This is a genomic window from Cryobacterium sp. M25 (assembly GCF_002929635.1).
Lineage (GTDB): Bacteria > Actinomycetota > Actinomycetes > Actinomycetales > Microbacteriaceae > Cryobacterium > Cryobacterium sandaracinum.
On sequence record NZ_PJJU01000057.1, the window covers coordinates 169,588 to 224,896 of the forward strand.

At 68.5% G+C, this 55,309-nt stretch carries 55 protein-coding genes, 2 tRNA genes and 1 riboswitch (2 of these 58 running past the window's edge); of the genes, 33 read left to right on the top strand and 24 right to left on the bottom strand.

The window, feature by feature from the left end; all coding sequences use genetic code 11:
- Positions 1 to 1,129 carry the 5' portion of a glycogen debranching protein GlgX gene (glgX, locus tag CXY81_RS13860; protein ID WP_104169883.1) on the bottom strand. 914 nt of this gene lie to the left of the window's left edge, so the window shows 1,129 of its 2,043 coding nt (coding positions 1-1,129); it begins with the start codon at positions 1,127 to 1,129; the stop codon falls past the left edge of the window.
- 95 nt (positions 1,130 to 1,224) lie between these two features.
- Here glgX and CXY81_RS13865 point away from each other — a divergent pair, with 95 nt between their 5' ends.
- The 5 genes from CXY81_RS13865 (at position 1,225) to ligA (ending at position 6,786) form a co-directional block, all read left to right on the top strand.
- Positions 1,225 to 2,409: a cysteine desulfurase family protein gene (locus tag CXY81_RS13865; RefSeq protein ID WP_104195183.1), complete on the top strand. Its 1,185-nt coding sequence runs from the start codon at positions 1,225 to 1,227 to the stop codon at positions 2,407 to 2,409.
- Between the two features lie 174 nt (positions 2,410 to 2,583).
- Positions 2,584 to 2,916, top strand: coding sequence for a winged helix-turn-helix domain-containing protein (locus tag CXY81_RS13870; protein ID WP_233191536.1), 333 nt, complete (start codon positions 2,584 to 2,586; stop codon positions 2,914 to 2,916).
- A complete protein-coding gene (locus CXY81_RS13875) occupies positions 2,916 to 3,155 on the top strand; it encodes a hypothetical protein (protein WP_104169885.1) in 240 nt (79 codons plus the stop codon). Before CXY81_RS13870 ends, CXY81_RS13875 begins: the two co-directional genes overlap by 1 nt.
- Before the next feature lie 159 nt (positions 3,156 to 3,314).
- Entirely contained in the window at positions 3,315 to 4,484 is a 1,170-nt protein-coding gene (gene mnmA / locus CXY81_RS13880; protein WP_134543465.1) for a tRNA 2-thiouridine(34) synthase MnmA, read from the top strand.
- Positions 4,477 to 6,786 (top strand): NAD-dependent DNA ligase LigA, encoded by a 2,310-nt coding sequence (gene ligA / locus CXY81_RS13885; RefSeq protein ID WP_104195257.1) that lies wholly within the window; start codon positions 4,477 to 4,479, stop codon positions 6,784 to 6,786. Before mnmA ends, ligA begins: the two co-directional genes overlap by 8 nt.
- A 1-nt stretch (position 6,787) precedes the next feature.
- On the opposite strand, the gene CXY81_RS13890 is transcribed toward ligA, so the two are convergent.
- Entirely contained in the window at positions 6,788 to 7,582 is a 795-nt protein-coding gene (locus CXY81_RS13890; RefSeq protein WP_104195185.1) for an alpha/beta fold hydrolase, read from the bottom strand.
- Complete coding sequence (locus CXY81_RS13895) at positions 7,579 to 8,124, bottom strand: PadR family transcriptional regulator (protein WP_104169889.1); 546 nt, start codon at positions 8,122 to 8,124, stop codon at positions 7,579 to 7,581. The genes CXY81_RS13890 and CXY81_RS13895 overlap by 4 nt, the downstream gene beginning before the upstream one ends.
- A 298-nt stretch (positions 8,125 to 8,422) precedes the next feature.
- Between CXY81_RS13895 and CXY81_RS13900 the strand changes: the two genes are divergently transcribed.
- From CXY81_RS13900 to CXY81_RS13930, 8 genes are all read left to right on the top strand, one after another.
- Complete coding sequence (locus tag CXY81_RS13900; protein WP_134543457.1) at positions 8,423 to 9,751, top strand: alpha/beta hydrolase; 1,329 nt, start codon at positions 8,423 to 8,425, stop codon at positions 9,749 to 9,751.
- A gap of 38 nt (positions 9,752 to 9,789) precedes the next feature.
- The gene (gene gatC, locus CXY81_RS13905) at positions 9,790 to 10,086 is read left to right on the top strand and encodes an Asp-tRNA(Asn)/Glu-tRNA(Gln) amidotransferase subunit GatC (RefSeq protein ID WP_166784587.1); all 297 of its coding nucleotides are present in this window, start codon (positions 9,790 to 9,792) and stop codon (positions 10,084 to 10,086) included.
- Between the two features lie 3 nt (positions 10,087 to 10,089).
- Positions 10,090 to 11,676: an Asp-tRNA(Asn)/Glu-tRNA(Gln) amidotransferase subunit GatA gene (gatA, locus tag CXY81_RS13910; protein WP_104169891.1), complete on the top strand. Its 1,587-nt coding sequence runs from the start codon at positions 10,090 to 10,092 to the stop codon at positions 11,674 to 11,676.
- On the top strand, positions 11,676 to 13,181 hold the full coding sequence (gene gatB, locus CXY81_RS13915; protein ID WP_104169892.1) for an Asp-tRNA(Asn)/Glu-tRNA(Gln) amidotransferase subunit GatB: 1,506 nt from the start codon (positions 11,676 to 11,678) through the stop codon (positions 13,179 to 13,181). The genes gatA and gatB overlap by 1 nt, the downstream gene beginning before the upstream one ends.
- A complete protein-coding gene (locus CXY81_RS16200; protein ID WP_146067705.1) occupies positions 13,181 to 13,495 on the top strand; it encodes a hypothetical protein in 315 nt (104 codons plus the stop codon). The genes gatB and CXY81_RS16200 overlap by 1 nt, the downstream gene beginning before the upstream one ends.
- Positions 13,496 to 13,581: 86 nt before the next feature.
- Positions 13,582 to 14,598 carry a VIT1/CCC1 transporter family protein gene (locus CXY81_RS13920; protein ID WP_369828399.1) on the top strand — a complete coding sequence of 339 codons (1,017 nt, stop codon included), beginning with the start codon at positions 13,582 to 13,584 and terminating at the stop codon, positions 14,596 to 14,598.
- 548 nt (positions 14,599 to 15,146) lie between these two features.
- On the top strand, positions 15,147 to 15,311 hold the full coding sequence (locus CXY81_RS13925; protein ID WP_199183066.1) for a hypothetical protein: 165 nt from the start codon (positions 15,147 to 15,149) through the stop codon (positions 15,309 to 15,311).
- 319 nt (positions 15,312 to 15,630) lie between these two features.
- Positions 15,631 to 15,810, top strand: a complete 180-nt coding sequence (locus tag CXY81_RS13930; RefSeq protein ID WP_104195188.1) for a hypothetical protein — start codon at positions 15,631 to 15,633, stop codon at positions 15,808 to 15,810.
- 28 nt (positions 15,811 to 15,838) lie between these two features.
- On the opposite strand, the gene CXY81_RS13935 is transcribed toward CXY81_RS13930, so the two are convergent.
- A complete protein-coding gene (locus CXY81_RS13935; RefSeq protein ID WP_233194178.1) occupies positions 15,839 to 16,477 on the bottom strand; it encodes a TIGR03086 family metal-binding protein in 639 nt (212 codons plus the stop codon).
- Positions 16,478 to 16,600: 123 nt separating this feature from the next.
- Here CXY81_RS13935 and dinB point away from each other — a divergent pair, with 123 nt between their 5' ends.
- Entirely contained in the window at positions 16,601 to 17,821 is a 1,221-nt protein-coding gene (gene dinB / locus CXY81_RS13940; RefSeq protein ID WP_104195190.1) for a DNA polymerase IV, read from the top strand.
- Between the two features lie 54 nt (positions 17,822 to 17,875).
- Complete coding sequence (locus CXY81_RS13945; protein ID WP_104170250.1) at positions 17,876 to 18,208, top strand: hypothetical protein; 333 nt, start codon at positions 17,876 to 17,878, stop codon at positions 18,206 to 18,208.
- Positions 18,209 to 18,648: 440 nt separating this feature from the next.
- Here CXY81_RS13945 and nhaA read toward each other — a convergent pair whose 3' ends face one another.
- A complete protein-coding gene (gene nhaA, locus CXY81_RS13950) occupies positions 18,649 to 20,022 on the bottom strand; it encodes a Na+/H+ antiporter NhaA (RefSeq protein WP_104195191.1) in 1,374 nt (457 codons plus the stop codon).
- A gap of 360 nt (positions 20,023 to 20,382) precedes the next feature.
- Positions 20,383 to 20,492: riboswitch (TPP riboswitch) on the top strand.
- Between the two features lie 37 nt (positions 20,493 to 20,529).
- Here nhaA and CXY81_RS13955 point away from each other — a divergent pair.
- From CXY81_RS13955 to CXY81_RS13975, 5 genes are read left to right on the top strand one after another with little or no spacing between them, the layout of a single operon-like run.
- Positions 20,530 to 21,162 carry an ECF transporter S component gene (locus tag CXY81_RS13955; protein WP_104170252.1) on the top strand — a complete coding sequence of 211 codons (633 nt, stop codon included), beginning with the start codon at positions 20,530 to 20,532 and terminating at the stop codon, positions 21,160 to 21,162.
- A gap of 10 nt (positions 21,163 to 21,172) precedes the next feature.
- A complete protein-coding gene (locus CXY81_RS13960) occupies positions 21,173 to 22,696 on the top strand; it encodes an ABC transporter ATP-binding protein (RefSeq protein WP_104195192.1) in 1,524 nt (507 codons plus the stop codon).
- On the top strand, positions 22,693 to 23,475 hold the full coding sequence (locus tag CXY81_RS13965; protein WP_104195193.1) for an energy-coupling factor transporter transmembrane protein EcfT: 783 nt from the start codon (positions 22,693 to 22,695) through the stop codon (positions 23,473 to 23,475). Before CXY81_RS13960 ends, CXY81_RS13965 begins: the two co-directional genes overlap by 4 nt.
- The gene (locus CXY81_RS13970) at positions 23,462 to 24,085 is read left to right on the top strand and encodes an ATP-binding protein (protein WP_233194179.1); all 624 of its coding nucleotides are present in this window, start codon (positions 23,462 to 23,464) and stop codon (positions 24,083 to 24,085) included. Before CXY81_RS13965 ends, CXY81_RS13970 begins: the two co-directional genes overlap by 14 nt.
- A gap of 27 nt (positions 24,086 to 24,112) precedes the next feature.
- On the top strand, positions 24,113 to 24,373 hold the full coding sequence (locus tag CXY81_RS13975; RefSeq protein WP_104195195.1) for a hypothetical protein: 261 nt from the start codon (positions 24,113 to 24,115) through the stop codon (positions 24,371 to 24,373).
- A 30-nt stretch (positions 24,374 to 24,403) separates the two neighbouring features.
- On the opposite strand, the gene CXY81_RS13980 is transcribed toward CXY81_RS13975, so the two are convergent.
- From CXY81_RS13980 to orn, 5 genes are all read right to left on the bottom strand, one after another.
- Entirely contained in the window at positions 24,404 to 25,705 is a 1,302-nt protein-coding gene (locus CXY81_RS13980; RefSeq protein ID WP_104195196.1) for a D-alanyl-D-alanine carboxypeptidase family protein, read from the bottom strand.
- A gap of 23 nt (positions 25,706 to 25,728) precedes the next feature.
- Positions 25,729 to 26,079 carry a metallopeptidase family protein gene (locus CXY81_RS13985; protein WP_104170257.1) on the bottom strand — a complete coding sequence of 117 codons (351 nt, stop codon included), beginning with the start codon at positions 26,077 to 26,079 and terminating at the stop codon, positions 25,729 to 25,731.
- 42 nt (positions 26,080 to 26,121) lie between these two features.
- Complete coding sequence (locus CXY81_RS13990) at positions 26,122 to 27,006, bottom strand: ABC transporter substrate-binding protein (protein ID WP_104195197.1); 885 nt, start codon at positions 27,004 to 27,006, stop codon at positions 26,122 to 26,124.
- Between the two features lie 161 nt (positions 27,007 to 27,167).
- A tRNA-His gene (locus tag CXY81_RS13995) sits at positions 27,168 to 27,243 on the bottom strand.
- A gap of 42 nt (positions 27,244 to 27,285) precedes the next feature.
- Positions 27,286 to 27,906, bottom strand: coding sequence for an oligoribonuclease (gene orn, locus CXY81_RS14000; protein ID WP_104195198.1), 621 nt, complete (start codon positions 27,904 to 27,906; stop codon positions 27,286 to 27,288).
- 91 nt (positions 27,907 to 27,997) lie between these two features.
- On the opposite strand from orn, the gene CXY81_RS14005 reads away from it, so the two are divergent.
- The 3 genes from CXY81_RS14005 to nadE all read left to right on the top strand — a co-directional run bounded on the left by CXY81_RS14005 (position 27,998) and on the right by nadE (position 29,249).
- A complete protein-coding gene (locus CXY81_RS14005) occupies positions 27,998 to 28,258 on the top strand; it encodes a thioredoxin family protein (RefSeq protein WP_104103273.1) in 261 nt (86 codons plus the stop codon).
- A 41-nt stretch (positions 28,259 to 28,299) separates the two neighbouring features.
- Positions 28,300 to 28,372 (top strand) — tRNA-Arg (locus CXY81_RS14010).
- Positions 28,373 to 28,427: 55 nt separating this feature from the next.
- Positions 28,428 to 29,249 carry an ammonia-dependent NAD(+) synthetase gene (gene nadE, locus CXY81_RS14015; protein ID WP_104103276.1) on the top strand — a complete coding sequence of 274 codons (822 nt, stop codon included), beginning with the start codon at positions 28,428 to 28,430 and terminating at the stop codon, positions 29,247 to 29,249.
- Between the two features lie 58 nt (positions 29,250 to 29,307).
- On the opposite strand, the gene CXY81_RS14020 is transcribed toward nadE, so the two are convergent.
- The 4 genes from CXY81_RS14020 to CXY81_RS14040 form a co-directional block, all read right to left on the bottom strand.
- Positions 29,308 to 30,006, bottom strand: a complete 699-nt coding sequence (locus CXY81_RS14020) for a hypothetical protein (protein WP_104103279.1) — start codon at positions 30,004 to 30,006, stop codon at positions 29,308 to 29,310.
- Positions 30,007 to 30,079: 73 nt separating this feature from the next.
- Positions 30,080 to 30,319: a DNA mismatch repair protein gene (locus CXY81_RS14025; protein ID WP_104170261.1), complete on the bottom strand. Its 240-nt coding sequence runs from the start codon at positions 30,317 to 30,319 to the stop codon at positions 30,080 to 30,082.
- A gap of 76 nt (positions 30,320 to 30,395) precedes the next feature.
- Entirely contained in the window at positions 30,396 to 31,352 is a 957-nt protein-coding gene (locus CXY81_RS16205) for a DMT family transporter (protein WP_158252071.1), read from the bottom strand.
- A gap of 5 nt (positions 31,353 to 31,357) precedes the next feature.
- Positions 31,358 to 32,365, bottom strand: a complete 1,008-nt coding sequence (locus CXY81_RS14040; protein ID WP_104195201.1) for an aldo/keto reductase — start codon at positions 32,363 to 32,365, stop codon at positions 31,358 to 31,360.
- A 17-nt stretch (positions 32,366 to 32,382) separates the two neighbouring features.
- On the opposite strand from CXY81_RS14040, the gene msrA reads away from it, so the two are divergent.
- The 5 genes from msrA (at position 32,383) to CXY81_RS14065 (ending at position 36,701) form a co-directional block, all read left to right on the top strand.
- Positions 32,383 to 32,904, top strand: coding sequence for a peptide-methionine (S)-S-oxide reductase MsrA (msrA, locus tag CXY81_RS14045; protein ID WP_104195202.1), 522 nt, complete (start codon positions 32,383 to 32,385; stop codon positions 32,902 to 32,904).
- A 430-nt stretch (positions 32,905 to 33,334) separates the two neighbouring features.
- Positions 33,335 to 33,817: a single-stranded DNA-binding protein gene (locus CXY81_RS14050; protein ID WP_104103293.1), complete on the top strand. Its 483-nt coding sequence runs from the start codon at positions 33,335 to 33,337 to the stop codon at positions 33,815 to 33,817.
- 159 nt (positions 33,818 to 33,976) lie between these two features.
- The gene (locus CXY81_RS14055) at positions 33,977 to 34,510 is read left to right on the top strand and encodes a hypothetical protein (RefSeq protein ID WP_233194180.1); all 534 of its coding nucleotides are present in this window, start codon (positions 33,977 to 33,979) and stop codon (positions 34,508 to 34,510) included.
- Positions 34,511 to 34,515: 5 nt separating this feature from the next.
- Positions 34,516 to 36,198: an energy-dependent translational throttle protein EttA gene (ettA, locus tag CXY81_RS14060; protein WP_104103296.1), complete on the top strand. Its 1,683-nt coding sequence runs from the start codon at positions 34,516 to 34,518 to the stop codon at positions 36,196 to 36,198.
- 8 nt (positions 36,199 to 36,206) lie between these two features.
- Positions 36,207 to 36,701, top strand: coding sequence for a thioesterase family protein (locus tag CXY81_RS14065; protein ID WP_104170266.1), 495 nt, complete (start codon positions 36,207 to 36,209; stop codon positions 36,699 to 36,701).
- Between the two features lie 22 nt (positions 36,702 to 36,723).
- On the opposite strand, the gene CXY81_RS14070 is transcribed toward CXY81_RS14065, so the two are convergent.
- A complete protein-coding gene (locus CXY81_RS14070; RefSeq protein WP_104170267.1) occupies positions 36,724 to 37,137 on the bottom strand; it encodes a ubiquinol-cytochrome c reductase iron-sulfur subunit in 414 nt (137 codons plus the stop codon).
- Positions 37,138 to 37,270: 133 nt separating this feature from the next.
- On the bottom strand, positions 37,271 to 38,146 hold the full coding sequence (locus CXY81_RS14075) for an acyl-CoA thioesterase II (protein WP_233194181.1): 876 nt from the start codon (positions 38,144 to 38,146) through the stop codon (positions 37,271 to 37,273).
- A gap of 78 nt (positions 38,147 to 38,224) precedes the next feature.
- Between CXY81_RS14075 and CXY81_RS14080 the strand changes: the two genes are divergently transcribed.
- Complete coding sequence (locus CXY81_RS14080; RefSeq protein ID WP_104195203.1) at positions 38,225 to 38,902, top strand: hypothetical protein; 678 nt, start codon at positions 38,225 to 38,227, stop codon at positions 38,900 to 38,902.
- A gap of 85 nt (positions 38,903 to 38,987) precedes the next feature.
- Here CXY81_RS14080 and CXY81_RS14085 read toward each other — a convergent pair whose 3' ends face one another.
- On the bottom strand, positions 38,988 to 40,067 hold the full coding sequence (locus CXY81_RS14085; RefSeq protein WP_104195204.1) for a nitronate monooxygenase family protein: 1,080 nt from the start codon (positions 40,065 to 40,067) through the stop codon (positions 38,988 to 38,990).
- A gap of 70 nt (positions 40,068 to 40,137) precedes the next feature.
- Positions 40,138 to 41,703: a PucR family transcriptional regulator gene (locus tag CXY81_RS14090; protein ID WP_104195205.1), complete on the bottom strand. Its 1,566-nt coding sequence runs from the start codon at positions 41,701 to 41,703 to the stop codon at positions 40,138 to 40,140.
- Positions 41,704 to 41,847: 144 nt separating this feature from the next.
- Between CXY81_RS14090 and gabT the strand changes: the two genes are divergently transcribed.
- From gabT to CXY81_RS14105, 3 genes are all read left to right on the top strand, one after another.
- Complete coding sequence (gene gabT / locus CXY81_RS14095) at positions 41,848 to 43,209, top strand: 4-aminobutyrate--2-oxoglutarate transaminase (RefSeq protein ID WP_104170271.1); 1,362 nt, start codon at positions 41,848 to 41,850, stop codon at positions 43,207 to 43,209.
- Positions 43,210 to 43,373: 164 nt separating this feature from the next.
- On the top strand, positions 43,374 to 44,837 hold the full coding sequence (locus CXY81_RS14100) for an NAD-dependent succinate-semialdehyde dehydrogenase (protein ID WP_104103314.1): 1,464 nt from the start codon (positions 43,374 to 43,376) through the stop codon (positions 44,835 to 44,837).
- A 59-nt stretch (positions 44,838 to 44,896) separates the two neighbouring features.
- A complete protein-coding gene (locus CXY81_RS14105) occupies positions 44,897 to 46,255 on the top strand; it encodes an NAD(P)/FAD-dependent oxidoreductase (RefSeq protein ID WP_304481854.1) in 1,359 nt (452 codons plus the stop codon).
- Positions 46,256 to 46,382: 127 nt separating this feature from the next.
- Here CXY81_RS14105 and CXY81_RS14110 read toward each other — a convergent pair whose 3' ends face one another.
- The 4 genes from CXY81_RS14110 to CXY81_RS16745 form a co-directional block, all read right to left on the bottom strand.
- Positions 46,383 to 46,841: a globin gene (locus CXY81_RS14110; protein WP_369828393.1), complete on the bottom strand. Its 459-nt coding sequence runs from the start codon at positions 46,839 to 46,841 to the stop codon at positions 46,383 to 46,385.
- Entirely contained in the window at positions 46,831 to 48,075 is a 1,245-nt protein-coding gene (locus tag CXY81_RS14115) for a mechanosensitive ion channel family protein (RefSeq protein ID WP_104195207.1), read from the bottom strand. Before CXY81_RS14115 ends, CXY81_RS14110 begins: the two co-directional genes overlap by 11 nt.
- A gap of 284 nt (positions 48,076 to 48,359) precedes the next feature.
- On the bottom strand, positions 48,360 to 50,903 hold the full coding sequence (pepN, locus tag CXY81_RS14120; RefSeq protein WP_104195259.1) for an aminopeptidase N: 2,544 nt from the start codon (positions 50,901 to 50,903) through the stop codon (positions 48,360 to 48,362).
- A gap of 551 nt (positions 50,904 to 51,454) precedes the next feature.
- Positions 51,455 to 51,850, bottom strand: coding sequence for a hypothetical protein (locus tag CXY81_RS16745; RefSeq protein WP_199183067.1), 396 nt, complete (start codon positions 51,848 to 51,850; stop codon positions 51,455 to 51,457).
- On the opposite strand from CXY81_RS16745, the gene CXY81_RS16750 reads away from it, so the two are divergent.
- A complete protein-coding gene (locus CXY81_RS16750) occupies positions 51,807 to 52,265 on the top strand; it encodes a GNAT family N-acetyltransferase (RefSeq protein WP_199183068.1) in 459 nt (152 codons plus the stop codon). The genes CXY81_RS16745 and CXY81_RS16750 overlap by 44 nt on opposite strands.
- A 331-nt stretch (positions 52,266 to 52,596) precedes the next feature.
- On the opposite strand, the gene CXY81_RS14130 is transcribed toward CXY81_RS16750, so the two are convergent.
- Both CXY81_RS14130 and CXY81_RS14135 read right to left on the bottom strand, forming a co-directional pair.
- The gene (locus CXY81_RS14130; RefSeq protein ID WP_104195208.1) at positions 52,597 to 54,099 is read right to left on the bottom strand and encodes an SDR family NAD(P)-dependent oxidoreductase; all 1,503 of its coding nucleotides are present in this window, start codon (positions 54,097 to 54,099) and stop codon (positions 52,597 to 52,599) included.
- A gap of 121 nt (positions 54,100 to 54,220) precedes the next feature.
- Positions 54,221 to 55,309, bottom strand: the 3' portion of a protein-coding gene (locus CXY81_RS14135; RefSeq protein WP_233194182.1) for an MFS transporter. It continues 498 nt past the right edge of the window; only the last 1,089 of its 1,587 coding nucleotides appear in the window; its start codon lies beyond the right edge, outside the window — the gene reads right to left on this strand; its stop codon occupies positions 54,221 to 54,223.

Below are 55,309 nucleotides of genomic sequence, written 5' to 3' on the forward strand. Positions count from 1 at the left end.
AGCCGTCCGGGAAATTGCCGGTCTGCCAGCCGCCCATCCCGATGTCCCAGGGCTCGGCGATCAGCTTGACCGTCGAGAGTTCCGGGTCGGCCGTGATCGAGGCGAGCAGCGGGCTGTCCGCCTGGAAGTCGACGTTCTCGTCCCGGGCGAGCGTGGCCGACAGGTCGAAGCGGAAACCGTCGATCTGCACCTCGTTCGCCCAGTAGCGCAGCGAGTCGAGCACGAGTCGGCGGGGAACGTCGTGGGAGACGTTCAGGGTGTTGCCGCAACCCGTGACGTCGATGTATCCGCCGGCGCTGTTCTGCCGGTAGTAGGCGGCATTGTCGATGCCGCGGAGGCTGCTGACGGGGCCGTTCGGGCCCTCCTCGGCGGTGTGGTTGTAGACCACGTCGAGGATGACCTCGAGGCCGGCCTCGTGCAGGAGCTTGACCATGCCCTTGAATTCCCGGAGCACCGCTTCGGGACCGGCGGCCTGGGACTTCTGGGTGGCGTAGTCGGCGTGCGGTGAAAAGAAGTTGAAGGTGTTGTAACCCCAATAATTGCTCAGACCCTGCTTGATCAGGCGCTGCTCGGACACGAACGCCTGCACCGGCAGCAGTTCGACGCTGGTCACGCCGAGGTTCTTCAGGTAGCCGATGGTCGACTCGTGGGCAAGGCCCGCATAGGTGCCGCGGAGGTTCGCCGGCACCGAGGGGCTGAGGTTGGTGAGGCCGCGAACGTGGGCCTCGTAGACCACGGTGTGGTCCAGGGCGATCCTCGGTTTGACCGAACCGGCCCAGTCGAAATCGCCGTCGACTACGGAAGACTGCCACTGGTCGGGGCCGACCCGCACGAGTCCCCGGGAATAGGGTTCGATCAGTGTCTTCTCGGGGTGGAAGGAGTTGCGGGGGGCGGTGGGACCAGAGACGCGGATGCCGTAGCGGCGTCCGGGGGAGAGGGTTCGGGAGTGTCCGGACCAGACGCCGTGCTCATCCTTGACCATGGGCACGGTCTTGATGATCCAGTGGGGGTCGGTGGCGTCGAAGATGCACAGGTCGATGGCGTCGGCGGTCTCCGACCACACGCGGAGTTCGCCGCCGTGGGTCGTGACTCGCACGCCGAGGCTGCGCAGGGGATCAGGCGGGGTCATGCGTTCTAGAGTAATGAGTACAGAAGCCGTGTTTTACCACCAGGAGACCCGCCGGTGGGACCTGGCGAAACTCGAGCGAGCGCGAAAGGAGCGAGATGGCGATCTATCTGGACCATGCGGCAACCACCCCCATGCTGCCCGAAGCCATTGACGCCTACGTTCGGGCGACGGGGGTGGTGGGCAATCCCGCATCCGTTCACAGCCAGGGTCAGAACGCAAAACGGATGCTCGAGGAGGCCCGCGAGCAGGTCGCCGCCAGCCTCGGCTGCGACCCGATCGAGGTAGTCTTCACCGGCGGCGGCACCGAGGCGATCAACCTCGGCATCAAGGGGCTGTTCTGGGCCAGGCAGCCGCGCACCCGCATCCTCGTTCCCGGAGGTGAGCACCACGCCACCATGGACACGGTCGAGTGGCTCGATCGGCACGAGGGAGCCGTGGTCGAGTGGCTGCCGCTGGACGCCGTCGGCCGGATCGATCTGGCAGCGGTTGCCCAATCCATCGCCGCGAACCCCGACGACATCGCCCTGGTCACCTGTCTCAGCGCCAACAACGAGGTCGGAACCCTGCAGCCGGTCGCCGAGGTGGCCGCGCTCGCCGCGGCGCACGGCATCCCGGTGCACGTCGACGCGGTGGCGGCGTACGGCCACGTTCCGATCGATTTCCACGCCCTCAGTCAGGCCGGCGTGGCCGCGCTCAGTGTCTCGGCACACAAGATTGGCGGCCCGGTGGGGATCGGGGCGCTCGCCCTCTCGCGTCGGGCCACGGTCGAGCCGCTGCTGCACGGCGGCGGGCAGCAGCGTCAGGTACGCAGCGGCACTCAGGACGTCGCGGCGGCCGTCGCGTTCGCGGTCGCGGCAAACGCCCTGCACGACCTTCCGGCGGAGAACGCGCGGATCTCCGCGCTGCGCGAGCGCCTCGTCGTCGGCGTCTCCGCGGCCGTGCCCTCCGTCGTGGTGAACGGCGACCCGGACCCGCAAAACCATCTGCCGGGCACCGCGCATTTCAGCTTCCCGGGCTGCGAGGGTGACTCGCTCCTGTTCCTGCTCGACGTGGCGGGCATCTCGGTGTCCACGGGGTCCGCCTGCCAGGCGGGCGTGGCCGAGCCCTCCCACGTGCTGCGCGCCATGGGCCGCAGCGAAGTGGAGGCGCGCGGCGCCCTGCGGATCACCCTCGGCCGCACCAACACCGAGGCCGACGTCGACGCTCTGATCGCCGCCCTCCCGGCCGCCCACGCCCGGGCGGCCCGGGCCGGCCTGGCCGACCGGATGCCGGGCCGCTGAGCCGCGCCGCGGCATCCGTGCTCTGCTGCACGTCGTCGCTCCTCACCCGCGGCGCGGGTGCTGCGCCGCTGCGCGCCTAGCACGCCACGAGCGCAGCGGCGTAGCTGCCGCGCGGCTGACGTGGCGGTGCTGGACGGCTTGGGCCTACACGTGTAAGGTATTTATTGCAGGTGGATGGATGTCGAGGGGAGCGTGGGCACGATGACGCTCGACGAGGAGATCGCCCGGCTGTCCGCCCTCGCCAACCCGCACCGTTTCCGCATCATCGCCCTGCTGGCGGAGGAGTCCCTCCATGTGAGTGAGCTCGCCCGCCGGCTGGGGATGTCCCGGGCCCTGCTGTACATGCACCTGCAACGACTCGAATCGGCCGGTTACGTGACCGGGCACCTCGAACTCTCCGACGACGGCAAGGCCCTGAAATTTTTCGAGGTCGTTTCGTTCGAGGTCACCACCAACGTCGCACGCATCGTTGCGGCGGTCGCAGCCGACACAGAAAGCACACACTGATGGACAACATTCCCTGGTTCGCCTGGATCGCCATTGTCGGCATCATCGCCGGCGTCACATCGAGCATCGTGGCGGCCGTGCTGCGGTCGCGCGAGAAGCAGGCGGAGTTCGCCGGAGCGGCGGACCTGCGCGGCCTCGTCGAGCAGAGCACCGCGAGCAACCAGGCCGTGCTCGACCGGCTCGCCCTGCTGGAGCTTCGCCTCGCCTCGATCGAGCGAACCCTGACCGATATCCCCTGACCGATAACCCCTGACCGATATCCCCTGACACTGGCCCTGGCCCGAGGCTGGTGCCGCGGGCGTCTGTCGTCGCTCGTCCCGGCCCATCGTTTCGTTGCGCGGGAGCTGCGCCGCTGCGCGAGGGCTGCGCGGGGGCGCTCACCCGATTACACTCGTCAAGTGAAGGTTTTGGCAGCAATGAGCGGTGGGGTGGACTCCGCCGTCGCCGCAGCCCGCATGGTCGAGGCGGGACACGAGGTGGTCGGGGTGCACCTGGCCCTCAGCCGGATGCCCGGAACCCTGCGCACCGGCAGCCGCGGCTGCTGCACGGTCGAGGACTCGATGGATGCCCAGCGGGCGGCCAACATCATCGGCATCCCGTACTACGTCTGGGACTTCTCCGAGCGGTTCAAGCTCGACGTGGTCGACGACTTCATCGCCGAATACGCCGCTGGCCGCACCCCGAACCCCTGCATGCGCTGCAACGAGCGCATCAAGTTCGCCGCCCTGCTCGAAAAGGCCCTCGACTTGGGCTTCGACGCCGTCGCCACCGGTCACTACGCCACGATCGTGACGGATGCCGACGGCAACCGCGAGCTGCACCGCGCCAGCGCCTGGGCCAAGGATCAGTCCTATGTGCTCGGCGTGCTCACCCAGGACCAACTGGCGCACTCGATGTTCCCGCTCGGCGCGACGCCGTCCAAGGCCGAGGTGCGAGCGGAGGCCGCGGCGCGCGGTTTCTCGGTGGCGAACAAGCCCGACTCCTACGACATCTGCTTCATCCCCGACGGTGACACCCGAGGCTGGCTGGCCGAGCGCGTGCCGCCGGCGACCGGGGACATCCTCGACCGGGACGGCAATACCCTCGGCACGCACGACGGGGCGGCCGCGTTCACCGTCGGGCAGCGCAAGGGGCTGCAGATCGGCACCCCGGCCGCCGACGGCAAGCCCCGGTTCGTGCTCGAGGTGCGCCCGATCTCCAACACCGTCGTCGTCGGGCCGAAAGAGGCGCTCGCGATCAAGAAGATCGCCGGCACGAAGTTCACCTGGTGCGGCGTGGCCCCCGCACACCCGGAGATCGCCTTCGACTGCGACGTGCAGATCCGCGCCCACGCCGACCCGGTTCCCGCCGTGGCCCAGGTCGTTCCGTTCAAGGCCGGCTCGTCCGCCGAGACCAGCGCGAGCCGCGGGAGCGGCGCCACCACCGAGCTCGTGATCATCCCGGCCGAGCCGCTCACCGGCGTCGCGCCCGGGCAGACCGCCGTCGTCTACCTCGGCACCCGCGTGCTCGGGCAGTGCACCATCGATCGCACGGTTAGTGCCGTCAGTGCGGTCGCCGTCGATGCATAGCCCGGCGCCCGACCCGGCGGCAGACGTGCCCCTGCACGTCGCCGCGGCCGAGGTCTCCGACCTGACCCAGCGCATCCTGGAAGCCCGGGACGCGTACTACGACCGCAACGAGGCCGTCATCACCGACGCGGAGTACGATGCGTTGGTGCACCGCCTCGCCGAGCTCGAGCGGGAATTCCCCGAGCTGGCCAGTCAGGACAGCCCCACCCAGACCGTGGGCGGCCGCGCCGAGACCAGCCTGTTCGATCCGGTGCAGCATGCCGAACGCATGCTCAGCCTCGACAACGTCTTCTCGCTCGACGAATTCGGCCTCTGGGCCGCGAAGGTCGAACGGGACGCCGGGCGACCCGTGCACTACCTCTGCGAGCTCAAAATCGACGGACTCGCGATCAACCTGCGCTACGAGCAGGGGGTGCTGGTCGGCGCCGCCACCCGCGGCGACGGGGTGGTCGGCGAGGACGTCAGTGAGAACGTCGCCTTGGTGCCCGGCATTCCGAGAAAACTGCTGGGCACCGGGCATCCGGCCCTGATGGAGGTGCGCGGTGAGGTGTTCTTCCCGGTCGCCGAATTCCTCGAGCTCAACGCGCAGCAGGTCGCCGCCGGCGAACGCGTCTTCGCGAATCCGCGCAACGCGGCGGCCGGCTCCCTGCGCCAGAAGGCCGAGGGTAAGGCCGCGGAACCGCTGCGCCTGATGCGGGCCAGGCTCGGCCGGCTCCGGATGCTGGTGCACGGCATCGGCGCGTGGGCCACCCCGCCGGTCGCGTCCCAATCCGGGGTCTACGAGCTGTTGCAGGACTGGGGTCTGCCTACCAGCAGCTACTACCGGGTAGAACCCTCCGCGGCTCTCGCGGCGGACTTCGTCGCGTACTACGGCGAGCACCGCGCCAGCGTCGACCACGAGATCGACGGCATCGTGATCAAGGTCGACGAGCTGGCCCTGCACGCCGAACTCGGTGCCACCAGCCGGGCGCCGCGCTGGGCGATCGCCTACAAGTACCCGCCCGAGCAGGTCAACACCAGGCTGCTCGACATCGTCGTCAGCGTCGGCCGGACCGGCCGGGCCACGCCGTTCGCCGTCATGAAGAAGGTGCGGGTCGCCGGTTCCGAGGTGCGCCAGGCCACCCTGCACAACCAGGACGTGGTCCAAGCCAAGGGCATCCTGATCGGCGACATCGTCGTGCTGCGCAAGGCCGGCGACGTCATCCCCGAGGTGCTCGGCCCGGTGGTCGAGCTGCGCGACGGCACCGAGCGAGCCTTCGTCATGCCGGTGAACTGCCCGGAGTGCGGAACGCCGCTCGCCCCGGCCAAGGAGGGCGACATCGACCTCCGCTGCCCGAACGCGCGCAGCTGCCCGGCTCAGGTGCGCGGCCGGGTCGAGCACATCGGCTCCCGCGGCGCCCTCGACATCGAGGTGCTCGGCGAGGTGGCCGCCGCCGCTCTCACCCAGCCCATCCGTCCGGTGGAGCCGCCCCTGTGCACCGAGGCCGGCCTGTTCGACCTCACCCTCGACGACCTGCTGCCGATCGAGGTCATCGTGCGGGACGCCGAGACCGGGCTGGCCAAGGAAGAGGATGACGGCTCCGTGCGGCTGCGCACGCCGTTCCGGCGCAACCCCACGGCCGCCGAGAAGAAGCAGGGCGTCGAGGGACCGCAGCCGTCGTCGAGTGCGCAGAAGCTCCTGCGCGAGATCGAGCTGGCGAAGACCAAGCCGCTGTGGCGGCTTCTGGTGGCCCTCAACATCCGTCACGTCGGGCCGGTGGCGGCGCGCGCCCTGGCCGGCCACTTCGGTTCTCTCGAGCTGATCCGGGCCGCGTCCCGCGAGGAGCTCGCCGAGGTCGACGGGGTGGGCGGCATCATCGCCGACGCCATCATCGCGTGGTTCGAGGTGGACTGGCACCAGGGCATCGTGGAGCAGTGGACGGTGGCCGGCGTTCAGTTCCGCATATCGGAGCACCCCGGTCCTGGAGCCGCTGCGGCGGCCGGGGGAGTGCTGGCCGGGCTCACGGTGGTGGCCACCGGATCGATCGAGGGCTACACCCGGGAAGAGGCGCAGGAGGCGATCATTTCCGCCGGGGGCAAATCCGCCGGGAGCGTGTCGAAGAATACCGACTTCGTGGCCGCCGGTCCGGGCGCGGGGTCGAAGCTGGCCAAGGCGGAGGCGCTCGGCCTGCGGATCCTCGACGCCGCAGAATTCCACCTGCTGGTCACGAGCGGCCCGGAGTCCCTGGCCGAGACGACGGTCGACGCCGACGCCGACGCCGACGCCGACGCCGACGCCGACGCCGACACTGACCCGGTTTGATTCAACGGCTCTCCTCGCCCGGCACCTCTGACGCGTCGACCCAACCGAGCACCATCCGGGTGAACAGGTCCACATCCTCGATGCTCCAGACATGGTGCATGCCGGGTGCGGTCCAGGCGCGAGTCTGCGGCAGATGGGCGAGCAGCGCAGGAAAGCTGTCCCGGACGAGGCGGGACTCCCGTTCGCCCGCCACCGCCAGCAGGGGGCCGCGGTAGTCCTGCAGCCTCTCCGGGACGCCGCCGCGGTTCACCTCGGCGAAGACGCGCTGGGCGTTGTCGGTTCGGAGGCTCAGACCGTGTTCCACGAACAGGTCGACCGCGTCGGCGGGCAGGCCGAAAGCCTTCGCCTGGGCCCGCCAGTACCAGGGGCGGTCCCAGAGCCGCAGTTGCATCGTGCTCAGGAACCGGGCCGTGCCGTGCACCCCGGTGAGCGGCACGCCGGACACCAGGCACGAGTGCAGCAGTCCCGGGTGCCGGGCCATGACGTGCGTGGCCACTAGGCCGCCCAGGGACAGCCCCACCAGATGGGCCCGGCCGCCGCGCGCGTGCGCGGCGATGATGCCGGCCACATCGTCGGCGGTCTGACCGAGGGAAAGCCAGTCCTCTCCGGCCCGGTCGCCGAAACCGGGCAGGTCGGGGGTGAGCAGATGCCGGTCGGGCATTCCCTCCACCTGCGGTCTCCAGGACCACGACGCGACGCTGCCGCCGTGCAGGAACATGATCGTGTCGGTCCCCGTGGTGTCAACGCCGTGCTGCAGGGGATAGCGGAATTCCAGGCGCTGGCGGGGACGGCTCATCCGAAGGCCTCCTTCGTCTCGACCAGCCACGCGAGTTCCGCCTCGGCGTGGAGGATTCCGTTCCGCAGCGTTGCGAAGCGCAGCCTGCGTCCGAGGTCGTCCGGGGCACGATCGTCGGGCTCGCGGTGGGCCTGCTCCTGCTCGGCGACGGAACGCAATGCGGCCAGCATCGTGGTGGCCTGGCCGCGCCGCGCCCGCAGCAGTGCCCGGGTAGCCGGCACCCCCAGGGTGCCGACGAAGAACAGCCGCATCAGGAACGCGTCGTGCGAGGTTTCGGGTTCCAGCGGCGCCCGCAGCCAGTCGCCCAGGGCCGCCCGGCCGGCCGAGGTGATGTGGTGCTCGCGCCGGTCGGGGCGTCTCTCCTGCGGAATGACCTCGACGTCGGCGAGACCGTCGGCGACCAGTGCCGCCAGCGTGCGGTAGATTTGGGATTGGTCGGCGGACCAGAAATGGGCGACGGATGCCTCGATGCTCTTTTTGAGGTCGTATCCCGTCATCGGTGCGAGGTCCAGGATCCCGAGGAGGGCGATTTTCAACGACATGTGTATATGGGATCACACCTATACAGGTTTATGCAAGTATAAACTTTGGCGCGATTGACCCTCGATCGGGGGTCTCCCAGACCCACTGTGGGGGCACGGCCGCACCATCCGTTTCAGTAGTCTGGAGACGCAATGCTTGTCTGTTAGAGGCCGGGTTGTTTTGCTACTCGGTGTTCGTGAGGGGACGTGCCCAGGTTTGCTGTTAGAAGCGGCGGTTCTAACGCTCTCTCTGGCTCTCAATGGAGTCAGTGAGACCTCTGGCGCGCACGCTCTCAGCACCACAGTCCAGGGCCAGCCGGTGCCGAACCGGGGCGCCGAACCCGCCGCGGCGGAACCGTTGTGGCTGAACCTGTCGGCGCGCACCGGTACCTCGGTCGCGGGGCCCGGCGCCGGCGACCCGCGGGTGTCCGCGCAGCCGATCGCATCCGTGCCGAGGTCCGCCACGGTCGCCACCGTCGAATCCGTGCGGGGACTGACCGGAGCCAACCTGCTGGCCGGGCTGTCCACCCTCTCCGTGGCCGACATGGCCGCGTTCGTGGAGCAGTCCCCCGGCCAGGTCGACGCCCTGTTGACGGCGCCGCCCGCAGCCTCCGCGGTGGCCGGCCTCTGGACGGAACTCGAAGCCTCCGAGCGGTCGTCGCTGCTGGCTGCCGCACCCAAGCTCGTGGGCAACCTGGAGGGTGTCCCCTTCCGGGAGCGGGGCAGGGCCAACGCTCGCTACCTCACGCAGAGCTTGGCCGACGTCACCCAGCGGCTGGCCGACGCGACCGACGACAGCGAGCGCACGCTGCTCAACCGAGAACTCGCCGTCCTGACCCAGGTCAAGGCGGCACTGAGCACCCCCGACGGCGCCCCGCGCCGTTCCTTGATCCTCCTCGACCCCGCAGGCGGCGGGCGTGCCGCGATCGCCCTCGGCAACCCGGACACCGCCGCATTCGTCACCTATCTGGTACCCGGCATGAACTACACCGTCGAGCAGCAGATCGTCAACTGGGCCGACACCGCAGACGCCGTGTACACGGAACAGATCGCGGTGCTGCGCGGGGGGGCGCCGTCCGGGCACGCCCTGACCGGCGGCATCCGCGCCGCCGGCGTCGCCACGATCGCCTGGATCGGCTACGAGGCCCCCACTGTGTTCACCGTGGGCGGGACGGGCCTCGCGGAGGTCGGCGCCGACTTCCTGGAGCAGTCGGCTCTGGGCGTCGCGGCCGACCGAGGCACGCGTCGGCCCTTCGTTTCGGTGCTCGCGCACTCGTACGGGTCGACCGTGGCGCTCACGGCGCTGGCCCGCGGCACGTTCGGGGTGGACGCCCTGGTGCTGGTGGGGTCCCCGGGCAGCCAGGTGCAGTCCGTCGACAGCCTGAGCGTCGCGCCGGGCAGTGTCTATGTGGGCAGCGCCGACTGGGACCCGACCGTGAACAGCGCTTTCTTCGGCAGCGATCCCGGTGCGGAGGCGTACGGCGCGAACACCCTCGGCGTATCCGGCGGGAACGATCGGATCACCGGCTCCTGGCTGAACGGATCGGTCGGCCACAACGCCTACTTCGACGTTGGAAGCGAGTCCCTGCACAACATGGCGTTGATCGGAACCGGCAACGCGGATCTTGTCACCGACGGCTCCGAATAGAATTGGGGAATCCACCCCCGACGATCGTACGGAGCAACATGTCTGAAATCACGGCCGAGCAGGTTGCCCATTTGGCCAACCTTGCCCGGATCGACCTCAGCTCGGAGGAGATCGCCCGCCTCACGACTGAACTCGGTCAGATCGTTGACTCGGTCGCAAAGGTAGCCGAAGTGGCCACGCCGGATGTGCCGGCGACGAGCCACCCGATGCCGCTGACCAATGTCTTCCGCGCCGACACGGTGGTTCCCTCGCTCACGGTCGAACAGGCGCTCTCCGGGGCTCCCGACCGGGACGGCGACAAGTTCCGCGTGCCCGCAATCCTGGACGAGGAGTAATCCATGACCAATGTGATCAAGCTGTCCGCCGCCGACCTCTCGGGTCTGCTTGTCGAACGGTCCATCAGCTCCGTCGAGGTGACCCAGGCTCACCTGGACCAGATCGCGGCCGTCGACACCGGTGTGCACGCGTTCCTCCACGTGGCCGGCGAGGCCGCGCTCGCCGCCGCAGCCCGCGTCGACGCCCGGCGTGCCGCCGGGGAGGTGCTCGGGCCGCTCGCCGGGGTGCCGATCGCCATCAAGGACGTGCTCGCCACTATCGACATGCCCTCGACCGCCGGTTCCAAGATCCTCGAGGGCTGGATCGCCCCGTACGACGCCACCGTGGTCAGGCGCGTGCGCGACGCCGGGCTGATTCTGCTCGGCAAGACCAACATGGACGAGTTCGCGATGGGCTCATCGACCGAATTCTCCGCCTACGGCCCGACGCACAACCCGTGGGACTTCGACCGGATCCCCGGCGGCTCCGGCGGTGGCTCCGCGGCCGCGGTCAGCTCCTTCGAGGCGCCGCTGGCACTCGGCAGCGACACCGGCGGCTCGATCCGCCAGCCAGCCGCCGTCACCGGCTCGGTCGGCGTCAAGCCCACCTACGGCGGTGTGTCCCGCTACGGCTCGATCGCTCTCGCATCCTCGCTCGATCAGGTCGGCCCGGTGACTCGCACGGTGCTCGACGCCGCCCTGCTGCACGACGTGATCGGCGGGCACGACCCGCTCGACTCGACGTCGCTCACGGACACCTGGCCCTCGATGGCGGCCGCCGCACGCGCCGGCCTCGCCGACGGGGCGCTCACGGGGGTGCGGGTCGGCGTGATCAAGGAGCTGAGCGGCGACGGATTCCAGGCCGGAGTTGCGCAGCGCTTCACCGAGACCCTCACGCTGCTTTCCGCGGCGGGCGCCGAGATCGTCGAGATTTCCGCCCCCAGCTTCGAGTATGCGATCGCTGCCTACTATCTGATCCTCCCGGCGGAGGCGTCGAGCAACCTGGCGCGCTTCGACTCGGTGCGCTTCGGCATCCGGGTCAACCCGGAAGACGGCCCGCTGACCAGCGAACGGGTCATGGCGGCCACGCGCGACGCGGGCTTCGGCCCCGAGGTCAAGCGCCGCATCATTCTCGGCACCTACGCCCTCAGTGCCGGCTACTACGACGCCTACTACGGCAGCGCGCAGAAGGTGCGCACGCTGATCCAGCGCGACTTCGACGCGGCCTTCTCGAAGGTCGACGTGCTGGTGTCGCCGAGTGCGCCGACCACCGCGTTCAAGTTCGGCGAGAAGATGGCCGACCCGATGGCCATGTACCTCAACGACGTCACTACGATCCCGGCCAACCTTGCCGGGGTCCCCGGCATGAGCCTGCCGATGGGACTCGCGCCCGAGGACGGCCTGCCGGTCGGCCTTCAGATCATGGCGCCCGCGAAAATGGATGCCCGTCTCTACAGCTTCGGAGCCGCCGTCGAGGCGCTGCTCGAAGCATCCTGGGGGCACACCCTCCTCAGCCGGGCGCCGGAACTGGCGCTCAGAGAAATGTTCGCCGGCACAGCCACAGGCACAGCCACAAGCACAGCGTTCACGAGCACAGAGGGAGCCGTCTGATGAAGAAGGCCGAACTGATGGACTACGACAAGGCCCTGGAGCTGTTCGAGCCGGTGCTCGGCTTTGAGGTGCACGTCGAGCTCAACACCAAAACAAAGATGTTCTGCGGCTGCGCGAACGAATTCGGCCAGGGTGCCAACACCAACACCTGCCCCACCTGCCTGGGTCTGCCCGGAGGGCTGCCGCAGGTGAACGCGAAGGCCATCGAATCGAGCATCCGTTTAGGGCTCGCCCTCGGCTGTGAGATCGCGGAGTACTCGCGGTTCGCCCGCAAGAACTACTTCTATCCGGACACCGCGAAGAACTTCCAGACTTCGCAGTACGACGAGCCGATCGCGTTCAACGGTCAGCTCACGATCGAACTCGAAAGCGGACGCCTGGTCACGGTCGACATCGAGCGCGCCCACATGGAGGACGACGCCGGCAAGCTCACCCACGTGGGTGGGGCGACCGGTCGCATCCAGGGTGCCGACTACTCGCTGGTCGACTACAACCGCGGCGGAGTGCCGCTGGTCGAGATCGTCACCCAAATGATCGAGGGCGGCGAGGCGGACTCACCCGAGATCGGCCGCACCTACGTTGCCGCCATCCGCGAGATCGTGAAAGCGCTCGGCGTCTCCAACGCCCGGATGGAAGAGGGCAACGTGCGTTGCGACGCGAACGTGTCCCTGCGCCCGCGCGGCTCGAACGTGCTCGGTACGCGCACCGAGACCAAGAACGTGAACTCGCTGCGTTCGGTCGAGCGGGCCGTGCGGTACGAGATCCAGCGTCAGGCGGCCCTGCTGCACGCCGGTGGAACCATCACTCAGGAGACCCGGCACTGGCATGAGGACACCGGCATCACCTCGGCCGGCCGGCCCAAGTCCGACGCCGACGACTACCGGTACTTCCCGGAGCCCGACCTCGTTCCCGTGGCCCCGTCGCGGGAATGGGTGGAAGAACTCCGCGCCACCCTGCCGGAGCCTCCGGCCGCCCGCCGCAAGCGGCTTCAGGCCGACTGGGGCTTCGCCAACCTCGAATTTCAGGATGTCGTCAACTCCGACCTCCTCGACGCCGTCGAGGCAACCATCGCAGCCGGCGCCGCAGCCCAGGCCGCCCGCAAGTGGTGGACCGGCGAGGTTGCCCGCCTTGCGAACGCCTCCGGTGTGTCCGCCGACTCGCTTGTGCAGCCGGCGCAGGTCGCCGCACTGATCGAACTCGTCGTGGCCGGAACGCTCACCGACCGCCTGGCCCGGCAGGTGCTCGAGGGCGTCATCGGCGGCGAGGGCACTCCGCTCGAGGTCGTCGAGTCCCGCGGTCTCGCGGTCGTCTCGGACGATGGCGCGCTGATCGCGGCGATCGATGAGGCTCTGGCCGCCCAGCCCGACGTTCTGGCCAAGATCCGCGACGGCAAGGTTCAGGCGGCCGGAGCCGTGATCGGCGCCGTTATGAAGGCCATGCGCGGACAAGCGGATGCCGCCCGCGTGCGCGAGCTCGTGCTCGAGCGTGCCGGATCGGCCGAGTAATGGGCCTGCGGAACACGCGCCAACCTGCCGCCGACGGGTACCCCGGTTCCCAGCCGGGTGCCCTCGGTGTGGGAGCGCAGGTCGTGGTGCGCTTGGACCGTGGTCGGTATCCGGACGCCGACGCCGAAGACCCGAGCGGCGTGATTGTGGCGGCCGGAGAACTCCAGGGCGCGGCCCTCTACGCCCCCGTTTCCGGACGGGAAACCGTATGGATCGTGGAGTTCGACGAACCCTTCTACGGTCTCGACGGTTCTGGCCCGCACGCGTCGGCTCGGGTGGCGCAGAGCTCGCTCGAAGCCGCCCCCGAGGCGTAACCGTCGTGGAGCAGGAGCGCCCGGCGACCGCGCGGGACATCCGTCGCTGGCGCCGCTACCTGGCAGACGAACGGGCCGAAGCGACGGTGTACCGCGACCTCGCCGGACGCCGTAGCGGCGAGGAGCGCGAGATCCTGCTGGCTCTGGCCGACGCCGAGGGGCGCCACGAACAGCACTGGCGGCACCTTCTCGGTGACCAGGTCGGAGCCCCGCGCCGGGGCGCGATCCGCACCCGTTTCCTGGGGTTCCTGGCCCGCAGGTTCGGATCGGTGTTCGTGCTTGCCCTCGCCCAGCGTGCCGAGGCCCGCTCCCCGTATGACGCCGATGCCGACGCCACAGACACCATGGCCGCCGACGAGCGCATCCACGAGGAGGTCGTGCGTGGGCTGGCCGCTCGCGGCCGGCAGCGGCTGGCTGGCACGTTCAGAGCCGCGGTCTTCGGGATCAACGACGGCCTCGTCAGCAACCTGGCCCTGGTGCTGGGCATCGGCGCCACCGGAGTGCCCGCCGCCACGATCCTCTTCACCGGTATCGCCGGTCTCCTCGCCGGGGCACTCTCGATGGGTGCCGGCGAATATGTCTCGGTACGGTCCCAGCGTGAGCTGCTCGAAGCCTCAACGCCGAATCCGGCGTCCCGGAATGTGCTGGCCCATCTCGATTTGGCTGCGAACGAACTGACCCTGGTCTATCGCGCGCAGGGGATGCCCCCGGAGAAAGCGGAGATCCATGCACGCGAGGTTCTGCGCACGATGGCCATCGCGACCGGCCCGGTCGACGTCAAGAAGACCGGCGGCCTGGCTCCGGCGGTCGACGAGCACGAAGCCATCGGCACGGGAATCGGAGCGGCCACGTCGAGCTTCTGCTTCTTCGCCTCCGGGGCGATCCTGCCGGTGCTGCCGTATCTGTTCGGCCTCGACGGGATCACCGCGGTCATCGCAGCAGCCGTGCTCGTGGGGCTCGCCCTGCTGGCCACTGGCGCCATCGTCGGGCTGCTCTCGGGCGGGCCGCCCTGGCGGCGCGCCATCCGTCAGCTCATCATCGGTTTCGGTGCTGCCGGCGTCACCTATCTGCTGGGTCTTATCTTCGGAACCTCGATCGCCTAACGCTGCTCCCGAGCCGCCGTGCTTGAGGTGGCCGCAATTCCGCTCAGAACCGCGCCGGGGTTCCTTCGTGTGCGCCTGCCGCACGGCCGGCTCCGATTCGGCCCTTTTTCCGGTGCACGGATGTTCGTGGCCGGTTCGCTGAGGAGGGTGCGCCCGGTCGGTGAGGTCCACTGCAGGGTTCTGCCGGGCAGGGGCACGGAGCTCCACCGGGTCTCGGACTGCTCGCTATAAATGGGCTTCATGAGGGAGACGTTACGGGTACCCACTGACATTCGATGCCCCAGGTCGGCGACCGTCAGCGCCCTGTGGATAACCCGATCAAACTCATATTGCAGAGGAGGAGTGGTGCTCGCTGCGGGGTTTGCTTCGGGCATCCGTCATGGGGCGCGCCACCCGCATCCGTCCTCACGGTATTACGGAGATTTTTGGGGAAACGCCGGTTTGGGAGCCGGTCTGGGCGGCGTGTTGCGACAATCTCCGAATTAAGCGACTACGGCCGCGACGGGTGCTCCGGGCTGGGTGGCAACGAGAGCGCCTGCGACTTCACGGTGAACTCCGACCAGTGCGAGATCTCCCACGCCGGCGACGAGGAGTACGCGGCGCAGATCTGGTACTGGTCCACTCCCATTGAAAACTGCCTCGACGGCCGCACCGACGTGAAGTGCACCGACTACTCCGACTGGACGACCGCCTGGCAGGAGATCAAGGGTTAGCGCGGCATCCCCATCCGGCCGAGCCGAATCGGAGGAATCATGACGGGTGACACGGCGTCGCCGGGGCAACGGATGCCGGTGCCGCCGCACCGGGACACGCTCGCCCGGCGGGGTTCGATCACGCTGAGCCGGCATCCGCGGCTTCGCCTGACGCTGAGGCTGTCCACCCCTCTGCTCTGGCTCGGCCTGATCTACATCGTTGCCCTCGCCGCCCCGCTGATCACCTCTCTGTGGACAGTCGACAGCTTCACGGGCACCATCACACGGTCCTGGACGCTCGATAACATCATCACCGTGCTCCGTTTCGCTCTACCAGACGGTGACGGTGCGCACCGCGGGGGCGGGCGTCAAGACGCTGCCGATCTGGATTCTGGACACCCTGTTTCGCCCCACCCAGGCACCGAACGTCAACGTCATCGCCGTGGTGCTGGTGCTGGTGTCGATCGTTCCGATCTACATCGCCCAACGCATTGCCGGCGCGGAAAAGGAGAGCCGGTAGCACCAGGCCTGGAGGTGCAGCCCGCGGGCTACGGCCGGCGCGGATCCCGGCCGGTCAGGGCGAGCAGCCGCGTCTGCAGCGGCGCGTTCTCGTCGGATGGTACCGGGGAGGCGAAGAGGCCGCTGGCCTCGAGGGTGTCCCGCTGGGGCTCGAACACCGTCCAGACCGCCTCGATCAGGGCCGGGTCGAGGGACTCGTCGGCGGCCGTTGCCCGCGCCAGGTCCCAGGAATGGATCGTGACGTCGGAGACCTGCTCGCGCAGGTAGTCGGATGCCGTCACCGTGTCATACGACAGGGTCACCGGTGCATCGGCCGGGGTCGTTGCCCAGGCTGCGGCCGCCAGCGCCGAATAGATGGCCCATTCCTTCGCGAGGTCCGGGCCCAGCGGGGTGAGTGAGCGCCGGGCGTCGAGCACCGAGAGGCCGCGCAGCAGCGCGGGGACCCACTGCTGTTCCAGCACCACGTGGCGCACCAACTCGGTCACGGTCCACTCGGTGTCCGGTGTGGCGGCGGCCCAGTCGGTGATCATGTCGACGCGGGCCCCGAACTCTTCGGCGGCCTGTTTCTGCAGCGCAAGCCAGTCATACGTCATGGGACTCCCTCGGTAGAACGGGTAGAGCGGGTAGAACGGGTGGAACGGATGCCCCTGCAACGCTACAACCGGCATCCGTCACCGTGCATTCCGTCACCGTGCATTCCGCCGCGGCGCTGTTCACGTTCTCCCGTCGCGGAATCGGTCGCGGGCTGTCGCCGGTCCGGGTTAGGGTCTCTCCATGAGCAGGCAGGACGCATGAGCAGGCAGGATGGCAGCGATCGCACGGTCTCGACCGATGCGGTCGACGACAGCTCCGCGACCCTGCTCCACATCGACCTGGACGCGTTCTTCGCGTCGGTGGAACTGCTCGATCACCCCGAACTGGTGCACCTCCCGGTGATCGTGGGACACCGGTCCGGACGCTCGGTGGTCACGGCGGCGAACTACGTGGCCCGACGCTACGGCGTCAATTCGGCCATGCCCATGGCGCTCGCCCTGCGGCGCTGCCCGGCGGCGGTGGTGCTCGAACCGCACATGGGCCGGTACAAAGAATACTCGGACCGGGTGATGCGCATCTTCGAAGATTTCACGCCGCTGGTCGAGCAGCTCGGCATCGACGAGGCCTTCCTCGATGTGGCGGGTGCTCGCCGTCTGCACGGCTCCCCGGCCGAGATCGGCGCGAAGATCCGGGCCCGGGTCAAGTCCGAAACCGGGCTCACCTGCTCGGTCGGAGCGGCGAGCACGAAGTTCGTCGCCAAGATGGCGTCGGGCCGGGCGAAACCCGACGGCCTGCTCGTGATCCCCGCCGAAGACACCCTCGCGTTCCTGCATCCGTTGCCTGTCGGCGCCCTGTGGGGGGTCGGCGCCACGACCGAGCAGGCGCTGCTCGGGCAGGGCCTGCGTCAGATCGGCGACCTCGCCCGCACTCCCCTCGCCGTGCTGCAGAAGTGCGTGGGCGAGGCCGCCGGCCGCAAGCTGCACGAGCTGGCCTGGGGGAGGGACCCTCGGTTGGTCACGGTGGAACACGAGGAGAAGAGCGTCGGCCACGAGGTCACGTTCGAATTTGACGTGACGGATGTCGCGCGGCTCCGCAGCGAACTGCTACGGCAGTCCGTCGCGGTGGCTGCCCGGCTGCGCCGCGCCGGCCTCGTCGGCCGCGGCGTGGTGCTCAAGGTGCGCTACACCGACTTCAGCACCGTCACCCGCTCCCGCACCCTGTCGGAACCGACCAGCGTCGGACGCCGGATCTACGAGGAGGTGGCCGCCAGCTTCGACGCGCTGGCGGCGTCCGGCATCCGGGTGCGCCTCATCGGCGTGCGCGTTGAGCAGCTCAGCGATGGCGACGGCAGTGGCGCCGGCCTCTGGGACCCTGACGATGACTGGCGGGGAGCCGAACGGGCCGTGGACTCGGTTACCGCAAGGTTTGGGCGCGGCATGGTGCGCCCGGCGTCGCTGCTGGATCCGGACAAACCCTGACCAGGCCACCACTGATCAGGCAACCGCAAACCAGACAGGGGGTAGCCTGAATCCATGACTAGCCTTCCAGAGAAGCTCGCAGATATCTCTCGTACCGCCGGCGTCAGGTCGGCCTACGGTGATCCGGTCCAGGTGGACGGCGTCACCCTGATTCCCGTTGCTCTCGTCTACTACGGCTTCGGCGGTGGCGAGGGTGACTCCGCCGCCACCGGCAGCGGGTCCGGCGGCGGGGGCGGCGGAGCATCCCTGCCGATCGGCGCCTACGTCAAATCGGGCACGACGGTGCGCTTCGAGCCCAACGTCATCTCGTTGCTCGCGGTCGGCATCCCGTTCCTCTGCGTGGCCGGCAAGGCGATCTCCCGCGTCGTCCGCGCCCTCAAACGCTAGCAGCGAGTGCGACCAACCGCCCGGTCGCCCAGCCACTCCGACTGAGGATGTCGGGCTGCTGACTGCGCTCCAGCGCTATCAGTGCCCGCCGGCCAGCTCGATGAGTGAGTCTCCATGGCCGAGGTTGAGGGGGGTTCGCGGATCGGGGGCTCCGTTGCGCTTGTTCCTGATTCCGACGCACGTTTGCGCGCGGACAGCGACGAGGTGGATGAACGTGCACTCCAACCGCCGCGTCATTCGAGCCCAAGGACCTGCGGTACATCCGTCCCGAACAAATTCGACGGAGATTGTGCCCTCAACGGCGCGTTTGGGCTCAAAAACGGGTGTTGATCGATGAATCTCCGTCGAATTGGTTCGGCGCCGGGCACGGCGTTCCGCCCGTGACGACCAGCAGACACTCCGGCTGAGGGAGTTGGGCGGCTGGGTGCGCTCCGGCCCTGTCAGTGCCCGCCGAACCGCTCGTCGCGAGCCGGATCGGCCTCGAACACGTCTGGGACGCCGTCGTTGTCGGCGTCGAGCGCCTCCTTGTCGGCGATGCGTCCGTAATGCCGGTTGCGGCTCCGCAGCACCACGGTCGCGAGTAGTGCCGCCAGCAGCGACCCGGTCAGGATGGCCACTTTGGCGTGGTCGTCATGCGGGCTGCCCTGCCCGAAAGCCAGCTCGCTGATCAGCAGCGACACCGTGAAGCCGACACCGGCGAGCATGCCGACGCCGATCACATCCACCCAGGCCAGATCCGGGTCGAGGGCGCCCCGGGTGGTCTTGGTGACCAGTACGGTGGCGAGCAGGATGCCCACCGGCTTTCCCACCACCAGGGCGACGACGATTCCGATCGCGACCGGGTCGGTGAGGGCCGTGGTCAGGCCTGACACGCCGCCGATCGTGACCCCGGCGGAGAAGAAAGCGAAGACCGGCACGGCGAAACCGGCCGAGAGCGGGCGGATGCGGTGCTCGAGGTTCTGCGCCAGGCCCGGGCCGGCGTCGGGTCCGCCGCTACGTCGGCTGCGCAGCACGGGCACGGCGAAGCCGAGCAGCACTCCGGCCACCGTGGCGTGGATGCCGGAGCCGTGCACGAGAGCCCAGGTGGCGAGGCCGAGCGGCAGCAGAACGGTGCCCGCGGCCCACCTGGTGGTGCCGAACAGGTAGGAGTACTTGTGCGCCAGAAAGGCGAAGAGGCCCAGCGGCACGATGGCGAGTAGCAGTAGAACGGGCTGGAGGTCGCCGGAATAGAAGAAGGCGATGATGGCGATGGCGAGCAGGTCGTCGACCACGGCCAGGGTCAGCAGGAAGATGCGCAGGGCGCTGGGCAGTTTGGAGCCGATCACGGCGAGCACGGCCACGGCGAAGGCGATGTCGGTTGCGGTGGGGATGGCCCAGCCGCGCAGCATTTCCGGCCCCGAGCTGAACGCGATCGCGGTAAAGATCACAGCAGGAACGATGACGCCGCCGACGGCCGCGGCGACCGGGACGACCGCGCGGCTGAAGGTGCGCAGATCGCCGGCGACGAACTCACGTTTGAGTTCGAGCCCGGCAATGAAGAAGAAGATCGCCAGGAGTCCGTCGGCGGCCCACGCGCCGAGGCTCAGATTGAGGTGCCACGGCTCGTAGCCGATCTGAAAGTCCCGCACCGCATAGTAGAAATCGGAGGCCCCGGTGTTGGCCAGGATCAGCGCGAGAACCGTCGCCACCAGCAGGAGAGCGCCGCCCACGGTCTCTTTGCGCAGGATCGTCGAGACGTGCAGGTACTCGGGATAGCTGCTGCGGCGAAAGACGTTCAGTTTCGGGGTGGGAGGAAGAGGTGATGGTTTCGGCATGGACGAGCCTCAGTCAATCAGGATTTTGTGGCACACGAACATTGCTGTCGACCAGACTTCCCGACTCACCACTTCGAGCGTACCGCGTTCGGGCGCTCAACGCCGCCCGCGCTAGCTACACCGCCAGCGGCCCATCCGCTGGCGGGAGCCCGGCCCTTCCCGCCAGCTGCGGGGGATGTGCCAGGGTCCGCGCACGGGTAGCCCGCGTCGCATCCGTCGTCGCCGCAAAATGAAGTGGCGCAGCAACAGAAGCAACAGCCCGGCGAGGATCAGGGGAACGGTGAACGTCATTCGCGCCCGACAGTGATGCGGGGGCGAGGCGAGGACTCCATCCCGCGAGTCTAGGCCGAGGTCTATACTTGATACGAACACGGGAGTCCGGTCAACCGGGCTGAGAGGAAGCTTCTGAAGCTTCGACCGTCGAACCTGATCTGGATCATGCCAGCGCAGGGAGGCAGATTTTCTCGTTCCCGTGCCCTGGAACCATCTACGGAAAGGGCACAAAAAGTGCACGCAACAACCACCCTTCTCACCTCCACCACGTCCCGCCGGCCGCGTAACTTCCGGTGGCGGGTCGTCGACATCGTAATCGCCAGTGTCATCGGCGTGGCCAGCGGGCTGATTTTCGTCGTCTGGAACCAGGCATACAACCCGCTCAGCGGCGTGCTCACTCCGCTGCTGCCGGGCCTGCAGGCTCTCCTGGGCGGCGGATGGCTGTTCGCCGGTGTGCTCGGTGGCCTCATCATCCGCAAACCCGGCGCCGCGCTCTACACCGAGCTGCTGGCGGCGGTCGTGTCGACCCTGGTCGGCGGCACCGCCTGGGGGGCCACCATTCTGGTGTCCGGCCTGGTGCAGGGTCTCGGCGCGGAGCTGGTCTTCGCGCTGTTCTTCTACGCCAACTACCGCCTCGTCGTGGCCCTGCTCGCCGGCGCGGGCGCCGGCCTTGCCCTCGCCGTCAACGACCTGTTGCTCTGGTACCCCGGATCGGCCGTTCCCTTCATCACCATCTACACAGCCTCCTCGATCGTCTCCGGCATTGTCGTGGCCGGACTGCTGTCCTGGCTGGCCATGCGTGGCCTCGCCCGCACCGGCGCTCTGTCGCGGTTCGCCGCCGGGCGATCGAACCGCACCCAGGTCTAGGGGGACGGCGATGACACCGGCAGCAGCGGCATCCGTCTCGGGCGCGTCCGTCGTGGCCCGCGGCTGGGGATGGCGGCATGCCGGGCGGCGGGGCTGGGCCGTCGACGGCCTCGACCTGCGAATCGAGCCGGGCGAGCGCGTGCTGCTGCTCGGCGCTTCCGGGGCCGGCAAATCGACTCTGCTGCACGCCCTCGCCGGGGTTCTCGGCGGCGACGAGGAGGGCGAGCAGCGCGGTCAGCTGCTTGTGAACGGCGCCGGGCCGACCGCCGCGCGAGGCCAGGCCGGGCTGCTGCTGCAGGACCCTGACTCCCAGGTGATCCTGGCGCGGGTGGGCGACGACGTCGCCTTCGGCTGCGAGAACCTGGGGGTGCCCCGCGAGGAGATCTGGCGCCGGGTGAGCGACGCTCTGGACATGGTCGGCCTGGACCTGCCGCTCTGCCATCCGACGTCGTCGCTGTCGGGCGGACAGAAGCAGCGCCTCGCCCTCGCTGGGGTGCTGGCGATGCGGCCGGGGCTGCTGCTGCTCGACGAACCCACAGCGAATCTCGACCCTGGAGGCGTGCTGGATGTGCGCGATTCCGTTGCCCGCGTGCTCGAGAACTCCGCGGCGACGTTCATCGTGATCGAACATCGGGTCGCCGTCTGGCAGAACCTTGTGAACCGGGTGATCGTGCTCGACGCGGCCGGGGGAGTGCTGGCCGACGGCCATCCCGACGACGTGCTGACCAGGCAGGGGGAACGGCTCGCGGCCGCGGGTGTCTGGGTGCCCGGGCGGGGCAACGGTCTGGCTTCATCGCGGGGCGAGACCCGCTCGGCGTCGGCGCCCGGCTCGGTTCCTCTGCTCCGCACGCCCGGCCTCGCGATCGCACGCACGCGCGCCGACGTGCTCGCCCGGGACATCGACCTCACGGTGCACGCCGGCACCGCTCTGGCAGTCACCGGTCCGAACGGCGCCGGCAAATCGACCCTGATGCTCACCCTCGCCGGCCTGCTGAAACCGGCCGGGGGAGCGGTGCTCGCGAGCCCGGAGTTCGCCGACGGGGCCGACGAGGAACCGATCCGCTGGAAGTCCCGCCAGCTGCTCACCCGCATCGGCACCGTGTTCCAGAGCCCGGAGCACCAGTTCGTGGCGGCCACAGTGCGGGCCGAACTCGCCGTAGGGCCGCGCGCCCTCAAACGGCCAAAGGCGAACATCAATGCCCGGGTCGACGAGGTGCTGCAGCGCCTGCGCCTGGACCACCTGGCCGAGGCGAACCCGTTCACCCTCTCCGGCGGCGAGAAACGTCGGCTGTCGGTGGGCACCGTGCTGGCCACCCAGCCACGGCTGCTCATGCTCGACGAGCCCACCTTCGGCCAGGACCTGCGCACCTGGCGGGAGATCGTGGCCCTGCTCGACGAACTCCTGCGGGAGGGCACCGCGGTGGTCGCCGTCTCGCACGACACCGACTTCGTGGCCGCCCTGGCTGACCGGGAGTATCACCTGACCGGGCAGGCCGGCCCCAGCGTCACGCCGCGGCCGGCGGTGTCCCGGTGAGCGTGCTGACGCCTGCCCGGGGAACCCAGGCCATCTTCCGGATCAACCCGGTCGCGAAGCTGGCCGCCGCGCTGCTGCTGGCGGGCGTGCTCATCCTCACCATCGACTGGGTCTCCGCCGTCGTCGCCCTCGCCTGCGAGTTCGTGCTCTTCTTCTGGGCCGGGCTGTCCCTGAAGGCCTTCGCGGTGCGCACCCTGCCGGTCTGGATCGCCGCACCAACCGCCGGCGTCACCACCCTGCTCTACGGGCAGGCGGCCGGGGCGGTCTATTGGTCCTTCGGGCTGGTGAACGTGACCGAGGGATCACTCGAGCTGGCCATCGCCACGACCCTGCGCATCCTCGCCATCGGACTGCCGTCGGTCGTGCTCTTCGTGACCGTCGACCCCACCGACCTGGCCGACGGCCTCGGCCAGGTCGTGAAACTGCCGGCCCGCTTCGTGCTTGGCGGTCTGGCCGGGCTGCGCCTGGTCGGCCTGTTCCTCGAGGACTGGCACGCCCTCGAACTGGCCCGGCGGGCCCGCGGCATCGCGGACCGCGGCGTCCTGCGACGGCTGCTCAGCCAGGCCTTCGCCCTGCTGGTGCTGTCGATCCGGCGCGGCAGCAAACTCGCGACCGCGATGGAGGCCCGCGGGTTCGGCGCCTCGGTGCGGCGCACCTGGGCCCGCCCCTCCAGCTTCCGGGGGCGCGAGGTGGCCCTGGTCGGCATCGGTCTGGCCGTGGCCCTGCTCTCGGTGAGCGTCTCCGTGGCGACGGGAAGCTGGAACTTTGTCCTCATCTGATCTGCCCACGGCCGCCCTCGAACCGGCCGCCCCAAATCCGGTCGGTGACCGACGGATGCTGCTGGCCCCCGTGCTTCGCGACCTTGCCGCCGCCGGGGTGGCGCCCGTCGTTCTCATCGACGGGCCGAGCGGCGCCGGCAAGAGCACCCTCGCCGACGCGCTCGTCGTCGCCTGGCCGGGACCGCTCCGGCCCACCCTGGTGCGGCTGGACGACATTTACCCCGGCTGGCAGGGGCTGGACGCCGCCGTCATGCACCTGGGCGAACAGGTGCTCACCCCGAGAAGACTGGGCCGGCCCGCCGCCTGGCGGCGCTACGACTGGGAGCGGCGCGAGTCGGCAGAATGGCACCCGGTCGACCCGGCCCGCCCGCTGATCGTGGAGGGCTGCGGAACCCTGGCGGCCGCCCACGCGCCACTCAGCGACATCCGGGTCTGGCTGGCCGCCGACGACCGCATCCGCAAGCAGCGGGCCCTCGCCCGGGACGGCGAACTGTTCCGGTCGCACTGGGACCAGTGGGAAGCGGGCTGGGACGCTTACCGAGAGCGGGAGGCGCCCGAGCGGCAGGCGACGATCCGGCTGGCCGGGACCCCGGACATCCGACGCCCGTAAGTCGGTGCCCGGGACTAGGTTGGAGGTATGGCTGATCAAGGTGCTGAAAATGTCGTTTACACTGCGGAATTCATTGACGGTCCCCTCGCGGGCCAGGTCGACACCCGGGTGCTGATCCAGGGCAAACATGACGCCCGGGTCAGCATGATGGCCGCCGTCGAGGGGGTCGAAACGCTGTTCTGGTACGACGAGGAGGACGTGCGCGATGTGCAGGGCCGCGTGCACGTGCGCTACCGGTTCGACGCGGGCGAGAGCGACCCGTACCAGTCGACCGGCGAGGGCGAGTAGCCGGCAGCCCGATGCCGGAGCCGCACGCGGTTAGCGGTTAGCGGCGAACAGTGCCGAGATCATCGGTGCGGGGTGCAGGAGCCGCCAACCGAGGCCCGGCGCGCTGATCGTGCGGTCGAGCACCAGCGTCGACGTCACCTCGGTGCCCCCGGTCTCCACCGTGACCCGGCCGACGGTCTTGCCCGCCCGGCCGGTCGACACCGTCTCCAGGATCACCTCCGCGTCGCCCGGCGCCTGAGCCTGCCAGCCGTACGTCGTCGTGGCCGTGCGCACGGTTCCGGAGGCCTCGGCCCCCCACAGTGTGCTGAACTCCACGTAGGCGTCACCCTGGGCGAGGGTTGGCAGCTCGCGTACCCCGGCGCGGGCGCTCTCCATCAGGGCGGTGAGGTCACTGGTCAGGGTGTCGTAGTCGGGTTCGCCGAGCAGGGCACCGGCAAAAGTGTAGGTCGAGTCCGGGCCCTGCACCTGGCCGGTGAAGAGAAAACAGACGCCCGCCCCGTCCGTGTAGCTGCGGGTGATGCCGGTGACGCCCTCCTCGGCCAGGAACGCCGTGGTGTTGTCCACGCCGCGCTGGCCCACCAGGGCGGAGGCCGGCTGGGAGAGGATGGCACCGATCACCGGGTCGGCGGCGGCCAGGCCGGCCAGCCGGGCAAGGTCAGTGGCCGTTCCGACGCTTTCGTCGTTGAGCCCGGTGGCGTCGGCGACACGGGTGCCGTCGAGGCCCTGCTTGCCCAGCCAGGCGTTGGCGGCGGCGCTGTAGGCGTCGAGGGAGCCGAAGGCCCAGCGCGCCAGCGTGTCGGCGTGATTGTTGCTGGAGCCGAGGATCATCGCCTGGAGCAGCTCGGTCTCGGTCCACAGTTCGCCCGGGAAGACCACGACGGTGCGGGCACCGGAATTGCCGTAGTCGATGTAGTCCTGGTAATCCGCGGCCGTGATCGGGATCTGAGGCCCCGTCTCACCGAGGGTCAGCGGTTTCGCGTCGAGCACGACCAGGGCGGTCACGATTTTTGTCGCCGCGGCCATTGGCAGCGGTTCGGCCGTGCCGGCCACGGCGAGAGGCAGGGTGGCGGCAAGAGCGTCGGCGTCCAGCGCCGTCGTACCCGGGAAGGCCGGATCGGGTGTGACCGTGGCCAGGCCGATGACGGCGCTGCCGCCGGTGGCCGGCAGCGCGGGCGGGAACGGAACCGACTCGCCGGCCGCCGGCGTGACCAGCGTGGCGGTGGCCTCAGGCAACGGCCCCAGTAGGGTGGCCGGCCCGTAGACGCCGACGGACAGGATGACGAGGGCGCCGACCGTGGCGCCGATGATGCGGGCAGGCCGGGATCTACTCATGACGCAAGGCTAACGGTGGTTGGTCATCCCCAGCCGAGGTCGTGCAGCCTGTCGTCGTCGATGCCGTAGAAATGGGCGATCTCATGCACCAGAGTGATGTGCACCTGGTCGCGCAACTCCTCGAGATCCGCGCAGAGCTCCAGCAACGGCTCCCGGTAGAGCACGATCCGATCCGGCATCTCACCGAAGCCGTACTGCCCACGCTCGGTCAGGGCAACCCCGTCATAGAGCCCGAGGGTGTCCATCGTGCCGTCTTCGGGTCGGTCCTCGACCACGAAGATCACATTGTCCAGGCCGTCGACCATGTCGTCGGGCAGGAGGTCGAGCTCGTCGACGACGAGACGCTCGAATTCCTCGTGAGTCAGCTGCGGCATCCGTTCAGCATCTCACATTCGTTCAGCCTCTCAGGGAGCCGGTCAGCCGTTGATCGTGATGGTGCTCAGGCCGCCGTCGGTGACGCCCCAGGTCTTGAGGATCTCGCCGTAGGAGCCGTCGTCGACCATGGACTGCAGGGCAGCCTGCACGGCCGCTGCCATCCCGGAGTCCTTCGCCACGGCCATGCCGTACGGTGCCTCGTCGAAGGAGGTGCCGGCCTTCTGCAGCTTGCCCGCGGTCTGCTGGATCGCGTAGAGGGTGACCGGGGAGTCTGCGCTGAAGGCGTCGGCCTGACCGAGCACCGTGGCGTTCGTGGCCAGGTCCTGGGTGTCGAACTTGAGCTTGTCGATCGGGGGCTTTCCGGCGGCGACGCAGGCGGCGCTCTTGGCCGGGATTTCGTCGGTGTCCTCGTAGGTGGTGGACTGCACGGCGATCTTCAGGCCGCAGGCGTCGTCGGGGTCGACGGTGGTGCCGGTGGCGGAGGCCCACTGGATGCCGGCCGTGTAGTAGTTGACGAAGTCGACCTGCTCCTGGCGCTTCAGGTTGACGGTGAAGGACGAGTTTCCCAGGTCCATCTCGCCGCCGATGATGCTCGGGATGATGGTGTCGAAATTCGCGACCTTGTAGTCGGCAGTCAGACCCAACTTCGCGGCAATCGCGGCGCCGAGTTCGACTCCCCAGCCGATCGGGTTGCCGGAATCGTCCTTGAACTCGTTGGGGGAGTAATTCGGGCTCGTGCCGATCACGAGCGTGCCGGAGGCGCGGACCTTCTCCGGGAGCAGCGCCGAGGCGGCGGCATCTTCAGTCACGGTACTGGCGGGCGCGGTGGCGTCGGCTCCGGGAACCGGCACAGTGTTGTCGACGCAGCCGGTGAGCAGGAGGGCGGCCACCGCAGCGACGGCGGGGAGGGCGAAACGAGCACGCATGGAGAGATCCCTTTCAGCTGTTCCGGACGCCGTTGGATCGGCGGGGAGGCCGAGGCGAGGACACCGTTTCGGTGAGGCGTTTCGATGCCGGAAATGCGAACGCGCGGCCGGATCCGAGGGCCCGGTCGCGCGTTCGATGGACTGTTTCTGCGTGTTTCAATTGGGGTGAGTAACGGGGCTTGAACCCGCGGCCTTCCGGACCACAACCGGATGCTCTACCAGCTGAGCTATACCCACCATGCGCTGCTTTCCCACAGAGAAGGCAACTCGGCAAGTGTATTACATGTTCGCAGCGAAAATGTTCACGGCTTCGGCCGCGCTGTTCTTCGCCTGTTGGCTGGACGGCCCGGGGTCGGCCACGAACACGGTTTGGCGGTAGTACGCCAGTTCGCGGATGGATTCGAGGATGTCAGCCAGGGCGCGGTGCCCGCCGTCTTTCGCGGGGGCGTTGAAGTACACCCGCGGGTACCAGCGGCGTGCGAGTTCCTTGATCGAGGACACATCGACGTTGCGGTAGTGCAGCTGGGCGTCGAGGCGAGGCATGTATTTCATCAGGAAGGCCCGGTCGGTGCCGATGGAATTTCCCGCCAGCGGAGCCTTCTGCTCGGCCGGGATGAACTGCAGTACGTATTCCAGCACCAGGGTCTCGGCCTCGGCGGCGCTGATTCCGTTCGGGATCTCGTTGATCAGCCCACTGCTCTCGTGCATGTTGCGCACGAAGTCGTTCATGTTCTCCAGCGACGCCTGATTCGGCTTGATGATGAGGTCGAGTCCCGGGTCGATGATGTTCAGGTCGTAATCGGTGATCACTACAGCGATCTCCACCAACTCGTCGGAATCAATGTCCAAACCGGTCATCTCGCAGTCAATCCATACCAACCGGTCACTACTTTTTTTCATGTGCCGAGTCTAACGGCGGACGCCGACCGGCCCTGTTGCGCTGGTCCCGGCAGCGGTGCGACTGAGACGTGCGCTCCGTAGACTACCTCGCATGGAATTGACGTACTTCTCCTCCGCCTTCTGTGAGCCCTGCATGCAGACCCGGGCGGTCCTGGCCGAGGTCGAACGCCTCGTGCCCCAGGCGACCGTGCGTGAGCTCGACGTGGTGCGGGACGTCGCGGAAGCCGAGGCCGACGGCATCCGGATCACCCCCACGGTGATCATCCGGGACGCGGCCGGGATCGAGGTCTTCCGGGCCACGGGTGTGCCGACACTCGCCCAGGTGCTCGTGGCGGCCGCGAAGGCCGTTTGAGCGCCGGCGGGCCGGGTCTGCGGTATCGTTGATCGTTCTTCGCCCCCGTAGCTCAGTGGATAGAGCAGCGGCCTTCTAATCCGCTTGTCGTAGGTTCGATTCCTACCGGGGGCACCGCACGACACCCGTGAATCCTGTTGCCCTACCCTCGGTTTGGTAGATTCGGGAAATGCGAGAACTACAGGCGCGAATCATCGCGGAGCTGAACGTGTCCCCCCATATCGATGCATCCTCCGAGGTTCGCCGCAGAGTGCAGTTCCTCGCGGACTACCTGGTCCGAACGGGGGCACAGGGCCTCGTGCTCGGCATCAGCGGGGGTCAGGATTCCAGCCTGGCCGGCCGTCTGTGCCAGCTGGCCGTGGAGCAGCTCGCCGAGGCGGGACATTCGGCCATCTTCCAGGCCGTGCGCCTGCCGTACCGGGTGCAGCGGGACGAGGAGGACGCGCAGCTCGCCCTGGAATTCATTCGTCCTGCGTCGACCGTCACCTTCGACATCAAGCGCGCCGTCGACGGCATCGAAGCGGAATTCGCCGATGCGACGGGCCGCCCGCTGCCGGACTTCGACAAGGGAAACGTCAAGGCCCGGGTGCGCATGGTCGCCCAGTATGCCCTCGCCGGCTCGGCCGGCCTGCTGGTCGTGGGCACCGACCACGCCGCCGAGGCGGTCACGGGATTCTTCACCAAGTACGGCGACGGCGGCACGGACATCCTGCCGCTGACCGGATTGACCAAGCGTCAGGGGCGAGCGCTTCTGGTCGAGCTGGGGGCGCCGGACCGGTTATACCTCAAGGCGCCGACTGCCGACCTTCTCGACGACAACCCCGGCCAGACCGACGAGGCCAACCTGGGGTTGCGGTACGAGCAGATCGACGACTTCCTGGAGGGGCTGCCCGTCGACGATCTCGTCGCCGAGACGATCGAGAACCGCTACCTCGGCACCGAGCACAAGCGCCAGGTCCCGGCATCGATGTTCGACGAGTGGTGGCGCTGACTCGTGAGAGCTGTGAGCCGCCGCCTCGCTCGGGAGAGCGGCGGCGGCTCACGGACGTCTAGCTCTGGAGCGGGGTGGGGCGCACTTCCAGTGCCTGCACGTCGTCGAGGAGGCGCTGGGTCTCCGTCGACGCCGAGGCCGTTCCAGACGCGTACTGGAGCGGGGCAGGCACGGGCGCGGCCGGCGCGGCGGTGAACTGGTCGTGGTGCTGCTGGGCGGTCCAGGCATCCTGCTCGGCGAGGAGGTTCTTCTCGGTGCTGTTCTTGGAGACCTTCCACCGGTCGAGGTCGCTCTGGAAGATCTTGCGGGTGCGGCCCGGCTTGTCCTGCCATTCGACCAGGCGGTCGCGGAACTCGAGCAGCGCGGGCTCGAGCTGGTACCCGAACGTGGCCGAGGTGCGCTTGAGCTCAGCGAGTTGATGCGCGGCCCAGTTCGCGGCGACGCCCGAACCCTTGATCGGCAGGAGGCGCAGCTGCACGTCGGCCTGGCCCACCGCGCGGTCCGCCATGACCTGCTCCTGCGGCGTGAGCGAGTTCCAGACGGATGCCTCGGTCGCGGCATCCACGAGGGTGCCGATCACGGCCGCCTTGAGAGCCCGGTCGTTCTGCGCCAGGAGGCGTTTGATCGCCCCGCGGGAGATCACCGCCGCCAGAAGGCTGGCGACGACGATCGAGACGATGAGCACCACGGCGCTGAAAACCATGGACTGATTGCTGGCTGCCGTGAGCCAGGATACGAAACTATTCCACCACTGCATGAGCGCACTTTACCGGCGTCTCGGCCCGATCTCCGGGAGCGGCGCGGCGTGCCCTGCGGAGAGGTGCGCGCCGTCAGCGGAAGCAGTCGGCCGCGTCGTCGATGCGCCAGAACGAACCGACGTTCATTGTGCGGGTGGCGGCGAGCAGGCGCCGCGCGGCGAAGTAGTCGCCGTCGACCTCGGTGCGCCGCTCGATGTGCCCGAGCACCATGCCGGACCGGTTCGAGACCCGCCAGAGGCCGTCTTTCACGGGAACGAACTGCAGACCGCGGATGACCGGCAGTCGGGGAAGTGGGGACGCTGGTGTGGACATGGAATTCTCCGAGATCGACCGTACGCGGGTGAGGGTTCCCTCAGGCTACGGAGAGCCACCGACAGTGGTTTCGGCGCTACCGCAGAGGTCCGTTCAGCAGAACCATGTCCTGGCTGGCCAGGTCGAGGTCCACAACCCGGTTCGGACGTGCGGTCTGGGCGACGACGATGCCCGCGAGCACAAGGACCACCCCCGCCATCTGCATCCCGTCGAGGGACTCGCCGAGCCAGAGGAACGCGAACGCGAAGGCGAAGATCACCTCCGAGGCAGACACGATGCCGGCCGCCGTGGCAGTCAGTCGGCCGAGCGCCATGTACGAGAACAGATACGGGGCGAAGGAGCCGAACACGCCGTTCCACAGCGTCAGCAGCCACAGCGGGAGAGACACCGCCCCGAGGTTGCCGTTCAACGCGACATCCTGAACCAGGGTCTGCGGCTCGACCTGCCACCAGGCGCTGAACACGAGCCAGAAAGCGCTGGCGAAAAGCATGGACCAGAACGACACGGCCAGTGGCGAGGTCGCGGCGACCTGCCGCTCCCCGACCAGGAAGTACACGGCCAGGCAGATTGCGGCGAGGATTCCCGCCAGCACACCCAGGTCAGAGAGGGTGCTGGCCCAGATCTGGGCGACGACGGCCATGCCGATCAGAACGCAACCGATGGCCAGCCAGATGCGGGATTTGACCCGCTCCTTGAAGACGAATCGGGCGACCAGGGCGACGATCAGCACCCCGGTGTACTCGAGCATGAGCGCGATGCCCACCGGCAGCAGACTGATCGCCACTGCGTAGAACCACTGGATCAGGGCGACCCCGGCCACCCCCAGGACGGCCATCACCGCGAGCTGGCGCAGGCTGATGCGGAACGCCCGCCGGTTGGTCACGAGCAACAGACCGCCGGCCAGGAGGGCGACGACCGTGACCCGGAAGAAGGTCAGCTGGGCCGGGGACAGGCCCGCATCCACGATCACCTTGGTGGTGCTGCCGTTGAGGCCGAAGAGCAGCGACGCGAGGAGAGCGTAGAGGTAGCCCACTTCGCTCAGCCCAGACCGGTGCCGTGCACGGCGTACGGTTCGATCTCGTCGATTTCGATCTGGGTGAGGGGCGGGGCATCCAGGGCCGCCACGGTCTGCTCGAGCTGGTTCAGGCTGCTCGCGCCGACCAGCACACTGGTCACCGACGGCTGGCGCAGGATCCAGGTGACCGCCAGCTGGGCCAGCGTCTGGCCGCGCGCGGCGGCAATCTCGTTGAGGGCGCGGGCACGGCCCCGGTAGGTGTCGGTGAGAACGTCCTCCGACAGGAAATCGCTCGTCGCGACCCGCGAGCCTGCCGGAACGGTGCCGTCCAGGTAGCGGTCGGTGAGAAGTCCCTGTGCGAGCGGCGAGAAGACGATGCTGCCCATGCCGAGCTCGTCGAGCACGGGGAAGAGCCCGTCTTCGATGTGGCGGTCGAACATCGAGTAACGCGGCTGGTGGATCAGGAGGGGGATCTTGTGCTCGGCCAGCGCCGCCGCCGCGGCCCGCGTCTGCTCGGGGGTGTAGCTGGAGATGCCGACATAGAGGGCCTTTCCCTGCTGCACCGCCGACGCCAGCGCGCCCATGGTCTCCTCGATGGGAGTCTCCGGGTCCGGCCGGTGGGAGTAGAAGATGTCGACGTAGTCGACGCCGAGCCGGCCCAGGCTCGCGTCGAGGGAGGAGAGCAGGTACTTGCGAGAACCGAAATCGCCGTAGGGGCCCGGCCACATGTCGTAGCCGGCCTTGCTGGAAATGATCATCTCGTCGCGGTAGGCCCGGAAATCTTCGGCGAAGATGCGGCCGAAGTTGGTCTCGGCGGCTCCGGGAGGAGGACCGTAGTTGTTGGCCAGGTCGAAGTGGGTGACCCCCAGGTCGAAGGCACGGCGCAGGATGGCGCGTTGGGTCTCGATCGGGCGCTCGTAGCCGAAGTTGTGCCAGAGGCCGAGAGACAGCGCCGGCAGTTTGAGGCCGCTCCGTCCGGCGCGTCGGTAGGTCATGTCGGCATAGCGGTTCTCAGCTGGAACGAAGGTCATGCCGTTACTCTAGGGGTGTGCAAACTTTTGTGGTCGCAGGTGGATGTTTCTGGTGTCTCGATGCCGTGTATCGGGTGTTGCGTGGCGTGAGCGAGGTGGTTTCCGGGTACACCGGGGGCACGGCTCAACGGCCCACGTATGAGTCGGTGTGCACGGGCCGTACCGGCCATGCCGAGGCCATCGCCGTGACGTTCGACCCGGAGGTCATCCCGGCCAGCGTCATCCTCGACGTGTTCTTCTCGCTGCACGACCCGACCCAGCTGAACCGCCAGGGCGCCGACGTGGGCACCCAGTACCGGTCGGCGATGTTCTATACCGACGACGAGCAGAAGCGGCTCTTCGAAACCTCTCGCACTCGCGCCGCCGAATGGTGGGGCGGCGGCATCGTCACCACGATCGAGCCGCTCGGCGAGTACTTCGTGGCCGAGGACCACCACCAGGACTTCTTCGCCAAAAACCCGGGTCAGGGCTACTGCATGGCCGTCGCGCTGCCCAAGGTGAACAAGATCCGCAAGTCCTACGCCGAATACCTCCTCTAGCAGCGCGAGTTCGTGTATTCGTAGGCGGCAAATATCGCTCAGCGCGGCGAAATGAACGGGTTTTCTAGCTGCCGTGCCAGCGCCGCCGAGACCGCCGTGCAAAAACCCGGGCAAACGAATTCGACGGAGATTTTGCCCAAAGCGGCACTAGAAGCTGGGAAAGAGCGCTTTCACAGGAGAATCTCCGTCGAATTGGTTCGACACCGACCGCGGCGCGCACCCGGACCCTCTCCGTCAGAAGCGCGCCCAGCCCTCCCCAGATGCGGGGGGCGGTCATTCGGCACAGGTTCCGGATGCCGCGGCCGCGCGTCGTTCTGCCGCCGCACACTCGGAGTACGCGATCTGGGGCGGCGGAGACAGGCACGAGCCGTCGCTCCAGGTCGCGTGTTCCGGGCATTCGTCCGGGGCTCACAGGATGAGGGAGACCGTAATGAGCGACAGCATCACCGTGACCGGAATCGTGGCCACCACGCCCCGTCACCTCGTGACCAGTTCGGGGCTGGCCATCACGTCGTTTCGGCTGGCATCAAGCCAGCGTCGCTTCGACCGTGTGAAACAGACCTGGGTTGACGCCGAGACCAACTGGTACACGGTGTCCTCCTTCCGGCAGCTCGCCCACAACGTGGAGCGCTCGGTGCAGAAGGGTGAGCACGTAGTCGTGGCGGGGCGGTTGCGCATCCGGCCGTGGGAAAATGCCGACCGCAACGGTACCTCGGTCGAGGTCGAGGCAGAGACCGTCGGGCACGACCTGGCCTGGTGCAGCACCGTCTACACGCGCTCGCCGCCGCCCGGCGCAGCGTCGGCGCCACATCCGACCGAGCCCACGGACGGCTTCCTACCTGCCGATACTGACGACGCACCCCCGATGCGCGACGAGGCAGAGTCCGCGGCGCTTGTCGGGGTCGATTCCTGACGGCGGCAACTCGGCACAGTGTCCGGCACGGTCACCAGCACAGTCACCGGGACAGTCACCGGCACAGTCACCGGCACAGTCACCGGAATAAACTCTCGGGGACACGGGGCATCTGGCAGACTCAGAGGTCTGACCGCACCGCGGTCGCGGAAGGACCACGTGCCGGCACGATCAGATCGGGAAACCCGGAGACGTCGAACCGGCATCCGTTCCCCACGCACCGGTAGCGCGTTGCTGCTCGGGCTGGCCGTCACGGTCAGCCTCGCGGCCTGCTCGGCGGCACCGGCCGCGACTCCCTCGAGCACGGCCACGGCGTCGGCGTCGGCTCGTCCGACCGCGAGCGCGGCGCCCATACCCGCGCCGCAGCTACAGCCGGAGAAGGATGCCGCGGCGAACCTGGCCTACTTCGACAGCGTCGCCACGGCGGTCGTCACCGCCGACGAGAATGCCGGCGGGCGGGCATTCGTGGACGCGCTGGGGGCCTCCGGCTTCGACCGGGCCCAAATGGAGGTTACCTTCGACGAGACCAACATCGACCTCCCAGCGGACTCTATCCAGTTCTCCGTTCGGTTCAACGGCGAATGCCTGATCGGGCAGAACGGACCGGCCACGGGCGGGTACCACAGCGCGGTCACGGCGATCCTCGCATCCGGAACGTGTCTGGTCGGGGCCACCCGGCAAATAGACTGGTAAGTACTATGGCTGAATTTATCTACACGATGGTCCGCGCTCGCAAGGCGGTCGGCGACAAACTGATCCTCGACGACGTCACCATGTCATTCTTCCCCGGCGCCAAAATCGGTATCGTGGGGCCGAACGGCGCCGGAAAATCCACGATCCTGAAGATCATGGCCGGGCTGGACACCCCCAGCAACGGCGAGGCGAAGCTCTCGCCCGGCTACTCGGTCGGCATCCTGATGCAGGAGCCCGAACTCGACGAGACCAAGACTGTCCTCGAGAATGTGCAGGAGGGCGTCGGCCCGATCAAGGCCAAGGTCGACCGGTTCAACGAGATCAGCCTCGCGCTCGGCGAACCCGACGCGGACTTCGACGCACTGCTGGCCGAAATGGGCACGCTGCAGGAGGCCATCGACGCCGCCGACGCCTGGGACCTCGATTCCCAGCTGGAGCAGGCCATGGACGCCCTCCGCACCCCGCCGGGCGATTACTCCGTCGCCGACCTCTCCGGCGGTGAGAAGCGCCGCGTGGCGCTGACCAAGCTGCTGCTGCAGAAGCCCGACCTGCTCCTCCTCGACGAGCCCACCAACCACCTCGACGCCGAAAGCGTGCTCTGGCTCGAGCAGCACCTGGCCCAGTACCCCGGCGCCGTTCTCGCCGTCACCCACGACCGGTACTTCCTCGACCACGTGGCCGAGTGGATCGCCGAAGTCGACCGCGGCCACCTGTACCCCTACGAGGGCAACTACTCGACCTACCTCGAGAAGAAGCAGGAACGACTGCTCATCGCGGGCAAGAAGGACGCGAAGATGGCCAAGCGCCTCGCGGACGAGCTCGAATGGGTGCGCTCGAATGCGAAGGGCCGCCAGGCAAAGTCGAAGGCGCGTCTCGCCCGCTACGAAGAGATGGCGGCAGCGGCCGAGAGCACCCGCAAGCTTGACTTCGAAGAGATCCAGATTCCCGTCGGCCCGCGCCTCGGCGCCCAGGTCATCGATGCCAAGAAGGTCAAGAAGGGCTTCGGCGACCGGGTCCTCATCGAGGATCTCTCCTTCACCCTCCCGCGCAACGGCATCGTCGGCATCATCGGCCCCAACGGCGTGGGCAAGACCACGCTGTTCAAGACGATTGTCGGCCTCGAGCCGCTGGACCTGGGTGAACTGAAGATCGGCGAGACGGTCGACATCTCCTACGTCGACCAGAGCCGCGCGGGCATCGACCCGAACAAGTCGCTCTGGGAGGTCGTCTCCGACGGCCAGGACTATATCCAGGTCGGCAAGACCGAGATCCCGTCGCGGGCCTACGTGTCCACATTCGGGTTCAAGGGTCCCGACCAGCAGAAGAAGGCCGGCGTGCTCTCCGGTGGTGAGCGCAACCGCCTCAACCTGGCGCTCACCCTCAAGCAGGGCGGCAACCTGCTGCTGCTCGACGAGCCCACCAACGACCTGGACGTCGAAACCCTCGGCTCGCTCGAGAACGCGCTCCTTGAATTCCCCGGCTGCGCCGTGGTCATCACCCACGACCGGTGGTTCCTCGACCGAATCGCCACGCACATCCTCTCCTATGAGGGAACCGACGAAGACCCGGCGAACTGGTACTGGTTCGAGGGCAACTTCGAGTCGTACGAGCAGAACAAGATCGAACGCCTTGGCCCGGATGCCGCGAAACCGCACCGGTCCGCGTACCGCAAGCTGACCCGCGACTAGGGCCCGCGATGAAGCTGCGCGTTCCGGTGAAGTTGCGCTGGTCGGATCTGGACGCCTACGGCCACGTCAACAACGCCGAGTTGTTGCGTGTGCTCGAGGATGCGCGCATCCAGGCGTTCTGGCCGGATGAAGACGGCGACGGCCCCGGGACGTTCGCCGGCACCGCCGTGCTGGACGGGCGCCCGGGCGCGGCGACGCTGACCCTGATCGCGCGGATGGAGGCCGAGTATCTGGCTCCGATTCCGTATCTGAGGCAGCCTCTGGACATCCGTCTCTGGCTCGGCAAGCTCGGCGGCGCCAGCCTCGAGGTCTGCTACGAGGTCTGGACTCCGATCGGCCTGGAGCCGGCGGTTCTCTTCGCGCAGGCGAGCACCACGATCGTGTTGGTGGACGCCGCGACCGAGCGGCCGCGCAAGATCAACGAGGTCGAGCGCGCCGCTTGGGCTCCATACGTAGACGAACCCATCCGATTCACCCGGCGCGCGTCCCTGCCGGCGGAGTAGACCGGCCCGGACGCAGTCCGCCTCAGCCTGCGGTGACGGCGTCGCCGGTGACGGTGACCTTCACCGACGCCAGCGGTTCGGTTGCCGGTCCGGCGAGAACCTCGCCGGTGGCACGGTCGAACTTCGAGCCGTGGCAGGGGCAGTCGAACTCGTCCTTTACCGCTTTGACCACGCAGCCCTGGTGGGTGCAGATCGCACTAAACGCCACCACGGTGCCGGCCGTGGGCTGGCTGATCAGGATGGGCTTGTCATCGAGAGAGGCCTCGATCGAACCGCCCACGGGGATGTCGGCGAGCTTGGCTAACTCCACCGGGCCAATGTTGCCGGTGCCGGAGTCTTCGGCGCCGTCGGTGCTGCAGCCGACCAGCGCGACGGCGGTGCCGGCGGTGCCGAGCAGGAGCGCGGTGCGGCGGGAGATGTCGGTGGCGTTCGTCATGGTTCTCCTCGATCGGGCGGGCGTTCAGAGATGTTCATATACGTTCAGACACGTTCAGACACGTTCAGACACGTTCAGACACGTTCTGACACGTTCGGAGATGCTCAGAGACGCTCAGAGCATGTGAAAGAGGCTACTCTGCGTTCGTGGGCACGCGCAGCATGCCCTCCTGCGCGACCGTGGCGAGAAGCAGGCCCGCCCGGCTGTAGATGCTGCCGGTGGAGAGTCCGCGTCCACCCTGGGCGGTCGGGGAATCCTGTACGTAGAGCATCCACTCGTCGACCCGGCCGAAGCGGTGGAACCACATGGCGTGGTCCAGGCTCGCAACCTTGAGCCCGGGTGTGGCCCAGGCCACGCCGTGGCGGCGCATGACAGGCTCCATGATCGAGTAGTCGCTGGCGTATGCCAGCGCGGCGCGGTGCAGGTCAGGGTCGTCGGGCAACGGACCCATGGTCTTCATCCACACGGCCTGGCGAGAGGTGTGCTCGCCGTCCACCTTGAGGTAGATCGGCGACGGCAGGTGCCGCATGTCGAACGGACGCTCGTTCGCCCAGTAGCGGGCGATGGAGTGGTCGACCTGGGCCAGGGCATCCGCCGCCGTCGGCAAGGACTCCGGGTCGGGCATATCGGTCGGCATCTCGATCTGGTGCTCGAGGCCTTCATCATCGTCCTGGAACGAGGCGATCATCGACAGGATCGGGTGCCCGTCCTGATAGGCCTGCGTGCGGCGGGTGGAGAAGGAGCGGCCGTCGTGGATGCGATCGACGGAGAAGGTGATCGGCTGGCCCACGTCGCCGGGGCGGAGGAAATAGCCGTGCATCGAGTGCACATGGCGGTCGTCGGGAACCGTGCGCATCGCGGCAACCAGTGACTGGGCGAGCACCTGCCCGCCGAAAACGCGGCCGAGCGGCATCCACTGCGACGGCCCGGTGAAGATGTCCTCGCTGGTGCGGGCGCCCGTGTCGGTGAGGTCCAGGGCGGTTAGAAGGCCCTCCATCGGCAAGTCCATGTGGCCTCCTCAGGCGCGTGGCGGAGCAGACGCGCGCGCCGGTGTGACGCGCGCCGTACCTTGGTAGTTTAGGAGCAGATGAGTAAATCATTTTCTCTCCCAGAGTCCCTGTCCCTTCGCGACCTCCAGGTCTACCTCTCCCGCGCTAGCCGGGTGGAGGACGGTTCCGTGCGCCTCATTCAGGCCGCGGGGGTGCTCGCTGTCTACACCGCGATCCTCTACCCGCGCGGTCTCCTCGACTCCAGCCCGACCGTGCTGGGCCTGCGCACCTTCGCGCTCACCGCACCGGTCGAGCTCGACGCGGTCGTTCCCGTGCGCTCCCTGCTGGACCGCCTCGCCCGCCTCACCGCGGCCGTGCTGGAGGACGAGGCGACAGTGACCGTAACCGTGCCGCTGGAAGTGACCACCGTGACCTGGGCCGGTATCTCGCCGCCCCAGGGCGGCTGGACCCTGCTCGGTGAAACGGATGCCGCCCTGCTCGACGGTGCGGCGCAGGCAGGCATTGAGGAAGTCGCCGCCGTCATCCCGGCGGGGACCGGCGGGCAGATCGTGCAGCGGGTGCGCTCCGAAGTCTGGAGCCGCCCGATCTCCGGCCTGGAAATCGTGCCGGCCGGCGCCGCCTTCGCGGCCGTCAGCCTCGGCTTCCTTCCGAAAAACGAGCCCGTGCGCCTGTTCGAGACGGGCCTGTGGACCCGGCTGAGCACGAGCCGCGGCCACATCCTCGTGCGTCGCAAGCCCTGGTCGCTGAGCCGCTGACTATTCGCAAGGTGTTCGCACCGTGCCCCGAACGAATTCGACGGAGATTTTGGCCGGATCGGCGTTAACATGACCGAAAATCGGCTCAAACATCAAAATCTCCGTCGAATTGGTTCGACACCGGTCGCTGACTCGGCGACACGCGGGCGTCCTGCCACAGCCGGCTGAGCACGTCGGCCGCCGGTTCTGCGCGGGCAGAGCGGAAGCCGGTGCCCGCCCAGAGGGCGAGCCCGTCGGCGTCGCCGCGTCGACCCGCATCCGCCCTGAGGCCACTGGTGAGATGGTTCACCTGAGGATAAGCCCGGGGCGCGGTGGCGTCGTGCTCGATGATGAACGCGTTGCGCAGCCCCCGTGCCGGACGCCCGGAGAACGCGCGCGTGACCACGGTGCGATCAAAGTTCGGGTCGACGAGCGCGTCCTTGTGCGCCTGCTGGGCGCCGGACTCCGCGGTGCGGAGGAACGCCGTGCCCAGTTGCACGGCGTCTGCGCCGGCTGCCAGGAGCGTCGCGATCCCGGCACCGGAGTGGATGCCCCCGGCCGCGATGAGCGGCAGAACCGCCAGGTCCGAAATGGCGCGGACCAGTTCGATCAGGGGAGTGGTTTCCGGTTCTTCGGCCGTCGTGAAGGTCGCCCGGTGTCCGCCTGCTTCCGGGCCCTGCACGCAGAGCACATCGACTCCGCGTTCCTCCGCGAGAACCGCCTCCCGAACCGAGGTGACCGTGGCGATCACGCACGCGTCGACGGCGTGCAAACCGTCCACGGCCTCGGCCGGCGGCAACCCGAAGGTGAACGACACCACGGGGACTCGGTGCCCGATGAGAAGGGCCACCTTGGCGGAGAACCAGTCATCGTCCGCGGCCAGTGTCGGGGGCAATTCCACGCCGTGTTCCAGCGCGGTCGCTGTCAGGCTCCGGCGGTAGGCATCGACTCCGGCCTGGTCGGTCAGTGGCGGCCCGGGAACGAACACGTTCACGCCGTACGGCGGCCGCGAGCCCTGGTGCACGTCGGCGATCTGTCGGGCCAGCGCATCCGGGGTCTTGTACCCGGCGGCCAGGAACCCGAGGCCGCCCCCCGCGCTGAGGCTGCGCACCAGGGCTGGGGTGGACGCGCCACCGGCCATGGGTGCCGCGATGATCGGAATGCGAAGGTCCTTCAGGCTGAACATTGTCTCTTTCCGGTGTGTGGGTGCTTACGTCACAGTGTGCGAGCCGCCTCGTGCGTGCGGTGTTTCCGGCCTATCCCGCCGACGCCAGCAGCGCCGCCCAGAGGTCGGCGCGGGCGTGGAAGGCGCCGAGGTCCCGCCCGAGCAACTGCTCGGCGTGGCTGATCCGGCCGCGCACGGTGTGTCGGTGCACGCCGAGCTCCGTCGCGGCCGGGCCGAACTGGCCGTTGCGCTCGAGCCACACCCGCAGGGTGGGGAGCAGCGCCGTGCCGTGGGCGGCATCGTGGTCGGAGAGCGGCCGGAGGGTGGCGCGGCCGACCTCCGAGGCATCCGTTCGGGCTAGGAACGCGAGCACGCCCTGCCGTGAGATCACCTCGAATTCGACGATGCCCGCCGCGCCTTCGTGGGCGCGCTCGAGCGCCTGTCGGGCCTGGGCCGCCGCGTGCGGCAGGGCACGGTAGGCGCTCCGGTCGGAGACGCCCACGTGCAGCCCGAGGCCCACCAGCTCGGCGAGCACCGGATCGGCGGCGACATCGAGGACGAGCAGCACCTGGCCGCCGTCGCGGGCGAAGAACAGGTGCCCGGGGCGTTCCTCGACCCGCAGTTCGAGCAGCTCGGCCAGAGCGTCCAAGCGTTCGGGCGGCGGGGAGACGACGGCGACCCGCACCGGCTCGGCCGGGAGGGCACCCCAGAGCTCCCGGGAGATGCTCTGCACCAGCGGCAGGTCGCCGCCGAGCAGCGCCTGCAGCAGCCCGGACCGCAGGTGGCCGCGGGCGCGACCCTGGGCGCTGTTCTGCTCGAGCGCGAGCCCGGCGAGGGCGATGACGCTGGTCACCACCTGCTGGCTGGCCTGGTCGAGCAGGGTGCCGCCGCCGAGGGCCAGCACCCCGCGCAGCTGGCCCTGCCGCCCCAGGGTCTGCAGGGTCAAAGTCTCGCCGCCCTCGTCGAGGGTGGTGCCGGCCCGCTGCCCGCGGCGGAGCAGCCGGCCGGCCTCCGCCTGTACCCGCGGCAGGGCGGGGGAGGAGGCGGAACCGGAGAACGCGTCGCGGGGAAAGACCCGGTCGAGCGCGCCGCTCGCGTCGAAGAGCGCGACCCAGTGGCCCAGCTGCCGGGACAGCTCGCTAAGAATGTTGCTCAGGCCGTCGGGTCGGAGGGCCGCGTGCGAGATGGCCCGCTGGGCGTCCAGCGCCCAGGTGTTGCGGGCGTAGCGCAACTCGGCGACCAGGTCGCCGGCCGCGCGGGCCACCGCGATGAACGGAGTGTCATAGGGCACCTCGATCAGGGGCAGCCCCTCGGCAAGGCAGGCCGCAACGAGGGCCTCCGGCGTGCCGGCGCGCACGACCTCCGTGCCGAAGCCGAGACAGGCGATGCCGCGGGCCGTGAGCCGGCGCACGTAGTCGCGGTAGTAGGCATCCGTCATCGGGTCGGCGAACTGGGTGCCGGTGGTGAGGAGCACCTGGCTGGCGGAGAGAAACGGCGTCGGGTCGGCCAGGTCGGAGCCGTGCACCCACTCCACGGGCTGGTCGAGCGCGTGTGCCGGCAGCTGCGGCTCGGCCGTGAGCAGGTGCAGCTGGAGGCCAGGCTGGGCCAGCAGGCGGCGCACGGTGGGCAGAAGCGGCGGGGCCAGGTTCGGAGCCATGCGACGAGTGTACAACGTGGCGAAAGTTCACCCGCGCGTTGTACACGGTGCCGGATGTTGCGGGTGGCCGCCCTGCGTAGCCTTCTGGAATCGGTATCGTCGCCGGCCCCGCGCCGATGCAACAGCCAGCGAACTGGAGCAGCAATGACCCTCGTAGACGCCCTTTCTGTGATCCCGGTCGGCGGACCGTCCCTTCCCCAGGAACGCCGCCTCGTCACCGCCATCCCCGGCCCGAAGTCCCAAGAGCTCGGACGTCGCAAGATCGAGGCCGTCTCCGCCGGGGTGGGTGTGACCCTGCCTGCCTATATCGTCGCGGCCGGCGGCGGTGTGCTTGTCGACGTCGACGGCAACTTCCTGATCGACCTCGGCAGCGGCATCGCCGTGACCGGCATCGGCAACAGCGCCCCCGAGGTCGTGGCCGCCGTGGCCGCCCAGCTGGCCCAGTTCACGCACACGTGCTTCACCGTGACGCCCTACGACTCGTACATCGAGGTAGCCGAGACGCTCAACCGGCTCACCCCGGGCGACCACGCCAAGCGCAGCGCCCTGTTCAACTCCGGCGCCGAGGCCGTGGAGAACGCCGTCAAGATCGCCCGACACTACACCGGCAAGCAGGCCGTCGTCGCCTTCGACCACGCTTACCACGGCCGCACCACCCTGACCATGGGCCTCACCGCGAAGAACCAGCCGTACAAGAACGGCTTCGGCCCCTTCGCCGCGGAGATCTACCGGGCACCCACGTCGTACCCCTACCGCGACGCCGGACTCGACGGGGTCGGGGCCGCCCGGCGCGCCATTTCCCAGATCGAGAAGCAGGTCGGCGCCGACAACCTGGCCGCCCTGATCATCGAGCCGATCCAGGGTGAGGGCGGCTTCATCGTGCCCGCACCCGGCTTCCTTCCCACCCTGGTGGACTGGTGCCGCGCGAACGAGGTCGTCTTCATCGCCGACGAGGTGCAGACCGGATTTGCCCGCACCGGCGACCTCTTCGCCAGCAACCACGAGGGCATCGTGCCCGACCTGATGGTGATGGCCAAGGGCATCGCCGGCGGCCTGCCGCTCTCCGCCGTCACCGGCCGCGCCGAGATCATGGACGCGCCGCAGGTCGGCGGCATCGGCGGCACCTACGGCGGCAACCCGCTCGCCTGCGCCGCGGCCCTGGCCACCATGCGCAGCTATGAGACCGAGAACCTGGCCCAGCGCGCCCGTGAAATCGGCGCCATCCTGACCGGGCGGCTGAACGCCATCCGTGCCGTCGACAAGCGTGTGGGCGATGTGCGCGGCCGCGGCGCCATGATCGCCATCGAACTGGTCGACCCGGTGACCGGAGACCCGGATGCCGCCCTCACCGGCCGCGTCGTGGCCGCCGCTCACGCCTTGGGCGTCGTGCTGCTCACTTGTGGCACCTACGGCAACGTGATCCGCTTCCTGCCGCCTCTGAGCATCTCCGACGACCTCCTCGTCGAGGGCCTGCAGGTGCTGGCGAACGTGCTCGCCGCCGCATGAGCCCTGGCTCCGCGGTCTCCTGCCCGAACCCGACGGGGGTACAGGGCGATCAGTCATACTGGGGGAACGCCGCGGGGAGGGTGGCGGAAACGCCCTTTCTTCACGGCCTCCACCCCTGATCAAAACCTCATTCGCATCTCCCGTATCGCATCGGAAAGAGACTCATCGTGTCCACTCGTGAAACCGAACTGCTCGCCCGCGTCCCGGACGGCCTCTACATCAACGGCACCTGGCAGCAGGGCGGCGGTAAGGCCATCGAGGTCACCGACCCGGCGACCGGTGCTGTGCTCAAACGGATCGCGAACGCGGATGCCGCCGACGGTATCCGTGCCCTCGATGCGGCCGTCGAGGCGGCCGAGTCGTGGGCGGCTACCGCGCCGCGTACGCGGGCCGAGATCCTGCGCCGGGCCTTCGACCTGCTGCAGGAGCGCCGCGATGACTTTGCGCTGCTGATGACCATGGAGATGGGCAAACCTCTCGCCGAGGCCAATGGAGAGGTCACCTACGGCGGCGAGTTCCTGCGCTGGTTCAGCGAGGAGGCCGTGCGCATCAGCGGTCGCTTCGGGCTGAACCCGGAGGGAACCGGCACGATGGTTGTCTCTCAGTATCCGGTCGGACCGTGCCTGCTGATCACTCCGTGGAACTTCCCGCTGGCCATGGCCACCCGCAAGATCGCCCCCGCGCTCGCCGCCGGCTGCACGGTCGTCGTGAAGCCCGCCGAGCTGACCCCGCTGACCACCCTCTTCTTCGTGCAGCTGCTCGAAGACGCCGGGGTACCGGCCGGCGTCGTCAACGTGATCACCACGTCGACCTCTTCCGCCGTTGCCGGGCCGATCATCGCCGACCCCAGGCTGCGGAAACTCAGCTTCACCGGGTCGACCCCCGTGGGCCGCAAGCTCATTCAGCAGGCGGCTCAGGGTGTGCTGCGCACCTCGATGGAGCTCGGCGGCAACGCCCCGTTCGTCGTCTTCGAAGACGCCGACCTGGACAAGGCCGTCGAGGGCGCGATGCTCGCCAAGTTCCGCAACATCGGGCAGGCCTGCACCGCGGCCAACCGTTTCATCGTGCACGAGTCCGTCGCCGCCGAGTTCGCCCGCCGCCTGACCGAGCGAGTCGGCGCGCTGAAGATCGGCCGCGGCACCGAAGCCGGCGTCACCATCGGCCCGCTCGTCAGCGAGGCTGCCGTCGCCGGCACCGACGCCCTCGTGCAGGACGCGCTGGCCCACGGCGCCACCCTGCTCGCCGGCGGCAAGCGACCCGAAGGCGCCGGCTCCTTCTACGAGCCCACCGTGCTGACGGACGTGGCCCCGGCCAGCGCCCTCCTGACCGAGGAGATCTTCGGCCCGGTCGTCGGCATCGTCACCTTCGCCGACGAGGCCGAGGGCGTGCGCCTGGCCAACTCCACCGAGTATGGCTTGATCAGCTACGTGTACACCCAGGACCTCGCCCGCGGGCAGCGGATGATCGCCAAGCTTGAAACTGGAATGATGGGTCTGAACACGGGCCTGGTCTCCAACGCGGCGGCACCGTTCGGCGGTGTCAAGCAATCCGGTCTGGGCCGCGAAGGCGGGCTCGAGGGCATCCAGGAGTACCTGTCCACCAAGTACACCCTCATCCCGGTCTCCTGACCGGCGACGTACCCGTTTTTCACCTGCTTCCCCACCACCAGAACGCAATGGAGCACTCCTTGAGCATCATCGAACGTGACATCGTCATTATCGGCGCCGGGGCATCCGGCCTGACCGCCGCGACCGAGCTGCGGAAGGCCGGCCTCACCGTGGCCGTGCTCGAAGCGCGCGACCGCGTCGGCGGCCGCCTCCACACCGACGACATCAACGGTGCCATGCTTGAGATCGGCGGCCAGTGGGTTTCGCCCGATCAGGACGCACTCAAGGAGACCATCGCCGAGCTGGGCCTCGAGACCTTCGCGCGGTACCGCGAGGGCGAAAGCGTCTACATCAACGCCGCGGGGGAGCGAACCCGGTTCGAGGGCGAGATCTTCCCGGTCTCGGCCGACACCGAGCGCGAGATGGTGGCCCTGATCGCCACTCTCGACGAGCTCGTGGACCAGATGGACCCCGACCGTCCCTGGGCACATCCGCGTGCGGTGGAGCTCGACCAGATCTCCTTTCGGCGCTGGCTGGAGCAGGAGACCGACGACCAGGAGGCCCGCGACAACATTAGCCTCTTCATCGCCGGGGCCATGCTGACCAAGCCGGCGCACGCTTTTTCCACGCTGCAGGCCCTCCTGATGGCGGCCAGCGCCGGCAGTTTCAGCAACCTCGTCGACGCCGACTTCATCCTCGACGAACGGGTCGTGGGCGGGCTGCAGCGGGTGCCGATCCTGCTGGCCGAGAACCTCGGTGACGACGTCTTCCTCGGGCAGCCCGCCCGCACAGTGCGCTGGGGCGACGCTGGCGTGAGTGTGCTCACCGACGACCTCGAGGTGCGTGCGCGTCGCGTGATCGTTGCCGTTCCTCCCGTGCTCTACACCCGGATCTCCTTCGATCCGCCGCTGCCGCGCCGCCAGCAGATGATGCACCAGCACCTCTCGATGGGCTTCGTGATCAAGGTGCACGCGGTCTACGAGACCCCGTTCTGGCGGGAGGACGGCCTCTCCGGCACGGCCTTCAGCCCCTACGAGCTCTCCCACGAGGCCTACGACAACACCAATTTCAACGACCCGCGCGGCACTCTGGTCGGCTTCGTCTCCGACGAGGCCGCCGACGGCGTGTTCACCGTCTCGGCGGAGGAGCGCAAGCAGCGCATCCTCACCTCGCTCTCGCACTACTTCGGCGAGAAGGCACTGACCCCCGTCGTCTACTACGAGAGCGACTGGGGCACGGAAGAGTGGACCCGCGGCGCCTACGCGGCGAGCTTCGACCTGGGCGGGCTGGCTCGCTTCGGCGCGGACCTGCGCACACCGGTCGGTCCGATCCTGTTCTCCTGCAGCGACCTCGCCGGAAAGGGCTACCAACACGTCGACGGCGCGATTCGGATGGGACGCGCAACGGCCGCGGAGATCGTCGCCGAGCTCGACTCGTAAAGCAGGCGCGGCGGCATCCGTCGGTCGGCCTGGTTCGGTCGGCCTGTGTCTCGCGGCGCAGATTGCAGAAGCGGGCGCGTAGAACGTGCGCCTGCGTCCCAAGGGCGCGCCGAGAGCGGGTGCGCTGCTACTCGTCGAAGGTGTTGAGCATCGCGAAGGCCGCGCGCTCGAGGTAGTCCCAGAGCTGATCGCGCTGCAGCGGTGGCAGAGCGGCCTTGTCGACGGCGGCGCGCATGTGGTTCAGCCAGCGGTCGCGGGAATCCGGGTTCACCTTGAAGGGCTGGTGCCGTTGGCGCAGCCGCGGGTGGCCGCGCTGCTCGCTGTAGGTGGTCGGGCCACCCCAGAACTGCTCGAGGAACATGGTCAGACGCTCGGCGGCCGGGCCCAGGTCGTCCTCGGGGTACATCGGCTTCAGTACCGGGTCGGTGGCGACGCCGCGATAGAACTCGTTCACCAGATTCTCGAAGAACGGCCTACCGCCGACCTGCTCGTAGAACGTGGGGCCGATCGCGGTGCCGTTCTCGCCCTCGCGCAGGTGGACCGCACCGGGCGTGGCAGGAGTGGGGGCGTCGGCGTCATTCATCATCGTGAGTCTCCGGATCCGGTGCCGTGTGAGTGGGTGCCTCGGTCTTGGGTGTCGGGGCCTTGGGTGCCTCGGTCTTCGGTGTCGGGGCCGTGGGCACAGCCGGGTCTGTACCGGAAACATCCGCTGACGCTGCGCGCGGGTGTGCCTCTTGGGGCAGCGCGGTTGCGGCGTTCTTGGGTCGGCGGGGTGCACGGGGAGCCTTTTTCTTCCGCACCGGGATCGGGGCGGTGAACGGGCCGGTGGTGAGGTCCGGCATGGCCGCGGCTGCTTCCGCGGCGGCGTCGGGCGTTCCCTCGGAGCCGGGGTCGGAGCCGGCGGCGACCGCGCCATCCGTGCCGGCCATGACCACGCTGTTGAGCGGAGTCAGACCGATGCCGAGCCCGTCCAGCGCCTTCTTCAGGTGCAGGCGCAGGTCGCGGGCGAAGTCCCACTTCGCCGCCACCCGGGTCTTGACGACGAGGCGCACGACGAGGGCCTCGGCGGAGATCGACTCGAGTCCCCAGATCTCCGGCTTCTCCAATATCACCGACCGCCACTTGCGGCTGGAGGCGAGCGCCTTCGCGACGCGCAGCAACTCGTTCTGCACCGCCTCGACATCGGACGAGTAGGGGATGGCGAGGTCGATGATCACGCGCGCCCAGCCCTGGGACATGTTGCCGACGCGCAGGATCTCACCGTTGCGCACGAACCACAGGGTGCCGTCGATGTCGCGCACCTGGGTGACACGGATGCCGACGGTCTCCACGACCCCGGAAGCGAAGCCCACGTCGACGATGTCGCCCACGCCGATCTGGTCCTCCACGACCATGAACAGCCCGTTCAGGATATCCTTGACGATGTTCTGCGCGCCGAAACCGAGACCGGCGCCGAGCGCGGCCGTCAGCAGGGCGAAAGAGCCCAGGATTTCATTGTTGATGATGTTGACGATCAACAGGATCGTCACGATCAACAGGGTCACGTTGATGATATTCGAGAGCACCGAACCGAGGGTGCGGGTGCGCTGCACGACGCGCACGGCGGCTAGCGGCGAAACGCTCAGCGCCTGCGTGTCCTCCACGTTCTGGGTCTTCTTGACCCCCGTGACGATCTGTTGCACGACGCGGTCGATCACGAAGCGCAACACCCACCGGATGACCAGCGCGGCCACAATGATGACGACGATATTGATGACCCTGAGCCACAGGTCGATTTTGAAAAATTGAATCAGTTCAAGCCAGATTGCGTCAAAGTCCATAACGATCCGAGTCTACAGAGCCGCGTCCTGTCCAAGTCCTGAGTCCGCGGCTCCGCACCCAGCCGCACCCTGTTGACCCCTGCCACCCGCCCGAACGAATTCGACGGAGATTTCCGCCCAGGTGACGAGCTGAACCGGTTTTGTGCGGCTCGGGGAGCAGAATCTCCGTCAAATTTGTTAGGGGCGAGGGCGAGGGCGAGGGTGGGAGCGGGGGTGGGGACGGGGGCGAGGGCGGATGCGGCGTGGGGCACGAACGGCGCGGGCGGGCGGATGCCTCGGCGCGGCTACTCCGCGTCGCGCGCCTGGGCGGCGAGGGCGCGTTCGACCCCGGCCAGGTTCTCGATCACCAGGCGACGCAGCGCGAGCGGCTCCGGGTTGGCGTCGAGCCACGTTCGCGTCGCGGTGACGAGCGCCCGGTCAGCCAGCGGCGCCGGGTACAGTCCGAGCACCAGCTTTTCCGCGATGGAGAAGCTGCGGGCGGCCCAAACCGGCTGCAACATGGCGAAGTACTGCTCGACGAACGGCTCCAGCAACGTGGTGTCGTTGGCCCGCAGGAAACCGGCTGCCGTGACCCGCACGATGGTGTTCGGCGCGGTGTCCACGTCGATCAGAGACGACCAGGCGGCCTGCTTGCCCTCCAGGGTGGGGATGGCGGCGCGGGCCTGCGCGGCCGACTGGGCGCCGGTCGCGGTGTTGTCCGCGGCCAGTGCTGCGTCGATCTCGACCGCGCCGGCCTTGCCTCCGGCCACGAGGGCGATGAGCAGCTCCCAGGAGAGGTCGGTGTCGATCTCGAGGCCGTCGAGCGGCGCCGTGCCACCCCGCAGCGCGGCAACGGATGCCAGCTGGCTGTCCGTGGTCGCGATGGCGGCGAAGAACTTCACGAACTGGAACTGCTCGTCGCTGCCGGCGTCGGCGTGACGGGCGAGGGACCAGAGCGCGTCCCCGACCTCCTTGACTGTACTCGTGCGGAATTCCTCGGCGACGTAGTACGAGGCGGCGAGCACAACCTGGCCGAGCACGGTGCGCAGCGTGGTGGACTCGGATTCCGTCGCGACGTTGCCGAGCACAAGCGTGATGAAGTCGCGCGCCGAGGTCTCGGCGTCGCGGGTGGCGTCCCAGACCGCGCCCCAGATGATGGCGCGGGCGAGGGGGCTCTCGATCGCGGAGAGGTTCTCGAGGGCCACCTCCTGCGATGCCGGGTCGAGGCGGATCTTGGCGTAGGCCAGGTCATCGTCATTGAGCAGAACGAGGTCGGGTTGTTGGCGGCCGAGCAGTGACGGGACATCCGTCTGCTCGCCGTCGACGTCGATCTCGATCCGGTGAGTGCGCACCAGGGCGCCGTCCACCAGGTCGTAAAAGCCGATGGCGAGGCGGTGCGGGCGGATGGTGGGGTAGTCGGCCGCGGCGGTCTGCAGCACCGTGAAGCCGGTGATGGCGCCGGACTTGTCCACGGCGATCTCGGGACGCAGCGTGTTCACGCCCGCGGTCTCGAGCCACAGCTTCGTCCACTCGTTGAGATCGCGGCCACTGGAGGCTTCGAGCAGGGCCATCAGGTCGGTCAGCTCGGTGTTGCCCCACTGGTGCTTCTGGAAGTACGCGGCGACGCCGGTGAAGAATTCGTCGCGGCCGACCCAGGCCACGAGCTGCTTGAGCACGGAGCCGCCCTTGGCGTAGGTGATGCCATCGAAGTTGACCTGCACGTCTTCGAGGTCGTTGATCGTGGCGGTGATCGGGTGGGTGGAGGGCAGCTGGTCCTGCTTGTAGGCCCAGCTCTTCTCCATCACGGCGAAGGTGGTCCACGCTTCGGTCCACTCGGTGGCCTCGGCGGTTGCCATGGTCGACGCCCACTCGGCGAACGACTCGTTCAGCCACAGGTCGTTCCACCACTTCATGGTGACGAGGTCGCCGAACCACATGTGCGCCAGTTCGTGGAGCACGGTGACGACGCGGCGTTCCTTGATGGCGTCGGTGACCTTGGACCGGAACACGTACGTCTCCGTGAAGGTGACCGCGCCGGCGTTCTCCATGGCGCCCGCGTTGAATTCCGGCACGAACATCTGGTCGTACTTGTCGAACGGGTACGGGTAGTTGAACTTGCCCTCGAAGTATGCGAAGCCCTGGCGGGTCTTCTCGAACAGGTAATCCGCGTCGAGGAACTCGAACAGGCTTTTACGGCAGAAGAGCCCGAGCGGGATGACGCGGGCGTCGCTGGAGGTCAGCTCGCTGCGCACGACTGCGTAAGGGCCGGCGACGAGGGCAGTGATGTAGCTGGAGATGGTGTGGGTGGGGGCGAATGCCCAGGTCTTGTGGCCGCTGCCGGCATCCGTCGGCTCGGGCGTGACGGAGTTGGAGATGACTTCCCAGGCGCCGGGGGCGGTGACGGTGAAGGCGAACGTGGCCTTGAGGTCGGGCTGCTCGAACACGGCGAAGACGCGGCGGGAGTCGGGCACCTCGAACTGGCTGTACAGGTAGACCTCGTTGTCGACCGGGTCGACGAAGCGGTGCAGGCCCTCGCCGGTGTTCGTGTACTCGGCGTCGGCGACGACGGTGAGCGTGTTCTCGGCGGCTAGGCCGTCGAGCTGAATCCGGATGCCGTCACTGACGACTGAGGGGTCGAGCGCGGCGCCGTTCAGCGTCACCGAGTGCACGGTGCGGGTGATCGCGTCGATGAAGGTGGACGCGCCGGGCGTCGCGGTGAAGTGCACCGTGGTCTCGCTGCCGAACGTTTCCGGTCCGGTCGTGAGGTCGAGGGTGACCTCGTAGCTCTGAACGGTGATGAGCGCGGCGCGCTCCTGGGCTTCGATCCTGGTGAGGTTCTCTCCGGGCAACGGTTTCTCCATCTCGGTTTCGCGGTCTGCACGCGCGCCGACGTTTGTGGCGCAGCGCACCGACAATCAGCCTAGCCAAGGAATATGGTGTCTGCACGAGGGTAAGCACCGACCCGCGGGCCGCGACGGACGACCGGTACCGTGAGTTTGCTGACGTGGGAGCGCGCGGCATGAGCGCCTGCTACGAGGCGTGGGCACAAAGTGTCGGATGACCCGGCGACCTCCGCTCCGATCGACCGGCTCTCGGCACCGAAACGGCTTCGTGCTCGCGCCCGATGCCGAACCCCTCGCAGTCACCCGGCCGCACAGGCGGGCGCTGCACTGGCGGCGAGCAGGCACCGTCGCCCCGGCAGGTGAGCGGAGGCGTCGCCCGGCCGTGCGCGTGCGCTCACCCGTCATCCGGTGTTTGGCGTCCCGCGTCCGGCCTCCCGCGTACGGTGTCGGGCGTGGAATCAATTCGACGGAGATTCTGCGGAAAAGGGCCGATTAAGGCCTCCGTGGAGCCGTTTCGGGCAAGATCTCCGTCGAATTCGTGCTGGGCGGCTCTAGGGTTAGCCACGATGACAACCCGTGACGCGCTCCGTGACGCCTACGACGCACAGCTTCGGCTCTGGGTTCCGAACGACCGGCCCACGGGCATCCGTTACGAACTGTCGGGCCCGGTTCTGCGGATCTTGGGACGGCACCAGGGGCTCGTCGAGACCGCTCGCGACGTGGGTGCGACCGGCGCGGCGCTCGACGCCCTGATCGCGGAGCACCGCGACTTCTTCACTGCCCGCGGCGAGGCCTTCGAGTGGAAGACCCGCGGCCACGACCTGCCAGCCGATCTGCCGGACCGCCTGCTCGCGGCCGGCTTCGTGGCCGAGGAGCTGGAGACGGTCGTCGTCGCCGAGACCGAACGCCGTGCCGGTGCTGCCGGTCGGCGTTACGATCAGGCAGGTCGACACCCGGGCCGACTTCGAGCGCATCGCCGCGCTGCAGTCGCAGGTCTGGGACGAGGACTACGCCTGGCTGGCCGACCAGCTGGAGGCCGGTGTGCGTGATGCCCCGGGCGACGTGCTCGTGTTCGTCGCCGAGGCAGGCGGCGTGCGCGGCGGCGAGCTCGTCTCCTCGTGCCGGCTCGAGTTCACCCGCGGCACTGATTTCGCGGGACTCTGGGGTGGGTCGACCCTGGCCGCCTGGCGGGGCCGCGGCATCTACCGGGCGCTGGTGGCATACCGCGCGCGGCTCGCGCACCAACGCGGTGTGCGCTACTTGCAAGTGGATGCCTCCGACGACAGCAAACCGATCCTGCTGCGGCTGGGCTTTCAGGCCATCACGACGACGACCTCCTGGGTCTGGACCCCGCCGGCTCCTGACTGAGGTGCGGTTCGGCGGGGCGCGATCCCGGTGCCGGCGCCCAGCAGCATCCGCTCGCCGCACCAAAATGGCCCGCACCATGTCGCCCGCCCGAACCAATTCGACGGAGATTCTGCCGAAACCAGGCCGCAACCGGCCGCCTGGGTGCGCAAACCTCAAAATCTCCGTCGAATTGGTGAGGGGCCTGCTGGCTGTCCAGCGCGCCGACTTGACTCGCCGACTCGACCCGCCGACTCGCAGGCCGACCCCGCCGACTCGACCCGCCGACTCGCAGGCCGACCCCGCCGACTCGACCCGCCGACTCGCAAGCCGACCCCGCCGACGACCGCCCCGGCTACCAGGCGCCGGGCTTGTAGTCCTTGAGGAAGACGCCGCAGAGGTCCTCGCCGCCCTCGCCGCGCACAATCGGGTCGTAGACCCTCGCCGCGCCGTCGACCAGGTCGAGTGGGGCGTGGAAGCCCTCCTCGGCGAGGCGGATCTTGGTGGGGTGCGGCCGCTCGTCGGTGATCCAGCCGGTGTCGACGCTGGTCATCAGGATGCCGTGGGACAGCATTTCCTTCGCGCTCGTGCGGGTGAGCATGTTCAGCGCGGCTTTGGCCATGTTCGTGTGCGGGTGACCGGGCCCCTTGTAGCCGCGGCCGAACACGCCCTCCATTGCCGACACGTTCACGATGTAGGTGCGGCGGGCGTCGGATGCCGCGAGCGAGCCACGCAGACGGCTCACCAGCAGGAACGGGGCCGTGGTGTTGCACAGCTGCACCTCCAGCATCTCCAGCGGGTCGACGTCTTCCACGTTCGCGGTCCAGCTGTTTCGGGAGTGCAGGTCGGGCATGAGCCCGCCGGCGTCGATCGCGGTGCCGGCGGCGAGACGCACGAGAGACGAGGAGCCCGGCGCGAGCGCCAGGGCGGTCAGGTCGTCTGCCGTGAGTGCGCCACTCGCTCCGGCTGCTGCGGCCAGGATCGGGTGGCTGGTGACGGATGCCGCGAGCGCGGTCGGGTGCGCGTCACTGATGTGCCCGAACGTGACGATCTCCGGGATGACGCCCTCCGGCAGCGGCGACTGCTCGGCCTCGACCAGCATCGAGTAGGAGCCGGGGGAGCGGCGCACGGTCTGGGCGGCGTTGTTGATCAGGATGTCCAGCGACCCGGCCGCGGCGACGGAGTCGGCCAGGCCGATCACCTGGGCCGGGTCGCGCAGGTCGATCCCGACGATGCGGAGACGGTGCAGCCAGTCGGCCGAGTCCGGCATGGCGCTGAAGCGGCGCACCGCGTCGCGCGGGAACCGGGTGGTGATGGTGGTGTGGGCGCCGTCGCGCAGCAGGCGCAGGGCGATGTACATGCCGATCTTGGCGCGGCCGCCCGTGAGCAGGGCGCGCTTGCCGGTCAGGTCGGTGCGGGCATCCCGCTTCTCATGGCTCATCGCCGCGCAGGCAGGGCAGAGCTGGTGGTAGAAGGCGTCGACGAGGGTGTACTTCTGCTTGCAGATGTAGCAGGCCCGCGGCACGAGCAACTCGCCGGCCGACGCCCGGTCGGTGCCCAGGCGCAGCTGGGCGCCGATGGTCTCGTCGTCGATGCGGGTGGCGGCGCCGGTCGCGGTCGCGGCGATGACCTCCCGGTCGGCATCCGCGATCGCCTGCCGCTTCTCGCCGCGTCGCACCATCTTGACGGACTTGAACATCTTGGCGGTGGCCTGCCGCACGGTGACGAAATCGGGGTCTTCGGGGTCGATCTCGCTGAGCGAGGCGAGCACGCGCAGGGCGATCGCCATCTCGGCAGGGTCGATGCTCAGGGTGGACACGGCCCCGGGAGCGGGCTCGGTCGGAGGCGTCGTGGTCATCGGACAATTCTACGATGGCCCCCGCGATGGCCCGGTGCACACAGCACACAGACCGGTGGCCCGGCGCGCCGAGACCAGGGTCTCCGCACGCCGGGCCACCAGTCGATGCAGCAGGGTGTCGCTAGACCTTCAGCGGCTCCGGCTCGGTTTCCGGCTCCGTCGCGAGCGATGAGAGATCCATCGACGAGGTCGGCGGCTCATAGGTCTCGTCGAACGGCATCTCGTCGGTGTCCAGGGCAGGGTTGTCATCCTGCGTGGCTACCAGTTCGCGGGCCTCGAAGACCGAGTCCACGCTGGGCATCGAGCCGATCAGCGGACGCCCGGCAGACTCGCGCAGGAAGAAGATCGCGATTCCACCGATGACGGATGTCCCCATCAGATAGTACGCCGGCATCATGTCATTCTCGGTCGTGGCGATCAGCGCCGCGATGATGAAAGGCGTCGTGCCACCGAAGATGGCCACCGAGAAGTTGTACGCGATGCCCATGGCACCGTAACGGCTTTCGGTCGGGAACAGCGCCGGCAGGGCCGAGGCGAGGTTGGAGACGTAGAACGTGACGGGCAGGGCGATCAGAGCCAGGCCGAGCAGCGTCGTCCAGATCTCGCCGACGCCGATCAGCATGAAGGCGGGGATGGAGAGCACTACGGCGCTGAGCGAACCCATCCAGAGCACGGGACGACGACCGATCTTGTCGGACAGGCGGCCGGCCAGGGGGATGCAGAGCGCCATGATAACGAGGATCGGGATGGTGAGCAGTGTCCCGTGCAGCTCGTCGTAGCCCTTGGTGGCGGTGAGGTAGGTCGGCATGTATGAGGTGAGCGCGTAGCCGAGCGTGTTGGCCGCGGCGACAAGGATCATCGCGACGATGATGCCGCGCCAGTGGTTCTTGAAAATACTGACCGGGCTGTTGGACGGGGCGGACTCGTCGGAGAACGACGGGTCGGTCGCGGCCAGTTCCTTCGCGTCCAGGGTGGCCTGGAAGGTGGGGGATTCCTCGATCTTCAGACGGAACCAGATGGCGATCAGGCCGAGCGGTCCGGCGATCAGGAATGGGATGCGCCAGCCCCAGTCTTCCATGACGGGCTGCCCGAGGGTGACCTGCAGGATGGACACGAGCGCGGCGCCGATGGCGAAGCCGAGGTAGCTGCCCATATCGAGCAGGCTGGCGAAGAAGCCGCGGTGCTTGTCGGGCGAGTGCTCGCTCACGAA

Excerpts from the sequence above, each read along its gene's own strand:
- CXY81_RS13865 (WP_104195183.1), top strand. The coding sequence starts at position 1,225 with ATGGCGATCTATCTGGACCATGCGGCAACCACCCCCATGCTGCCCGAA.
- CXY81_RS13870 (WP_233191536.1), top strand. The coding sequence starts at position 2,584 with ATGGATGTCGAGGGGAGCGTGGGCACGATGACGCTCGACGAGGAGATC.
- CXY81_RS13875 (WP_104169885.1), top strand. The coding sequence starts at position 2,916 with ATGGACAACATTCCCTGGTTCGCCTGGATCGCCATTGTCGGCATCATC.
- ligA (WP_104195257.1), top strand. The coding sequence starts at position 4,477 with ATGCATAGCCCGGCGCCCGACCCGGCGGCAGACGTGCCCCTGCACGTC.
- CXY81_RS13890 (WP_104195185.1), bottom strand. The coding sequence starts at position 7,582 with ATGAGCCGTCCCCGCCAGCGCCTGGAATTCCGCTATCCCCTGCAGCAC.
- CXY81_RS13895 (WP_104169889.1), bottom strand. The coding sequence starts at position 8,124 with ATGTCGTTGAAAATCGCCCTCCTCGGGATCCTGGACCTCGCACCGATG.
- gatC (WP_166784587.1), top strand. The coding sequence starts at position 9,790 with ATGTCTGAAATCACGGCCGAGCAGGTTGCCCATTTGGCCAACCTTGCC.
- gatA (WP_104169891.1), top strand. The coding sequence starts at position 10,090 with ATGACCAATGTGATCAAGCTGTCCGCCGCCGACCTCTCGGGTCTGCTT.
- gatB (WP_104169892.1), top strand. The coding sequence starts at position 11,676 with ATGAAGAAGGCCGAACTGATGGACTACGACAAGGCCCTGGAGCTGTTC.
- CXY81_RS16200 (WP_146067705.1), top strand. The coding sequence starts at position 13,181 with ATGGGCCTGCGGAACACGCGCCAACCTGCCGCCGACGGGTACCCCGGT.
- CXY81_RS13935 (WP_233194178.1), bottom strand. The coding sequence starts at position 16,477 with ATGCCGGTTGTAGCGTTGCAGGGGCATCCGTTCCACCCGTTCTACCCG.
- dinB (WP_104195190.1), top strand. The coding sequence starts at position 16,601 with ATGAGCAGGCAGGATGGCAGCGATCGCACGGTCTCGACCGATGCGGTC.
- CXY81_RS13945 (WP_104170250.1), top strand. The coding sequence starts at position 17,876 with ATGACTAGCCTTCCAGAGAAGCTCGCAGATATCTCTCGTACCGCCGGC.
- nhaA (WP_104195191.1), bottom strand. The coding sequence starts at position 20,022 with ATGCCGAAACCATCACCTCTTCCTCCCACCCCGAAACTGAACGTCTTT.
- CXY81_RS13960 (WP_104195192.1), top strand. The coding sequence starts at position 21,173 with ATGACACCGGCAGCAGCGGCATCCGTCTCGGGCGCGTCCGTCGTGGCC.
- CXY81_RS13975 (WP_104195195.1), top strand. The coding sequence starts at position 24,113 with ATGGCTGATCAAGGTGCTGAAAATGTCGTTTACACTGCGGAATTCATT.
- CXY81_RS13980 (WP_104195196.1), bottom strand. The coding sequence starts at position 25,705 with ATGAGTAGATCCCGGCCTGCCCGCATCATCGGCGCCACGGTCGGCGCC.
- CXY81_RS13985 (WP_104170257.1), bottom strand. The coding sequence starts at position 26,079 with ATGCCGCAGCTGACTCACGAGGAATTCGAGCGTCTCGTCGTCGACGAG.
- CXY81_RS13990 (WP_104195197.1), bottom strand. The coding sequence starts at position 27,006 with ATGCGTGCTCGTTTCGCCCTCCCCGCCGTCGCTGCGGTGGCCGCCCTC.
- orn (WP_104195198.1), bottom strand. The coding sequence starts at position 27,906 with ATGAAAAAAAGTAGTGACCGGTTGGTATGGATTGACTGCGAGATGACC.
- CXY81_RS14005 (WP_104103273.1), top strand. The coding sequence starts at position 27,998 with ATGGAATTGACGTACTTCTCCTCCGCCTTCTGTGAGCCCTGCATGCAG.
- nadE (WP_104103276.1), top strand. The coding sequence starts at position 28,428 with ATGCGAGAACTACAGGCGCGAATCATCGCGGAGCTGAACGTGTCCCCC.
- CXY81_RS14020 (WP_104103279.1), bottom strand. The coding sequence starts at position 30,006 with ATGCAGTGGTGGAATAGTTTCGTATCCTGGCTCACGGCAGCCAGCAAT.
- CXY81_RS14025 (WP_104170261.1), bottom strand. The coding sequence starts at position 30,319 with ATGTCCACACCAGCGTCCCCACTTCCCCGACTGCCGGTCATCCGCGGT.
- CXY81_RS14040 (WP_104195201.1), bottom strand. The coding sequence starts at position 32,365 with ATGACCTTCGTTCCAGCTGAGAACCGCTATGCCGACATGACCTACCGA.
- CXY81_RS14050 (WP_104103293.1), top strand. The coding sequence starts at position 33,335 with ATGAGCGACAGCATCACCGTGACCGGAATCGTGGCCACCACGCCCCGT.
- ettA (WP_104103296.1), top strand. The coding sequence starts at position 34,516 with ATGGCTGAATTTATCTACACGATGGTCCGCGCTCGCAAGGCGGTCGGC.
- CXY81_RS14065 (WP_104170266.1), top strand. The coding sequence starts at position 36,207 with ATGAAGCTGCGCGTTCCGGTGAAGTTGCGCTGGTCGGATCTGGACGCC.
- CXY81_RS14070 (WP_104170267.1), bottom strand. The coding sequence starts at position 37,137 with ATGACGAACGCCACCGACATCTCCCGCCGCACCGCGCTCCTGCTCGGC.
- CXY81_RS14075 (WP_233194181.1), bottom strand. The coding sequence starts at position 38,146 with ATGGACTTGCCGATGGAGGGCCTTCTAACCGCCCTGGACCTCACCGAC.
- CXY81_RS14080 (WP_104195203.1), top strand. The coding sequence starts at position 38,225 with ATGAGTAAATCATTTTCTCTCCCAGAGTCCCTGTCCCTTCGCGACCTC.
- CXY81_RS14085 (WP_104195204.1), bottom strand. The coding sequence starts at position 40,067 with ATGTTCAGCCTGAAGGACCTTCGCATTCCGATCATCGCGGCACCCATG.
- CXY81_RS14090 (WP_104195205.1), bottom strand. The coding sequence starts at position 41,703 with ATGGCTCCGAACCTGGCCCCGCCGCTTCTGCCCACCGTGCGCCGCCTG.
- gabT (WP_104170271.1), top strand. The coding sequence starts at position 41,848 with ATGACCCTCGTAGACGCCCTTTCTGTGATCCCGGTCGGCGGACCGTCC.
- CXY81_RS14110 (WP_369828393.1), bottom strand. The coding sequence starts at position 46,841 with ATGATGAATGACGCCGACGCCCCCACTCCTGCCACGCCCGGTGCGGTC.
- CXY81_RS14115 (WP_104195207.1), bottom strand. The coding sequence starts at position 48,075 with ATGGACTTTGACGCAATCTGGCTTGAACTGATTCAATTTTTCAAAATC.
- CXY81_RS14130 (WP_104195208.1), bottom strand. The coding sequence starts at position 54,099 with ATGACCACGACGCCTCCGACCGAGCCCGCTCCCGGGGCCGTGTCCACC.